Annotated in this window: 55 protein-coding genes (2 of these 55 running past the window's edge); 21 read left to right on the top strand and 34 right to left on the bottom strand. The window is 45.9% G+C overall.

The window, feature by feature from the left end:
• The 3 genes in view from ABHV44_RS02690 to ABHV44_RS02700 are tightly spaced (each overlapping or abutting the next) and all read right to left on the bottom strand, a layout consistent with a single transcriptional unit that may run on beyond the window.
• Positions 1-124, bottom strand: partial view of a cytochrome-c peroxidase gene (locus tag ABHV44_RS02690; RefSeq protein ID WP_459073104.1) — the beginning only. It extends 995 nt beyond the left edge of the window; the window shows 124 of its 1,119 coding nt (coding positions 1-124); its start codon is at positions 122-124; its stop codon lies beyond the left edge, outside the window.
• Positions 121-1,146 (bottom strand): cytochrome-c peroxidase, encoded by a 1,026-nt coding sequence (locus tag ABHV44_RS02695; protein ID WP_459073105.1) that lies wholly within the window; start codon positions 1,144-1,146, stop codon positions 121-123. Before ABHV44_RS02695 ends, ABHV44_RS02690 begins: the two co-directional genes overlap by 4 nt.
• The gene (locus ABHV44_RS02700) at positions 1,124-1,900 is read right to left on the bottom strand and encodes an MbnP family protein (RefSeq protein ID WP_459073106.1); all 777 of its coding nucleotides are present in this window, start codon (positions 1,898-1,900) and stop codon (positions 1,124-1,126) included. Before ABHV44_RS02700 ends, ABHV44_RS02695 begins: the two co-directional genes overlap by 23 nt.
• A 199-nt stretch (positions 1,901-2,099) precedes the next feature.
• Here ABHV44_RS02700 and ABHV44_RS02705 point away from each other — a divergent pair, with 199 nt between their 5' ends.
• Positions 2,100-2,402, top strand: coding sequence for a hypothetical protein (locus tag ABHV44_RS02705; RefSeq protein WP_459073107.1), 303 nt, complete (start codon positions 2,100-2,102; stop codon positions 2,400-2,402).
• A 50-nt stretch (positions 2,403-2,452) separates the two neighbouring features.
• Positions 2,453-5,602 carry a UvrD-helicase domain-containing protein gene (locus tag ABHV44_RS02710; RefSeq protein WP_459073108.1) on the top strand — a complete coding sequence of 1,050 codons (3,150 nt, stop codon included), beginning with the start codon at positions 2,453-2,455 and terminating at the stop codon, positions 5,600-5,602.
• 3 nt (positions 5,603-5,605) lie between these two features.
• Here ABHV44_RS02710 and gmd read toward each other — a convergent pair whose 3' ends face one another.
• The gene (gene gmd, locus ABHV44_RS02715; RefSeq protein WP_459073109.1) at positions 5,606-6,694 is read right to left on the bottom strand and encodes a GDP-mannose 4,6-dehydratase; all 1,089 of its coding nucleotides are present in this window, start codon (positions 6,692-6,694) and stop codon (positions 5,606-5,608) included.
• A gap of 52 nt (positions 6,695-6,746) precedes the next feature.
• Positions 6,747-8,549: an ABC transporter ATP-binding protein gene (locus ABHV44_RS02720; RefSeq protein ID WP_459073110.1), complete on the bottom strand. Its 1,803-nt coding sequence runs from the start codon at positions 8,547-8,549 to the stop codon at positions 6,747-6,749.
• 203 nt (positions 8,550-8,752) lie between these two features.
• On the opposite strand from ABHV44_RS02720, the gene rpmH reads away from it, so the two are divergent.
• On the top strand, positions 8,753-8,926 hold the full coding sequence (rpmH, locus tag ABHV44_RS02725) for a 50S ribosomal protein L34 (RefSeq protein ID WP_459073111.1): 174 nt from the start codon (positions 8,753-8,755) through the stop codon (positions 8,924-8,926).
• Between the two features lie 81 nt (positions 8,927-9,007).
• Here rpmH and ABHV44_RS02730 read toward each other — a convergent pair whose 3' ends face one another.
• Positions 9,008-9,634 (bottom strand): 4'-phosphopantetheinyl transferase family protein, encoded by a 627-nt coding sequence (locus ABHV44_RS02730; RefSeq protein ID WP_459073112.1) that lies wholly within the window; start codon positions 9,632-9,634, stop codon positions 9,008-9,010.
• A 129-nt stretch (positions 9,635-9,763) separates the two neighbouring features.
• Here ABHV44_RS02730 and ahcY point away from each other — a divergent pair, with 129 nt between their 5' ends.
• On the top strand, positions 9,764-11,083 hold the full coding sequence (gene ahcY / locus ABHV44_RS02735) for an adenosylhomocysteinase (RefSeq protein ID WP_459073113.1): 1,320 nt from the start codon (positions 9,764-9,766) through the stop codon (positions 11,081-11,083).
• Positions 11,084-11,162: 79 nt separating this feature from the next.
• Here the strand turns inward: ahcY and ABHV44_RS02740 are convergent, their stop codons facing one another.
• The 17 genes from ABHV44_RS02740 to fcl form a co-directional block, all read right to left on the bottom strand.
• Positions 11,163-11,582, bottom strand: coding sequence for a Rieske (2Fe-2S) protein (locus ABHV44_RS02740; protein ID WP_459073114.1), 420 nt, complete (start codon positions 11,580-11,582; stop codon positions 11,163-11,165).
• Between the two features lie 26 nt (positions 11,583-11,608).
• Positions 11,609-12,298 carry a tRNA (adenosine(37)-N6)-threonylcarbamoyltransferase complex dimerization subunit type 1 TsaB gene (tsaB, locus tag ABHV44_RS02745; protein ID WP_459073115.1) on the bottom strand — a complete coding sequence of 230 codons (690 nt, stop codon included), beginning with the start codon at positions 12,296-12,298 and terminating at the stop codon, positions 11,609-11,611.
• A gap of 1 nt (position 12,299) precedes the next feature.
• A complete protein-coding gene (locus ABHV44_RS02750; protein ID WP_459073116.1) occupies positions 12,300-13,628 on the bottom strand; it encodes an efflux RND transporter periplasmic adaptor subunit in 1,329 nt (442 codons plus the stop codon).
• Positions 13,628-15,067, bottom strand: coding sequence for a TolC family protein (locus ABHV44_RS02755; protein WP_459073117.1), 1,440 nt, complete (start codon positions 15,065-15,067; stop codon positions 13,628-13,630). The genes ABHV44_RS02750 and ABHV44_RS02755 overlap by 1 nt, the downstream gene beginning before the upstream one ends.
• A gap of 83 nt (positions 15,068-15,150) precedes the next feature.
• Positions 15,151-15,891 carry an OmpA family protein gene (locus tag ABHV44_RS02760; RefSeq protein ID WP_459073118.1) on the bottom strand — a complete coding sequence of 247 codons (741 nt, stop codon included), beginning with the start codon at positions 15,889-15,891 and terminating at the stop codon, positions 15,151-15,153.
• 37 nt (positions 15,892-15,928) lie between these two features.
• Positions 15,929-16,183 (bottom strand): hypothetical protein, encoded by a 255-nt coding sequence (locus ABHV44_RS02765; RefSeq protein ID WP_459073119.1) that lies wholly within the window; start codon positions 16,181-16,183, stop codon positions 15,929-15,931.
• Positions 16,184-16,193: 10 nt separating this feature from the next.
• Complete coding sequence (locus tag ABHV44_RS02770; RefSeq protein WP_459073120.1) at positions 16,194-16,757, bottom strand: DUF420 domain-containing protein; 564 nt, start codon at positions 16,755-16,757, stop codon at positions 16,194-16,196.
• A gap of 5 nt (positions 16,758-16,762) precedes the next feature.
• Positions 16,763-17,467 carry an SCO family protein gene (locus ABHV44_RS02775; RefSeq protein WP_459073121.1) on the bottom strand — a complete coding sequence of 235 codons (705 nt, stop codon included), beginning with the start codon at positions 17,465-17,467 and terminating at the stop codon, positions 16,763-16,765.
• Positions 17,439-18,113: an SCO family protein gene (locus ABHV44_RS02780; RefSeq protein ID WP_459073122.1), complete on the bottom strand. Its 675-nt coding sequence runs from the start codon at positions 18,111-18,113 to the stop codon at positions 17,439-17,441. Before ABHV44_RS02780 ends, ABHV44_RS02775 begins: the two co-directional genes overlap by 29 nt.
• 6 nt (positions 18,114-18,119) lie before the next feature.
• Entirely contained in the window at positions 18,120-18,497 is a 378-nt protein-coding gene (locus ABHV44_RS02785) for a cytochrome C oxidase subunit IV family protein (protein ID WP_459073123.1), read from the bottom strand.
• Between the two features lie 37 nt (positions 18,498-18,534).
• Positions 18,535-19,566 carry a cytochrome c oxidase subunit 3 gene (locus ABHV44_RS02790; RefSeq protein ID WP_459073124.1) on the bottom strand — a complete coding sequence of 344 codons (1,032 nt, stop codon included), beginning with the start codon at positions 19,564-19,566 and terminating at the stop codon, positions 18,535-18,537.
• Positions 19,567-19,590: 24 nt separating this feature from the next.
• Complete coding sequence (locus ABHV44_RS02795; protein WP_459073125.1) at positions 19,591-20,352, bottom strand: cytochrome c oxidase subunit 3; 762 nt, start codon at positions 20,350-20,352, stop codon at positions 19,591-19,593.
• A 3-nt stretch (positions 20,353-20,355) separates the two neighbouring features.
• Positions 20,356-21,261 (bottom strand): heme o synthase, encoded by a 906-nt coding sequence (gene cyoE, locus ABHV44_RS02800; protein WP_459073126.1) that lies wholly within the window; start codon positions 21,259-21,261, stop codon positions 20,356-20,358.
• A 95-nt stretch (positions 21,262-21,356) separates the two neighbouring features.
• Positions 21,357-22,853: a hypothetical protein gene (locus ABHV44_RS02805; protein WP_459073127.1), complete on the bottom strand. Its 1,497-nt coding sequence runs from the start codon at positions 22,851-22,853 to the stop codon at positions 21,357-21,359.
• Positions 22,850-23,893 (bottom strand): MraY family glycosyltransferase, encoded by a 1,044-nt coding sequence (locus ABHV44_RS02810; protein WP_459073128.1) that lies wholly within the window; start codon positions 23,891-23,893, stop codon positions 22,850-22,852. The genes ABHV44_RS02805 and ABHV44_RS02810 overlap by 4 nt, the downstream gene beginning before the upstream one ends.
• A gap of 99 nt (positions 23,894-23,992) precedes the next feature.
• Entirely contained in the window at positions 23,993-25,531 is a 1,539-nt protein-coding gene (locus tag ABHV44_RS02815) for a hypothetical protein (protein WP_459073129.1), read from the bottom strand.
• A 6-nt stretch (positions 25,532-25,537) separates the two neighbouring features.
• On the bottom strand, positions 25,538-26,473 hold the full coding sequence (gene fcl, locus ABHV44_RS02820) for a GDP-L-fucose synthase (RefSeq protein WP_459073130.1): 936 nt from the start codon (positions 26,471-26,473) through the stop codon (positions 25,538-25,540).
• A gap of 137 nt (positions 26,474-26,610) precedes the next feature.
• On the opposite strand from fcl, the gene ABHV44_RS02825 reads away from it, so the two are divergent.
• The 3 genes from ABHV44_RS02825 to ABHV44_RS02835 are packed head-to-tail and all read left to right on the top strand — an operon-like array spanning position 26,611 to position 28,245.
• Complete coding sequence (locus ABHV44_RS02825) at positions 26,611-27,324, top strand: pirin family protein (RefSeq protein ID WP_459073131.1); 714 nt, start codon at positions 26,611-26,613, stop codon at positions 27,322-27,324.
• 22 nt (positions 27,325-27,346) lie between these two features.
• Entirely contained in the window at positions 27,347-27,949 is a 603-nt protein-coding gene (locus tag ABHV44_RS02830) for a nitroreductase family protein (RefSeq protein WP_459073132.1), read from the top strand.
• Positions 27,946-28,245 (top strand): GNAT family N-acetyltransferase, encoded by a 300-nt coding sequence (locus tag ABHV44_RS02835; RefSeq protein WP_459073133.1) that lies wholly within the window; start codon positions 27,946-27,948, stop codon positions 28,243-28,245. Before ABHV44_RS02830 ends, ABHV44_RS02835 begins: the two co-directional genes overlap by 4 nt.
• Here the strand turns inward: ABHV44_RS02835 and ABHV44_RS02840 are convergent.
• The 3 genes from ABHV44_RS02840 to ABHV44_RS02850 are packed head-to-tail and all read right to left on the bottom strand — an operon-like array spanning position 28,234 to position 31,519.
• A complete protein-coding gene (locus ABHV44_RS02840) occupies positions 28,234-29,451 on the bottom strand; it encodes an ABC transporter permease (RefSeq protein WP_459073327.1) in 1,218 nt (405 codons plus the stop codon). The two genes, ABHV44_RS02835 and ABHV44_RS02840, sit on opposite strands and share 12 nt — an antisense overlap.
• A 26-nt stretch (positions 29,452-29,477) precedes the next feature.
• Positions 29,478-30,587, bottom strand: a complete 1,110-nt coding sequence (locus ABHV44_RS02845) for a glycosyltransferase (RefSeq protein ID WP_459073134.1) — start codon at positions 30,585-30,587, stop codon at positions 29,478-29,480.
• Positions 30,588-30,589: 2 nt separating this feature from the next.
• On the bottom strand, positions 30,590-31,519 hold the full coding sequence (locus tag ABHV44_RS02850) for a lysylphosphatidylglycerol synthase domain-containing protein (protein ID WP_459073135.1): 930 nt from the start codon (positions 31,517-31,519) through the stop codon (positions 30,590-30,592).
• Positions 31,520-31,575: 56 nt separating this feature from the next.
• On the opposite strand from ABHV44_RS02850, the gene ruvC reads away from it, so the two are divergent.
• A complete protein-coding gene (gene ruvC, locus ABHV44_RS02855; protein WP_459073328.1) occupies positions 31,576-32,133 on the top strand; it encodes a crossover junction endodeoxyribonuclease RuvC in 558 nt (185 codons plus the stop codon).
• A gap of 4 nt (positions 32,134-32,137) precedes the next feature.
• Here the strand turns inward: ruvC and ABHV44_RS02860 are convergent, their stop codons facing one another.
• From ABHV44_RS02860 to ABHV44_RS02875, 4 genes are all read right to left on the bottom strand, one after another.
• Positions 32,138-35,161, bottom strand: coding sequence for an SbcC/MukB-like Walker B domain-containing protein (locus ABHV44_RS02860; RefSeq protein ID WP_459073136.1), 3,024 nt, complete (start codon positions 35,159-35,161; stop codon positions 32,138-32,140).
• A 145-nt stretch (positions 35,162-35,306) separates the two neighbouring features.
• A complete protein-coding gene (locus tag ABHV44_RS02865; protein WP_459073137.1) occupies positions 35,307-35,627 on the bottom strand; it encodes a GIY-YIG nuclease family protein in 321 nt (106 codons plus the stop codon).
• 95 nt (positions 35,628-35,722) lie between these two features.
• Entirely contained in the window at positions 35,723-36,934 is a 1,212-nt protein-coding gene (locus ABHV44_RS02870; RefSeq protein ID WP_459073138.1) for an exonuclease SbcCD subunit D C-terminal domain-containing protein, read from the bottom strand.
• A 182-nt stretch (positions 36,935-37,116) separates the two neighbouring features.
• On the bottom strand, positions 37,117-38,082 hold the full coding sequence (locus ABHV44_RS02875; protein ID WP_459073139.1) for a D-alanine--D-alanine ligase: 966 nt from the start codon (positions 38,080-38,082) through the stop codon (positions 37,117-37,119).
• A gap of 261 nt (positions 38,083-38,343) precedes the next feature.
• Between ABHV44_RS02875 and ABHV44_RS02880 the strand changes: the two genes are divergently transcribed.
• Genes ABHV44_RS02880 through ABHV44_RS02895 form a run of 4 tightly spaced genes read left to right on the top strand, consistent with a single transcriptional unit; the run spans position 38,344 to position 41,564 of the window.
• The gene (locus tag ABHV44_RS02880; RefSeq protein WP_459073140.1) at positions 38,344-39,468 is read left to right on the top strand and encodes a C1 family peptidase; all 1,125 of its coding nucleotides are present in this window, start codon (positions 38,344-38,346) and stop codon (positions 39,466-39,468) included.
• Positions 39,469-39,513: 45 nt separating this feature from the next.
• Positions 39,514-40,206 carry a monofunctional biosynthetic peptidoglycan transglycosylase gene (mtgA, locus tag ABHV44_RS02885; RefSeq protein WP_459073141.1) on the top strand — a complete coding sequence of 231 codons (693 nt, stop codon included), beginning with the start codon at positions 39,514-39,516 and terminating at the stop codon, positions 40,204-40,206.
• A 45-nt stretch (positions 40,207-40,251) separates the two neighbouring features.
• Complete coding sequence (locus ABHV44_RS02890) at positions 40,252-40,812, top strand: WcaF family extracellular polysaccharide biosynthesis acetyltransferase (protein ID WP_459073142.1); 561 nt, start codon at positions 40,252-40,254, stop codon at positions 40,810-40,812.
• Positions 40,809-41,564, top strand: coding sequence for a glycosyltransferase family 2 protein (locus ABHV44_RS02895; protein ID WP_459073143.1), 756 nt, complete (start codon positions 40,809-40,811; stop codon positions 41,562-41,564). Before ABHV44_RS02890 ends, ABHV44_RS02895 begins: the two co-directional genes overlap by 4 nt.
• A 44-nt stretch (positions 41,565-41,608) precedes the next feature.
• On the opposite strand, the gene ABHV44_RS02900 is transcribed toward ABHV44_RS02895, so the two are convergent.
• The gene (locus ABHV44_RS02900; RefSeq protein ID WP_459073144.1) at positions 41,609-42,586 is read right to left on the bottom strand and encodes a DUF6089 family protein; all 978 of its coding nucleotides are present in this window, start codon (positions 42,584-42,586) and stop codon (positions 41,609-41,611) included.
• Positions 42,587-42,729: 143 nt separating this feature from the next.
• Here ABHV44_RS02900 and ABHV44_RS02905 point away from each other — a divergent pair, with 143 nt between their 5' ends.
• The 8 genes from ABHV44_RS02905 to ABHV44_RS02940 all read left to right on the top strand — a co-directional run bounded on the left by ABHV44_RS02905 (position 42,730) and on the right by ABHV44_RS02940 (position 53,337).
• Positions 42,730-43,704, top strand: a complete 975-nt coding sequence (locus ABHV44_RS02905) for an NAD(P)H-dependent flavin oxidoreductase (RefSeq protein ID WP_459073145.1) — start codon at positions 42,730-42,732, stop codon at positions 43,702-43,704.
• Between the two features lie 81 nt (positions 43,705-43,785).
• A complete protein-coding gene (locus tag ABHV44_RS02910) occupies positions 43,786-45,891 on the top strand; it encodes a T9SS type B sorting domain-containing protein (protein ID WP_459073146.1) in 2,106 nt (701 codons plus the stop codon).
• Between the two features lie 135 nt (positions 45,892-46,026).
• Entirely contained in the window at positions 46,027-47,496 is a 1,470-nt protein-coding gene (gene guaB / locus ABHV44_RS02915; protein ID WP_459073147.1) for an IMP dehydrogenase, read from the top strand.
• Between the two features lie 65 nt (positions 47,497-47,561).
• Positions 47,562-49,511, top strand: coding sequence for a peptidylprolyl isomerase (locus tag ABHV44_RS02920; RefSeq protein WP_459073148.1), 1,950 nt, complete (start codon positions 47,562-47,564; stop codon positions 49,509-49,511).
• Positions 49,508-50,398 carry a hypothetical protein gene (locus ABHV44_RS02925; RefSeq protein WP_459073149.1) on the top strand — a complete coding sequence of 297 codons (891 nt, stop codon included), beginning with the start codon at positions 49,508-49,510 and terminating at the stop codon, positions 50,396-50,398. The genes ABHV44_RS02920 and ABHV44_RS02925 overlap by 4 nt, the downstream gene beginning before the upstream one ends.
• On the top strand, positions 50,395-51,768 hold the full coding sequence (locus ABHV44_RS02930; RefSeq protein WP_459073150.1) for a peptidylprolyl isomerase: 1,374 nt from the start codon (positions 50,395-50,397) through the stop codon (positions 51,766-51,768). The genes ABHV44_RS02925 and ABHV44_RS02930 overlap by 4 nt, the downstream gene beginning before the upstream one ends.
• A 75-nt stretch (positions 51,769-51,843) precedes the next feature.
• Positions 51,844-52,821, top strand: coding sequence for an AAA family ATPase (locus ABHV44_RS02935; protein ID WP_459073151.1), 978 nt, complete (start codon positions 51,844-51,846; stop codon positions 52,819-52,821).
• Between the two features lie 18 nt (positions 52,822-52,839).
• On the top strand, positions 52,840-53,337 hold the full coding sequence (locus ABHV44_RS02940; RefSeq protein WP_459073152.1) for a YdeI/OmpD-associated family protein: 498 nt from the start codon (positions 52,840-52,842) through the stop codon (positions 53,335-53,337).
• Between the two features lie 281 nt (positions 53,338-53,618).
• Here the strand turns inward: ABHV44_RS02940 and ABHV44_RS02945 are convergent, their stop codons facing one another.
• On the bottom strand, positions 53,619-54,665 hold the full coding sequence (locus ABHV44_RS02945) for a glycosyltransferase family 4 protein (protein ID WP_459073153.1): 1,047 nt from the start codon (positions 54,663-54,665) through the stop codon (positions 53,619-53,621).
• Positions 54,666-55,088: 423 nt separating this feature from the next.
• Here ABHV44_RS02945 and ABHV44_RS02950 point away from each other — a divergent pair, with 423 nt between their 5' ends.
• Positions 55,089-55,472: an endonuclease domain-containing protein gene (locus ABHV44_RS02950; protein WP_459073154.1), complete on the top strand. Its 384-nt coding sequence runs from the start codon at positions 55,089-55,091 to the stop codon at positions 55,470-55,472.
• A 368-nt stretch (positions 55,473-55,840) separates the two neighbouring features.
• On the opposite strand, the gene ABHV44_RS02955 is transcribed toward ABHV44_RS02950, so the two are convergent.
• A complete protein-coding gene (locus ABHV44_RS02955; RefSeq protein WP_459073155.1) occupies positions 55,841-56,983 on the bottom strand; it encodes a glycosyltransferase in 1,143 nt (380 codons plus the stop codon).
• Positions 56,976-57,507: the 3' end of an asparagine synthase (glutamine-hydrolyzing) gene (gene asnB, locus ABHV44_RS02960; protein ID WP_459073156.1), read on the bottom strand. 1,349 nt of this gene lie beyond the right edge of the window; only the last 532 of its 1,881 coding nucleotides appear in the window; its start codon lies beyond the right edge, outside the window — the gene reads right to left on this strand; its stop codon occupies positions 56,976-56,978. The genes ABHV44_RS02955 and asnB overlap by 8 nt, the downstream gene beginning before the upstream one ends.

Below are 57,507 nucleotides of genomic sequence, written 5' to 3' on the forward strand. Positions count from 1 at the left end.
CAGTAGGTCCGTCATCAGCCGGGTCACCTGGTTCAATTTCAGGATCAGGTTGGCATCCGGGTAGCGCAAACATCCCGACAAGAGCGAAAACGAAAGCAAATGCTATGTAATTTTTGTATTTCAATTCAATCTAAAATCTCGGTTCGTAACGAACTCTTCATCGGTTAAAGTCTTGAGAAACGCGATGAGTTCACTCTGCTCCTCATCAGACAAATTTAAGGGTTTCACTCGCGAGTCCTGGTTTTTGTGATTTGAGCCACCGTTGTTAAAATGCTCTATCACTTCTTCCAGTGTACTTAGCGATCCATCGTGCATATATGGCGCAGTCAGCTCAATGTTTCTTAGTGTCGGTGTTTTAAATTTTCCATAATCTTCAGACTTATTGGAGATTCTTTCTCGACCGGGATCCTCGTATTTTTCGTACAGCCCAATGTTGTGAAAATTGCCGTCCGAAAAATTAAATCCCGCGTGGCAACTACCGCATTGAGTCTTTTCGCTGAAAAATAGTTTCATGCCGCGCTTTTCTTCTTTAGTCAAAACATAACTTCTTCCCTGATGCTCAAATTGATCGTAGCGCGAATTTCCGCTAATCAAAATTCTTTGGAAACTGGCCAATGCTCTGGTGATTACCCAGGCGTCTAAAGAGTCTCTTCCGTATGCTTCTTTCGACTTTTTTTTCAGTTCGCTGTCAGCATTCAACTTAATTACAACTTCGTTGATGTTAAACCCCATTTCTTCCTCATCGTGAATGGGCGCCAGGGATTGCAGGGCTAGAGTAGAAACGCCTCCGTCCATCATGAAAGTCTCTTGATAAGCCACGTTGGCTAGAGTGGGGGAGTTTCGAAATCCTTCTCTTCCGTTGTGACCCATACTCAGCGGTTTGCTATCCGCAAAAGCCAGTTGCTGCTTGTGGCAGGAGGCGCAGGAAATGGCGTTGTTTGCAGAAAGTCGCTTATCGTAAAAGAGATGTTTTCCCAGTTCAACTCTTTCACTGGTAAGTTGATTGTCTTCTGGAATTGTTGGCTCGGGAAAACCAGCTGGAATTTCTAATTCGTAAGACTCTTTACTCACCTCACCCTCGCAACCCCACAGTAGTGCTGCGCCAAAAATGAAAATTGAAAATCTACTCCAGGGTTGTAGCATCATAAAAATTGTCGACAATTTTTTCTGCCAGTGCGAGTCCGGCTTCACCTGATGAGTGAGTGACTGATTCTTCTCTGATGTCAACCGGGTTTTCGGGATTAGTCAGGATCTGATCGACTTGAATGCGCATGGTGATAACCGTATTTTCCCCTTCAGTAATTTCGAAGCTCGTGTCAGAATAGTCGCGCAATTCGTAGAGCGAGTCGTGACCACAATGAAATGCAAAAGGATGATTTAGAGGGGCTCCTTCCGTACCAGTTGTGTCTGCGCGACCATCAAAAGTGGTGAAAATGTAGCCAGTGTTCCAGGTCCAAAACATGCCGTTAGAACCCTGCACACTCAGAGGGTGAGAATTGGGAAACTGAGTTGGGTCGGAGTCGGTGTTCACCTCACTGGGAATTCCAAATGCGAATGAGAAGCCGCTGTAACTTCCTGCTTTTGCATCAAAGCTTACTTCCATGTTTTCGCTTTCGTCTTGCAAAAGGGCAACGTCAACACCTTCCTTTGGGCCGTCTTCACTGTGATTGATAGTTACGTTAGAAATATAAAAGTCCAGGTTTTCAACCCTCAAACGAAAACCGTCAGAGGTGTTGTAAACGTCTCCAATTGCCAACGGTTCATCTTCCCAGTAAGGCTCAAAACGAAGCGTGAATTCTCCCATGTCTGGCGATTGTGGTTCTGGCTTCGGATCTTCTGTGTCACAGGCAACGAAGCCGATTGCTATTAAAAGTAATGCGATGAGCTGATTGATTTTCATTTCCACTTTCTTGGTGATTTTCTCAAAAGTAAAGTAAGTTCTTGTGTTTGTGCATTTAGTACAACACAACACAGTTATTCCCCAAACTCTCAAATTTAAAGTCTTGTTGCTTTATCTAAGTAAAGATGGAACAAAAAGTCAGAAACAGACGTAACATCGATCACTTAAAACACTTTTTTAACGAGCGAAATCAATTCTCATGAAACAGGTCTTAACCACGACACTGGTGGCGGTTCTCGTGATTCTTTGTGCCGATTTGAGCGCGCAATCAGAAACTGCCGATCGCACCTTGCTGCCCGAACCTTCGGGACTAAAAAACGATATTTTTCATCAGTCAGACACTTCCAGATCCGAGGCAGAAATTGTTTCTACAATGTTTGTTCTGAACATGCTGCAGAACTTTGGGCATCCAAAAAATCTTCAATACGACATGAATGAGGATGGCAAAGTAGATGAGATAGACTTGAGATTGCTCATTTTCCAGAGTGAAGAGCAAGAGTGATTTGATTTTTTCATTTGGTGGGTCTCATTTTTTACGGCTAAATTCAAGCCGTGAAACAACCGCAAACAGCTTCAGGAAATTTTGTCGTTTACCGCTCTTCTGCCGGTTCGGGCAAGACGTTTACACTAGTCGTTGAGTTTTTGAAACTCGCACTTTCAACCAATCGCAGCGATCGATATCGTTCAATTCTCGCCATCACTTTCACCAACAAGGCCGCAGCTGAAATGCGTTCCCGAATCGTAGAAAACCTTCGTGGTTTTGCAGCCGGTCCCGGACATCCTGACTACGACAAAAACATGGCACAGATGCTGCTCGATCACCTTCAGATGGACGAGGAGACTTTGAAAGAACGTGCGGGAAACACGTTAAAGCACATCCTTCACAATTTCTCGGATCTGAACGTCAGCACCATCGACCGATTCGTTCACAGGCTCATTCGTTCTTTCTCCCGCGACCTCGACCTTCCGATGGATTTTGAAGTTTCCACGGATACCGAAGAAGTTGTGCAGACGGCAATTGATAACCTGCTTGAGAAAGCCGGTTCGGACAAAGAGTTGACATCTCTTTTGGTGGAGTTTGTGAAAAGCAAAGTGGATGACGAAAAGGAGTGGAATATCAACAACGACCTGAAGGAGGCTGGGATGCAGATCTTCAGAGAAGATTCGAGTCACCACATTGCCAAACTTCGAGAAATGAAGCCTGCCGATTTTTTGGCGGTAAAAGACCAGCTGATTGAGAGAAAAAAGAAGTACGAAAATGCAGTTGCCGGTTTGGCGAAAAGAGGACTCGATCTCATTGACGAAGCGGGAATCGATCACAATCACTTTTTCCAGAAAGGTGGCGCGGTGCCGAGTTTTTTCAAGAAAAGTTTAGGAGAAGTCACTGCTCCGAATTCATATGTGCGCAAAGCAATTGAAGAAGATAAGTGGTTTGCTGGGAACACGACAGCTGAAGCTAAATCGGCAATCGAAAGCATCATTCCCGAGCTTACCCCCTTACTCGAGGAGTTGATCGATTTGACCACTGGTGCAAAAATTCAGGTGTACCACCTCACCGCAGCCATTCTCAAAAATATTTACTCAAGCGCGGTGATCCACGAAATTGAGGCGGAAATCAATCGTGTTGAGGAGGAGCGCAATCTCGTGTTGGTCTCCGACTTTCATAGACTTGTGAGCGAAGTCGTTGTGAACAATCCTGCTCCGTTTATCTACGAGCGAATTGGCGAGAAATTCACGAATTACCTGATTGACGAGTTTCAGGACACCTCGGTTTTGCAATGGCAAAATTTCCTCCCGCTTTTTCAAAACGCACTCTCGAGAGATCAGTTTACCATGCTTGTGGGTGATGGTAAACAGGCGATCTATCGCTGGCGAAATGGCGATGTAGAGCAATTCATCGATTTGCCAAATCTAAAGTCAGTCGGGGAAAACACACTCATTTCTGAGTACCAGCAGAGTCTTGAGCGAAACTATCGCGGTGAGGAACTGGAGTTTAACTTCCGGTCGAAAGCCGAAGTGGTTCAGTTCAACAATGAATTTTATCGGGCACTGGCAGGTCAAAACCCGAGCGTTGCCCCGATTTACGAAACGCTCGCTCAGAAGGAAGTAAAAGGAGAAGGCGGCTACGTCCGCATCGAAAAACTTGAAGGGGCTGAAGACAAGGACGATCTAAAGGAAAAAAACATCGAGCGGGTGATGAGCACAATCGAAAATTGTCTTGCCGATGGATTTAGCCAACAAGACATTGCTGTGATTACCCGCAGCAACAAGGATGCAGTGAGGATTGCCAGCGACCTACTTTCGGCCGACAAGGGCTATCGTGTAATTTCTGCAGAAAGTCTTTTGCTTGAAAACGACCGCGAAGTACAGCTCATTATGAGCTACATCACCTGGCTTTTTAATCCAGAAGATCGCGTGGCACAGGTGAAGTTAGCTGAGAAGGTCGTGGTTTGGAAATTTGGTCATCGAGACCACAGTGAGCTGACCAGGTTGCTCAAAAAAGATGGACTCCATTTCGATCAGTTTAGGACTTTAGGAGTCGACTTGCTGGAAGATAAAAAGCAACGTTTGTCACTCACACCGTACGAGTTGATTGAATCAGTAGTGCGACTTTTTAGTCTCTCCAGTCGACCAAATGCATTTGTTGAGTTTTTGCTCGAATCCGCTTTCAGTTTTGGCCTGAAAAGAGATAACAGCGTTCACAGCTTTTTGGAGTGGTGGGAAGAAAAAGGGCGTTTTAAAAGCATCCAAACCACAGAAGGAACAGATGCGATAAACATCATGACCATCCATAAAAGCAAGGGACTTCAGTTCCCAGTTGTGATTTTTCCTTTTGCCAATTTTTATTCAAAAGCCGACAACGAATTCTGGGTGGATTTGGAAAACGAAGCGCTGCCATCGGCCAGGGTGAGTCTGTCAGAAAAGCGACCAACACCTTTTGATCTCCTTCGCCAACAAGAAGCAGATCGCACACTTTTAGACATTATTAATATGTTCTATGTAGCGACCACCAGGCCCCAGTCGCGGTTGTACATGCTTTACGGAGCTGGCAATAAACCCAATCAAACTTTTAAGTTAATCGAAGCTGGATTGAATGCTGCATTTGAAAATTCGGAACTCGTAGAAATCGGAACGCCACAACCGGCTCCAAAAACGGAAGGGGAGGGATCTTCAGAGTCGAATGAAATTGAACTGAATCAGTTTGGAGCGTTTGACTACCGAAAGAAGTTGAGGATTTCACTACAGGCTCCTTTTCACTGGGAAGTGGAAGCTCCACAAAAAGATCGTGAATACGGAAACCTGCTTCACCAGGTGATGTCGTTTGTCTACTCTTCTGCCGACTTGGAAACTGCACTTCAAAAAGTGGAGGAGGAGGGTTGGCTGCGGGCTGGCGATCGACAAACTGTACGGGCGGCTATAGAAGAGGTTTTAACCAACTCAGAAACGGCAAAGTGGTATTCCGAAGGCTGGGAGGTTTTTAACGAAGTGGAATTGCTCACTGCCAAGGGAGACGTTCTTCGTCCGGATAGAATCCAGTACAATGAATCGGGATGTGTTGTAATCGACTACAAAACAGGATCTCAGCTCGATAGTCATCTCAAGCAAATGCGCAACTACGTGCGAGAAGTTGAGTCTGTTCTGGGAAGAAAAAGTGAGGGCTACCTAATTTATTTCGAACCGTGGGCTGTGGTGAAAATCTGAGTTCTACTCGTTGTACTTCATCACCTTGTGGCCACCTTTGAGTAGGTACTGATCTCTTTCAAAAAGTTCGATGTCGGCTTTCACCATTTCGCTCACCAGCTCATCGAAAGAATGGCGGTGTTTCCAGCCGAGTTCTTTTTGAGCTTTTGATGGATCGCCTACTAAAAGCTCTACTTCTGCTGGGCGGAAGTAACGTGGATCGACTTCGATAAGAACTTTTTTCGTCTTTGCATCGATTCCTTTTTCATCTACTCCTTTGCCTTCCCACGCGAGTTCGATGCCGGCTTCTGCGAAAGCTCTGGTGGCAAAATCTCTAACGGTAAACATCTCGCCTGTAGCAAGCACGTAGTCGTCAGGCTCATCTTGCTGAAGCATCAGCCACATTCCTTCTACGTAGTCTTTGGCGTGACCCCAGTCGCGCTTCGCGTCCATGTTTCCAAGGTAGAGCTTTTCTTGCAGGCCGAGGCTGATTTTGGCAGCAGCTCTGGTGATTTTTCTCGTTACGAAAGTTTCTCCACGTAGCGGACTTTCATGATTAAAAAGTATTCCGCTGCAGGCGAAGTAACCGTATGCTTCACGGTAATTTTTAGTGATCCAGTGGGCGTACAGTTTTGCTACTCCGTAAGGGCTTCTCGGGTAAAAAGGAGTGTTCTCCGTCTGAGGGATTTCCTGCACTTTTCCAAACATCTCAGAAGTGGAAGCCTGGTAAAAGCGCGTCTTTTTCTCCAATCCCAAAACTCGAATGGCTTCCAGGATTCTCAGTGCTCCCATGGCGTCTGCGTTGGCAGTGTATTCGGGAGTTTCAAAAGAAACCTGCACGTGGCTCTGAGCAGCAAGATTGTAAATCTCGTCTGGGTTCACTTCCTGCACCAATCTGATCATGTTAGTAGAGTCGGTGAGATCACCGTAGTGAAGAAAGAAATTCACGTTTTCCTCGTGCTGATCCTTGTAAAGATGATCGATTCTGTCGGTGTTGAACAGCGAACTTCTGCGTTTTACACCGTGAACCTCATAGCCTTTTTTCAATAAAAAGTCGGCCAGGTATGCTCCGTCTTGTCCGGTTATTCCAGTGATCAGTGCTTTCTTTTTCATGTCTTTCAGATTGGATGGGCCAAAGGTAGCGATTCAACCGAAGTTCAAAAGCCTAAGTATTCTGGAATTGCAAATCGCTCAGGTGCTTGTACAGTCCGTCTTCGCGGGCGAGCAACTCTTCGTGCGTTCCCTCTTCTTCGAGTACGCCTTTGTTGAGCACCAAAATGCGATTGGCGTTTTTTACTGTCGAAAGGCGGTGAGCAATCACGACAGAAGTTCGATTTTCCATCAATCTGTCGAGCGCTTCCTGCACCAGTCTTTCCGATTCAGAGTCGAGTGAGCTCGTGGCCTCATCGAGAATCAAAATTGCAGGATCTTTTAGCACCGCTCTGGCGATGGCAATTCTCTGGCGCTGGCCTCCCGAAAGCTGGATTCCGCGATCGCCTACCATCGTTTCCATTCCTTCCGGGAAATCGTTGATGAAGTTGAGCGCGTTAGCTTGTTTCGCAGCTTTCTCGATTTCCTGGTCTGTGGCTTCGGGCTTACCGTAAGCGATGTTTTCTTTGATTGTTCCACCAAAGAGAATCACCTCCTGAGGTACGATAGCAATTTGTGAGCGGAGCTCTGCCAACTCGTAATCGCTCGCTGGTTTGTCATCAAAAAATATCGTTCCATCAACGGGTTCATAAAAACGCAAAAGGAGAGAAGCGAGAGTACTCTTGCCCGAGCCCGAAGGACCAACCAGTGCGATCTGCTCTCCTTCTTCAATTTTGAAAGAAACGCTCTTTAACACTTCCACGTCTTTTCGCGAAGCGTAGTGGAAGTTTACCTTGTCGAAACGAATTTTACCAGCAAGTTTCTTCGAAATCTCTGGAGCTTTTTCGAGAGCAACTTTTTCACCATCGCGATCGATAATATCCATCACGTTTTCTATCGAGCCGATACCTTTTTGGAGCGAACCAAGCTGGCTGGCCAATCCGCCAATAGAGCCGGCAACGAGTCCGGTGATGAGCAGGAAGGTGAAGAATAAATCAGAATCAAGCTCACCCTGTTGCATCAGTTTTGCCGCTTGCCAAATCACGGTGATAATGGCGCCAAACACGAATACGATGATAAACATGCTGAAGAAACCTCTCCAAATGGCGCCTTTCATTGCGAACTTACGGATCTGTGCAGCGCTGCTCGAAAAGCGTGTCAGTTCATAAAATTCATTGACAAAAGACTTCACGTTGCTGATTCCCGAAAGTGTCTCCTGAACGATGACGTTTGATTCAGCAACCTTGTTTTGAGTTTCTTTCCCCAGCTTTTTGATGAACCTTCCGAAAACTACTGCTACGATCATAATTACCGGAACAGAAGCCAACATTACCATGGTGAGTTTTGGAGAGAAGTACACCAGGGCTGCGATCCCAAAAACGATAATGATGGTTTGGCGGATCAGCTCAGCCAAAGTGGTGGTCAAAGTTTCCTGAATGGCAGTGATGTCGGAAGAGATTCTGCTGTTGAGGTCTCCCACACGACTTTCATTAAAAAACTGCATCGGCATGGCGATCAGATGCTGGTAGGTTTCCTTTCTCAGCGTGAGCATCATTTTCTCAGTAACGTGTGCAAAAATGTAGACTCTAAAGAAAGAGACGGTTCCCTGTAGAAGTAGAAGTGCGATCAGGACATAAAGAACACCTTCGATGCTACCCCATTCGATGTCGATGTTCAGAGACTGAAGTACACCTGACTGAGCAGCTTCCTGCTTTTGGTCAATGCCGTTTCCTGCAAGCTGACCGAGAAGTCGCATGATCACCAGGGTCATCAAGCTGGACAGGAAAAGAAGAACCAGTCCAATTGAAAAAACAAAGCGGTAAGGTCTGAGGTACTTAAAGATTCGCGTACTCTCTTTAAGAGCCGACAGCGAAATCATTTTCCTTTTCTTTTTTTCAGTTTCCAAATCAACAGGGATTTTTCCGATTTTTGGCAAAATTAAGGCGAATAACCGAGTACGTTTGTCACGGTTTTGTTTTAAAGACAAAAAATTAGCTCAATAGATTTTGCAGTAGGTGAAAATTATCTATTTTTGCCCTCCCTTTTAGAAAAAAGGCACGAACGGTTAAAGAGACAAGAGCCATGAAAAGAACATTTCAACCCTCGAAAAGAAAAAGAAGAAACAAGCACGGATTCCGCAAGCGCATGTCTAGCGCAAACGGAAGAAAAGTGTTGGCCTCAAGAAGAAAGAAAGGCCGCAAGAAATTGTCAGTTTCTTCAGAAAGAAGACACAAGAAAATGGGTGGACTAGTTTAAGTAGTCCTTCCATCTCAAGATATTTGAAGGAGTTCCATGTGGAGCTCCTTTTTTTGTGGTCTCCATTCAATTCTGAGGTATTCACTTTTCAGCGAGCACCAGAACATATTCATCAATTCTGAAGAGCGTCAGATCGAAAGTGAAGTCTCCCCGATCTTTTGATTTAAAGTCTAGCTTTAGACGAGGCTGTGCCAGTTCAAATGGCCGCACAGACATCTGCCTGGCAAAGTGGATATTTTCTCCGAACACTTTAAAGACAGCCTCTTTCGCGCTCCAAATGATGGTAAAGACTTCGATGGGATTCATGCTGTTGGATGCAAAGTCAAACTCTTTCTGATTGCAAAAACGACTCGAAATCTTGACTAGTTTCTCATCAGGTGCCTGGATGTCGATTCCGACCTCTTTTTCGCTGTGGATAAAAGCGCCTACAAGATCGTGGCTGTGAGAGATTGAGATCTTTCGGCCATCCTTTAAATAAGGTTTACCGTTCTCAAGGTACCTGAGTGATTCGTGAATCTGTAGTTCGTGAAATAAGTGCCTTGCCACGAGCCACTCTCTTTGTCTTTTGGGATGGGTGATTTCTCTCCATTCTTCTCTTGCTCTTTCAGTCATTTCAAGAGACTGAAGCAGGTTCTCAGTTCTTTCTGCTACCTTCCATAGGTAGAGCGTTCCGCCCGAGGGAGTATGAAATTGTTGGGTTAGTGGCATATCAAAAAGTAGTGCAAACAAAAGTAAGAGTTAATTGTAAATCAGTTGACTTTTGCCTATATAGTTGGCAAGTAGTATCTTTGCAATGCTTTTGGTTTTAGACCGAAGAACAAAAAAATTATACATTTCATGAAGACATCAACAGACAAAAAAGTGCTTCCGTACAAGGTGAAAGACATCAACCTTGCGGAATACGGAAGAAGAGAAATTGAACTTGCCGAGGCCGAAATGCCAGGGCTTATGGCGCTGAGGGAAGAATACGGTAAAGACAAACCCCTAAAAGGCGCTCGTATTGCAGGATGCCTTCACATGACTATCCAAACTGCAGTACTGATCGAAACACTGGTTGAACTCGGTGCTGACGTTACATGGTCTTCTTGCAACATCTTTTCTACGCAGGATCATGCAGCAGCTGCGATTGCCGCTACAGGTGTGCCAGTTTTCGCCTGGAAGGGAATGAATGCTGAAGAATTCGACTGGTGTATCGAGCAAACACTTTTTGCTTTTAAAGATGGCCAGCCACTGAATATGATTCTCGATGATGGGGGTGACCTTACCAACATGGTTTTGGACAACTACCCAGAATTGGTTGAAGGAATCAACGGACTTTCTGAGGAAACCACAACAGGAGTTCACAGACTTATCGAGCGCCAGCGTAAAGGAACTCTTCCGATGCCAGCGATTAACGTGAATGATTCGGTTACAAAATCTAAATTCGATAACAAATACGGCTGTAAAGAGTCACTAGTGGATGCTATTAGAAGAGCTACCGATGTGATGATGGCCGGTAAAGTTGCCGTTGTTGCCGGTTACGGTGATGTAGGTAAAGGTTCTGCTGCTTCATTGCGCGGAGCGGGTGCTCGTGTAATTGTTACTGAGATCGACCCGATTTGCGCGCTGCAAGCTGCAATGGACGGATTCGAAGTGAAGAAAATGGAAAATGCAGTTTCTCGTGCTGACATTGTTGTTACAGCAACTGGAAACAAAGATATTATCACCGGGAAGGCTTTCGAAGCGATGAAAGACAAGACTATCGTTTGTAACATCGGCCACTTCGACAATGAGATTGACGTAGCCTGGTTGGATAACAATCACGGTAATACCAAGGTGGAGATCAAGCCACAGGTCGACAAGTACACAATCAACGGAAAAGACATCATTCTACTTGCTGAAGGTAGATTGGTAAACCTCGGTTGTGCAACAGGTCACCCATCTTTTGTGATGTCGAATTCATTCACGAACCAGACTCTTGCTCAAATCGAGCTTTGGAACCACAAAGAGCGCTACGAGAATAAAGTCTACACATTGCCTAAACACCTCGATGAGAAAGTTGCAAAACTTCACCTCGAGAAGATTGGTGTAGAGCTTGAAGAATTGAGCAAAGATCAGGCAGAATATATCGGAGTTGATGTCGCAGGCCCGTACAAGTCTGACGATTATCGCTACTAAGATCTAGTTAATAGATCATCATAATTCATACGAAACCCGAACTTGCAAAGCAGGTTCGGGTTTTTTTATGAGGTTGACTCTAATTTCTGATTGTGAGATATGGATCGTTCCAGGTCGTATTGTAGCGGAGTAGCGGCTGACTCGCGGGGCCGTTAATCACCTGACCATCGATAAGCGACCATTGAGAATCGGAACACTCATCCTGAATGCTCGTCTCATCATCACCCACCGAAACCCGACAGTTGTCTTCAGGTTGATAAGGACTGTGACGTTCGTAAGCGAGAAATTCATTTTCACTTTTTCTGTAGACGATAATTCCTTTGGAACCACCGCTAACATAAATCCATCCCGTAATGATGTTGAGTTCCTGATAAGAAGGAAGGTTGAGATTGAGATTCAGGTTTACATTCCGGACCGGAATGTTACTGTCTCTGCCGCAGGCCAAGGCAAGCAGCAAAAAGGGTACTATGAAAATGACTTTTCTCATGCCAGCTATCATACGTTCAAAATTACCAATTAATTGTGCTACTGCGATTTTGCCTTTTTTGGAGGAGGCCCAGCGATAAAGTCTTTGAGGTAGAATGGCTCGAAATACGCCACATCTTCAAAGGCTTCAGCTTTGTACTTTTCGACTGCCAGCTTTGCCACATCCACTGCAGAAGGATGGAAATCTTTTTCGAAAGTGAACTCAGCTTTGGTAAGCACATCAGCACATTTTTGAGCGCCATCGCCAAAGAAAAGCGTTTTTTTACCAGTGAGGTGATCGAAACTATCTGGCTCCACAATCTGAGCGCGGAGGTCGTCAATCCCTTTCGCTTCAGTGTCGAATGCCTGAGTGAAAACTTCCATCCTGCGAGCATCAATCATCGGCACGAAAGCTTCGTATTCACTTTCTTTCTCCATCGCCCCGTGAGCCATTGCCGGAAGTGTTCCAATAGAAATGAGAGGAAGGTTGAGTGCGTAGCACAAACCCTTTGCTGTGGAAACGCCAATTCTCAACCCTGTGTAAGAGCCTGGACCTTTGCTCACGGCAATGGCCGTCAGGTCTGAGAAGCTTTTATTAGCAGCATCGAGAACATTTTTGATAAACTCGTTAAGCTTTTCTGCGTGGGAATATTTTTCACTGTGGTGTTCGCGGTGAACCATGTTGGATCCATCGGAGTTGACGAGCGCCACAGAGCAATTTCTTGTGGCCGTCTCAAGCGCTAAAATCATACTAGAAATTACTTTTTTCTCTTTTGGTTTCGATTTTTGAACCGTTCTCGAGCTTACGCGAAACTGCATCGTACGGACCGGTGATTACTTCGTCACCTTCGTCAATGCCGCTTTGGATTTGAATAAACTCGTTGTCTTGTATTCCTGTGGTAATTACTTCCAAATCTGCCAGCTCACCATTTTTCACAAAGACTACAGTAAGAGGTTCATTTTCCCCATTTGATTTATCATTTTCTGTATCTTCAGAAATCCTATCGCGAAAACTCATTGATGCTGTGTCGGTGCGAGTTGTGACAGCTTTTATTGGAATAGAAAGAACGTCTTTGGCTGTGGCTGTTTCAATCTCAACAGTTGCGGACATGCCAGGTCTTAACGGTGTGAAATTTTCGGAAGCATTAACTTTTCGCAATTCCTGGTAGGAAGACTCCAGTATACGTATTTTGACTGAGAAATTAGTTACCTGATCGAGAGTCATGGTGCCAGTGGCATTCATGGCAGTGTTTGCTATTTCGGTCACGATTCCCACGAATTCGTGATCGAGGTAGGCGTCAACTTCCACACGAGCGGTGTCATCCAGTCCCACTCGCACAATGTCGGTTTCGTTTACTTCAACATTCACCTCCATTGTAGTAAGGTCCGAAACGCGCATTATTTCGGTTCCCTGCATCATGCCTGTTCCGAGGATAATGTCTCCTTCTTCGATGGCGAGGGCTGTTACTGTTCCTTTTCGCGGAGCGTAGATGGTCGTTCTGCGCAGGTTTTCGGCTTGTTCATTTCGCGTAGCTTGTGCGCTGGCGATAGAGAACTCGGCAGATCGAACGCTTTCTTGAGCAGCTTCCACCTCCGATTGAGCAACCTTGTAGTTCGAAGTCGCATTGTCGAACTCGGCTTTGGAAATGGCCCCTTGCTCGAAAAGCTGTTGATTCCTCTCATAGTTGAGCTCTGCTACCTCGAGTTGAGCTTGTGCCTGGGATAGACGTGCTTTGGCGCTCGAAAGACTTGAGCGCGCAGTGTTCAGAGAGGCCTCAGCCCTGTTGAGAGCGGCTACATAAAGTTCGGGATCTACCTTCGCCAGAAGATCACCCTTATCAACCTCTGAACCTTCTTTTACCGGCAACTCAATAACCTGTCCCGAAACCTGGGAGATTATTTTTACTTCTACTTCAGGTTGGACCTTTCCGCTGGCAGAAACAGTTTCGGTGATGTCGCGGTTTTGGGCTTTCTCAACAGTCACTGAAATCGAATCTTCACCTCTGCCAAAGATTAATGCGAGAATAAGCAGAACCACAACTACAGCGGCCAGAATTATGATGAGCTTTTTCTTATTCATTAGTTAAGTACAATGGGCTTGCCAGTGTAAAAATCGATGACTTTAGCTTTAAAGATAAAATCAAATTTGTTTCTGATAAGGTCAGCCTTTGCGTTATCCAGTAAAATTCTCGCGTTGGTGTACTCTACTGTGTTGATTACTCCGGCTTCGTACCTCACCTGTGCGTAATCAAAGGCCCGCTGTTGAGCTTCCACTGACTTTTGAGCAGCCCTGTAGTTTTCCATTGCTGCAAGCATGTCGAAGTAATCGCTCTGCACATTTTGCTTCAGCTGGTTTTTGGTTAGGTCAAGTTGAAGCTTGGCATTTTTTACGTTGATTTTACTACGCTGAATATTTGAGTGAGTAGAGAGACCATTAAAGATTGGAATGTTCAGGCTGAAAAACAGAGATTGGTTGAAGTTGTCACTGATTTGATCGTTGAATGGCTTGGTGTCGAATTCCTCATAAGTTGTCTGTTCCTGCAGACTGAGCACTGTTGATCCCGACCCCTGAACTACTCCGATAGGAACTTGACCAAGGTTCACAGGGTCACCTATAGGAATGTTGTTGGCTCCTGAATAACCCGAACCAATGGAGTAACTCATGCTGAAATTCGGAGACATTTGACCTCTCGAAATGCTCAATCCAGTTTCTGCACTCATCAAATTAGCCTGTGCGCTTTTCACCTCTGGAAGCGTATTCACTGCCTTGCTCAATACAGTCTCAAGATCGGCAGTTACTTCAGTTTCCTGAGCCAGGTTTTCATCAGGTCTTTCTATTTCAAAATTCCGGCTTTCCTCTGGCTCAAGCTGGAGTAGCTGGGTCAGGTTTAGGTAAGAAAGCTTGAGATTGTTTTGTGCCGAAATGACGCTGGCTGAATCTGTAGCCTGCTGTGCCTCGAGCTGGAGTAAGTCTCCCTCGGGGGCGCTTCCAGCATCCACAAGCTTTCTTGTGCGTTCCAGCTGAGAAGATGAGTTTTCCAAATTGTATTCGGCAATGGCCAAAAACTCCATGTTGAATAGGATGTTCAGATAAGCGTTTGCCACGTTCAGTGAAATGTCATTCTTCATCTTTTGAAGATCTGCATTTCTGGCTTCCATGTCGATGTTGGCTTGCTTGATGGAGTTCAGGCGCTGAAAACCGTTAAAAATCGTCAGGCTGGTTCGTGCATTGAAGTTGTTGCTTCGAATACGGTCCGTGGCAAATTCATTGGTAAAAGGGTCAATTGTTTGTCCCCAGTTGTAGCCGTGAGAAGCACTTGCGTTTACACTTGGAAATGCCCCGGCAACTGATTGCGTCTTGTCAATGCCTGCCAGGTCGTAGTTAAGCGCACTTTGCTGAATTTGAATGTTGTTTTCGAGAGCGTAGTCAATACACTGCTTCAGTGACCATTTCTCACTTTGAGCTTGACTAGTGAAAAAAGCAACGGCCAAAAGGAGAGTCCAGAAGTACTTCAACATAGTAAATTGGGATTGGGTTGAAGCACAAACATAAAGCTTCTCGCTAAAAAAGCTCTGAGCTCAAACGAATAAAGATTGTTAAATCAGAGGGAGAGAATTTCGATTTCCACTCTTCGGTTTTCCTCGTTTTCCCAGTCCGTTTTGGGGTCTGGATACTTCATTTCGGTAGCTCCTTTTCCGACTGCAGTCATGCGGCTTTCATCAATTCCTTTATTTACCAAAAAATCGATGACAGCCTGTGCACGTTCGCGTGAAGCTTTTTCAAGAAACTTTTCACTGTAGAGGTTGTCCGGATCGTTAACGTGTCCATTTACTGCGATGGTCACTTCGGGATTCTTCACAAGGAAATCATATAGATTTTGAAGAGCCACTGCCGATTTGTGATAGATTTCTGTTTCACTGCCCAGGAATATTATACCTGGAACATCAGATTTGAGACCTGGGGCAAGCTTCTTTAGAGTGATGTCCTGAACGTGAATCTTTTTTTCTTCCGGCCAGAATCGCTCCGAGTAGAACATGAAGTCCTCTTTGACAGCAGTAACTGTGTATCTTCTGTAAGCTGGAATTTGGATGGTCGTGTCCACTACATCTTCAAAAACAACCGGGTCACGCGGATCAAGTCCCTGGATTTCAATGTCGACAGCTGTTTCACTAGTCTCCTCCATTTCTTCGTTGATCACATGCAGACGCATCATCTGATTTTCATAAGCCATGTCATCATCGGAGATTTTCTTCTCCTCGGTGAATTGGGCATTGGCGACAATCCCCGAAAGTAGGCAGATAGCCAAAAGGATTAGCCTGGATATGTTGAAATTGTTTTGCATAAATTACTTCATTCAAGTTAGCTAAATCAGTAAGGTTCTAGTGTTGACCGATCAAGTCTCGATAAAAGTATGCAATTTTCTTGCGAAAAAAAACAAAGCCAACAATGGCGAACAAGAGGTAAGGCACAAACATGAGGTAAATAATTCCCTTGTTTAATCCTTCTGCTACGTTCTTGTTGTCTTCTGATGCACTTTCCGCAACTGCCTCGCACATAGCGCACTGAGCTTCTACAGATTGACTGATCAACAACAGTCCAACAACTGCTACGCAAATACTGATTGTTCGATTCATATTCACAAATTTAAGCATTAAACGCATAGTATGGACTGATCATTATGTACACCAAAACGCCTGTAATTGTTACGTAGAGCCAAAGAGGAAAAGTAATTCGCGCAATTTTTTTGTGCTTGTCGAATCGTTGGGACAGAGCCCGAACATAGGTGATCAACACCAGCGGAACTATGGCGATGGAGAGTAAAATGTGGGTTATCAAGATGAAAAAGTAAAGTCCCTTCATCAGGCCCTCTCCACCGTAGCGCGTGGTTTCAGATGTGAGGTGAAACGAAACATAGCTCACCAGAAAAAGCACTGAAAGCAGAATGGCAGTGGACATAAAACGCTTGTGGGCCACCATATTTTTGTTTTTGATTGCAACCACTCCTGCAATTAGCATCACGGTTGCGGTGCCGTTGATGATGGCGTTGGTTAGTGGGAGATGATTAAGAAAAGATCGCAAACCGGGTGAAATATTTTCTGCCTGGGGCAAAAAGAAAAGCACTGCCACTACCAGTGGAATAAGAATAGAAACAACTACAATCAATGGAGTGTAGTTTTTCTCTTTACTCGCTGCATTTTCGTTCGGCATCTTCTTTAATTATTGTTAGTTACTAATTTTTTGAGGTCTTCGAAAAGCTTGTCTACATCTCTGGTAGACGTGCCATCGTAGTAGCCACGGATGTGGCCTTCTTCATCGATAAGTATAAAATTGTCTGTATGGATAAATCCACCTGGAGCTGTTTCAGCGGGCAATGCATTTACAAAGTATCCTTCTTCTGCCAAATAGTAGATGTCATCCTTATTTCCAGTGACAAAGTTCCAGTTTGAGAGATCAACACCCAGTTCTTCTGCATATGCTTTCAGTGTGTCGGGCCGATCGTTTTCGGGGTCCACAGTATGCGACAAAAACATCACCTCGCCCGACAGGCCAGCCTTCTTAATCTTGTCCTGAAGTCGAGCCATTTGCGAGCTCATGACGGGACAAATGCTCGGGCATGTAGAAAAGAAAAAGTCGGTGACGTAGATTTTTCCTTCGTAGTCTTTCTGAGAAACTCTTTGACTGTCCTGATTAATTAAACTCCACTTTGGAACGGTGTAAATCAAACTGTCTTCAATTTCCCCCGGTAGTGGATTTTGGGCATTCGGATCACCATGTGTACCGAAGTAGGGGAGTCTTTTGTTGTCAGAAGATTGTTCAGTGGAAGATTGATCGCTGTTTTGGGAAGTGCAGGAAGCCAATCCCAGTAACAACAGGAGTGAAAAGATCAGACTAATTTTCTCTGGCTTTTCTTTCTTCATAAGCTTTGACGTCTATTTCTTTTTTGAGTAGTGCAATCGCTTCAGTAGCATCTTTCACTTCTTCCTCGGAATTGCCATTGAATTTGCCACGAAGGTGACCGTTATTATCTACAAGCCACAAGGTCGAAGTGTTCTTGTAATCGTCAATCAGAAATCCGTTTTGAATGACATCTGCCACCTTTTCTTCTTCTCCGGTGAGAAACTTCCATTTTTCAGGAGCAGATTTTATCTCATCGAGGTAGCTCCTGAGCACTTTTGGCTTGTCGAAACTCGGCTCAGTAGAAAATACCACAAGCTTAATGTCAGACTGATCGTTGTAAGTAAAGTTCAATCCAAGCAGTCGCTTCGTTATTTTCGAAATGTAGGGAGACGAAGTTGTGTAAAAAGCCGCGATCCAGACATCACCTTTCAGCGAGTCGGAGTGGAAAGAGTTGCCGTTTTCATCGGTTAGCTCAAACTCGGGAATGGTGTAAAACGCTGTTGAGTCCATTTCCACAGCTTTTTCTGCTGGAATCTTACCGTCTTTTCCGTAATAAGGAAGGGTGGTGAAGTTGTGATCCATTTTGCTAAAAACAAGCAAAAAGGTCAGCGGAATCAGCAAAAGCATGCAGATTAGAATCACATACTTTCTCGCGTTTTTATTCATATTCGACTATCGGAAAAGATCTCTGATAGTTTCTGTGAAAATACCTTCGGTGAGACCAATGAAAATTAGATAGATCGCAAAAATAGCGTAAGGTACTAGGATGATGTTACGCAAGTTTTTACGCTCATCACCCAGGTGCATAAATGTCATCACAATGTAAGCTGCTTTCACCAACGTGAGAATGATGAAAGTAATTTTTATTGTTTCCCAGGTGAAAGTATCAGCACGTTTGAAGTAGATACCAAGTGCCACTTCAAATGCTGTGATCACAGTCAGGATCAAGGTCACCACCCAGATCTTTTTTCTGATTTTTTTACCCGCCTCTTCAGAGTGGTGGGCATCCATCGAATATTGGTCGTTTACTATGAGGTCGTCTCTTTCCATCTTTAAAAAGCCTTAAAGGGTTTGTTTTGTTGTTCGATCAGATAAGGTAGAAGAAAGTGAAAACAAATACCCAAACCAAATCGACAAAGTGCCAATAAAGTCCAACTTTTTCTACCATTTCGTAGTGGCCTCTTCTTTTGAAAACACCTTTGAGCACCATTAAGAAAACAATGATATTAATGACTACACCACTGAAAACGTGGAAACCATGGAATCCGGTGATGAAGAAAAAGAAGTTGGCATAGCTCTGTGGGCCGTACTCATTTTCGTGCATGTTAGCACCAAATACAAATGAGTTTTCAACGCGATTGTTCCAAAGCTCGAGAGCTTCTGGTCCGTCCACGTGCATTTCGTTTTCAACGTATTTGTTGATGATCAATTTGTCCGGAGCACCCAGTTCTTCCATTGTCATTGGGCCGTGCTCTTCTTCGGCAGCACCGTGACCATGTCCGTGACCACTATCATGACTGCCGTGAATGCTTGCCTCAGTAGCGGTTTGGTTGCTGTGATGAACTACTTCGTAGAGTTCGTTTCCGTAATGGTGATCAAAATGTACGCGATCTCCAGCCGATAGGGTGAGAGTCATCGCCTCTCCATCACGATCGGTTCCGGTAACTGTCATTTCCTGATTCACCTGAAATGCACCGCCACCACCGTGAATGAAGTGACTCCACTCCCAGGCCTGAGAGCCGAGGAAGAAAAAACCTCCGATGATAGTCAGACCGAGCCATTTCAATACGCCTTTGTGGTCGTTTCTGTGGCCAGCTTCTACCGAAAGTACCATTGTTACTGAAGAAACGATAAGGATGAAAGTCATCATCGCAACGTATGCGAGCGGTAAGCTTGCATCGATTCCCGGGAAAGCGTTAAACGCTTGCTCCCCAATGGGCCAGGGTTCAGATTCTGCGTGGCGTGTTAGGCCGTAGGCTACCAGCAATCCGCTGAAAGTGAGGGCATCGGAAACCAGGAAAAACCACATCATCATTTTTCCATAACTCACACTAAAAGGTGAGCGGCCACCTCCCCAAAGGATAGACTTGTCAATTGGTTTAGTCGCTTCTCCAGACATAAGCTTTAAAAATTTGCTGCAATATTAATGAATAAAGAATATAAACACGAACAAATAAAGCCACAAAATCCCCAGGAAATGCCAGTACATTCCGTTCGTGTAGAGGCTTATCGTATTCTTGCTGTTAAATTGTCCTTTGACCGATCGCACCGTGTTCACCACCAGGTAAATAAGTCCCAGAAGAAGGTGAAAGACGTGAGCTAGAGTCAAGATATAAATGTAGTTACCAGCTGTGTTTGCTTGTTCGTTTACCTTGTTGGTTATGGGCTCTGCCAATACTTTATCGGATGGCATGTAGTATTCGCCATCGTCATAAAGTAGCTTTTCGCCACCATAAGTGATGTAGTAGCTTTCATTGTAAGTCCCTTCCATGTATTCAATTCGTGCTCCGGCAATGTGAATTCCCTGATCCATTAAAGTGCCAAACCCAGAAAATTGACTGATGGTGAAAGCCACACCCAAAATAAATGTGGCAATCAGGTAAATGGTCGTGTTTTTTTGATCGTCTCTTTTTGCGGCCCTCAGCGCCAGATAAATCGTGAGGCTTGAGAAAACTATGATCACATTGCTAACCCAAAATGCTGTAGGGATATTGATGTGGACCCAAAACTGTCCCCAATAATTGAAGATGTAGGCACTGGTGAATGCCGCAAAGATCATTACAATTGAAAAGATGATGAAGTACATCAACATCTTTTTGGTTCGAACTTTTACTGCCGGATCGTAATCTTCGTAAACGTCTTTTTTAGGCGCTTTTTCTTCGGCTGTTGCTTGTGCTTTGTTCATGGATTAAAGTTTGTCGATCACATAAATGATTTGAACAATGGGAAGGTAGAAGAAAGATGCAAACATCAATTTCTTTGCATCCTGAACAGCACAGGTTCGGTAAAGTTTGAAGGCTTGATAAATAAAAAGTAAGGTACATACCACAACGGTAACCATGGCGATGTTTCCTACCATTGGATCACCTTGAGGGAATGCCCATGGTAAAAGGCCAACGGGCAATAAGAATAGTGAGTAAAGAAGGATTTGAAAAGCGCTTCTTTTCGATCGTCCTTCTTTAAATGGAAGAAGCTTGTAGTTCACCTTGGCGTAGTCTTTTTCTGCCACCCAGGCAATGGCCCAAAAGTGAGGGAACTGCCACATAAACTGCACGGCAAAAAGGATTCCCGGCTCAAGGCCAAAAGTTCCAGATCCCGCAACGTAACCCAACATCGGAGGGACGGCTCCAGGGAAAGCTCCCGCAAAAACAGCCAAAGATGTGTGCTGCTTCATAGGTGTGTAGACGAATACGTAAACAAAAAGTGAAAGTGCTCCGAGCACGCCACTCAATGGGTTTAAGAAGTACCAGAGAATGGCGATTCCAGCTATCCCGGCAATTGTCCCGTAGACTAATGCTTCCACTACGCTCATTCTTCCGGCAGGAAGCGGGCGATTGGAAGTTCTGTCCATCAAACGGTCGTTGTCTTTTTCCCAAACCTGATTGAAACTGTTGGAGGCGCCAGTTAGCAAAACTCCACCAAGACACAACAAGATGAGAGAAGTCCAGTGTACTTGAGGAACAGCCATCAGATATCCCAAAGCGGCAGAAATGACCACTAAAACCGTAAGGCGCAGTTTGAAAAGCATGGCAATGTCTTTCACCTTGCTACTGCTTGCAGAACGGTCTTGTACAATTGTTTCAGTTGTCTTCAATCCGAAAAATTTCTTGATAAAAACCGGTGCAAAAATAAGTGATTTATCCCGTCTTTCGGGATTGCATTAGCTTAAAATCCTTCTAAATTGAGGAGCTAAAAATCCGAAATCGGAGGTGTCACATTGATCTTAACACCAATGAGTGCAAAATGATTAACATCTCGCAGATCGTCTGTCACTTGCACCCGCCACATGTGACTGAGAAATACTCTGGCTTTGGAATTCCCCACTTTTCTCTCAATGGTGAGCTTATTGAGTAAAACTTCGTTAAGCTGACCCTGGCCAATCTCATTACCATACTGCATAGCGGGATTGGTATAGGAGCGAAAAATGTCTCCACCGAAATTTTGTCCATCCACGTCCCGGCCAAAAATGGCCCAGTTGAATTGCTCTTCGAAGTGCCAGTCTGAGCTTTCGTATTCCAGAATGTTTATCCATTCAAAGAAGTTGGTTCCCAGAGGATGAGCCAATGACTGACCGAGGTGCGTGTAGCTCTGAATAGGACTTCCGTGAGTGTAGGTAAATGGCCTTGCTACGTTCACCTCAGAGCGAAAACTGTAGCCATTTGGGTTGGAAGGTGTTAAGAAAACACCAAGCTGACCCGCAAATTTATTTCCCCACCAGCCGTTGCGATCCATCACTTCGCGGAGCAAAAATTCATCGACAACGAGTTGGCCGTAAAGCGAAACAGTTTGAATTGCCTGCCACTCAAATCCAAGTCCGAGCAGCACGTTATCTGCTGAACCCTGGTAGTATTCTACCGGGCGGTAAAAAATCACTGGGTTGATGTAGTTGAACTCAAAATTTCTCGTGGACATGGAGTCCGTGGCTTGCCACACTACACTTTCAAAGAGGGTGAAATTGAGTTTTGGAGTTGCCTGAAAGCTTAAGGCGTGAGATGCGGTGTACTTGGCTCTGGTGTCGCCCAGCAGCTTGTCTTCAGTGAAGTTCTGCAATCGAGAGTAGAGGTTGGTTAGCTGAAGTTTCCACACGCGCGTATTGATCTTGAAATAAGGGTAAGGCGAGGTGAGGTCACTCAGGATGAGAGACCGATGTCCGCTTCCCCAAAAGTTTTTTCCGTTTCCGAGCTCGAAGCTGAAGTGCTCAGTTGGTGAGTACTTCACACTCCCCATAAACTGGTTGCCAAAGGTCATTTCTGACTTGCTTCTGTTAGGTCCGATTCCCGGAAAGATGTTTCGGCTTTCAGCGTAATTCTCAAAGTAATTTGGGAAAAGAGCAAACCCGGCAATGTAAGAAGCGCGAACTGACCACTGTGGGTTGAACTGATTGTAGTATTCCACTCCAGCCAGGTTTATTGCTGGAATTCTCTGTTCCGGATCAATCTGATAACCTCCGCTTAAGTAGGCCAATGGGCGTAACTTGCTGTTTTTCCCATTCTCCAACCGAGTATTGTAATGCTGGCTTTCAACTGGTTTGTAAGAGTGTTGAACATAAGGCTGAATGGCATCGTGCGAATCAAATGTTTGAAGCTCTTCCGTGGTTCTGGAGTAGGGCCAATCGAGTTGTTGTCCCCAGCTTTTTGATACTGAGAAAAAGGAGAGAATTGCTACGATGAGCGAAATACGATTCATTTTTGCTCAGAGGCTTTTTTCCTGATTCTGCGCTTGGCTCGCCTTGTGAAGATAAAAATTAACTGAGCAATAATCACTGCAACACCGCCAACAACCAGAAACGAAATATTTGGCGAATTGGGTGGCATAAAGAACGGAAGGGCAATCAAAACGATCGAAAAGAGGTAAAGGATGTAGACGACCTTCCGATGGTTCAGGCCAGCAGAGTGCAGCTGGTGGTGAATGTGATTTCTATCGGCCGAAAATGGCGAGCGGCCGCGCAAGGTACGAACGATGAAAACCCGCAACGTATCCAAAAGTGGGTAGCCCAAAATAGCCATTGCCAGAACTGGCCTCGAGATCCCTTTGAAAGTGGCAGGCAGGTGGCTGATGTCGAGTTCTATGCTTTTTACCGCCAGCACGTAGAGCACAATTCCGATGGTGAGTGAGCCCGAATCGCCCATGAAAATTTTGGCCGGACTGAAGTTGAAAAACAAAAATGCCAGCAGCGATCCTCCGAGAGCTACGGCCAAAAGTGAAAGCGGCAAGTCACCGGCTTGCTGAAACCAGTAGGCGAAAGCCATGCAGCTGATGAAGCCTAGCCCAGATGCCAGTCCGTCAATTCCATCAATGAGGTTAATCGCATTCACAATCACGATGTAGACGAAAATCGAAAACATGATACTCGCCCACATAGGGATTTCGTAGACATTGAAAATGCCGTGAAGTCCTGTGATACGGATGTCGGCCATCAACACCAAAATAAACCCAACGAGCAGGTGAGTCATCAGTTTTTTAGATGGGCTAACACCAATGATGTCATCTTTGAGCCCGAGGAAAAAGAGCACAAACATGGAGGCTACTAAAAACTTAAACTCCTGAAGTGCAGAAAGAACGTTGTAATTGACACCGAGCTGCTCATCGCCTTGTGAGGGAAACCACATGGAGTAGGCAAAGATGGTTCCGGCAAAAATCATGATTCCGCCAATGGTCGGGATGCTTCTGTGGTGCAGCTTTCTGTCGTCCGATGGTTCGTCAACGAGGTGCTTGAGCTTAGCCACTTTTATGAGTGATGGCGTGGCGAACAAAACCAGAAAAAAAGCCGAGAAAAAACCTAATGCTAACACCTCCACAGTCAGAAATTTTGGTGGTCAAAAGTATTAAAAATCATAGTACAAGTTTTGCAGACTTGTACCGATTCTCAAGTAAAACCAATGAGTTTTGCTTTCACTTACGGAAAAATTCTGCATTCGGTCTAAATAGCCAGCCGACACGGTGAGGTTGGTAGATGGATTCACGATGTATCCCAGTTGGTAGTCCTGAACCAGCGTACCTCTTTCGGTGGAAGGAAAGAGAAAAGAGTCGCCTTCAATGTTAGGTCTGATTAGGTTCACTTTTGCTTTCGCAAAAAGTCGATTCCACCGATAATTGGCGATCATCACAGCTTCTCTTCTCGAAAATTCGGGCGTGAAGTCCAGCCATTGACCTTGCTGGGTGAACCTTTCCTGGTTTGGGGGCGATCCAATTTGGTAGCCTCTACCTGTTTCGTTGTATTCGATTTGAAAATAAAAGTTTGGAGTGAAAATGTCGTAGAACTTCATTCCGGTTTGCACGGCATAGCGCTGTTCGCCAAACTCATCGACAGCTAACTGGCCGTAAACGTGAAATTGGCGAGTAACTTTCAAATTGACATTCAGGCCGAGCTTGCTGTTGTTCAGATCGTCCATTCCCAAAATTGCCGAGTTGACCCCGATCACCGGAATCACCGATTGCCAGTGGAAGGGTTGAGTACCTTCATCGAAATCATATCTGTTCCAGATCACACTTTCAAAAAGTCCGATTTCAAGATTTGAAGTTGCCAAAAAACTCAGGTAATAAATGCTGGCGTCTTTGCCCACAAAGAGCGCTTCGGGCAGTTCTGTGGACGGCTGGCGTAGCAAGCTTTCGAGTTGAGCGTACATGAAGCTGTACTGGATTTTATCTTTCCACAGCCAGGTTGTTGCTTTTAAGAAGGGATAGCCAAAAGCATTGTCAGAAAGTAAAACAGAGCGATAACCGTGTCCGATGAAGTGCTTGCCGTGACCGAGTTGAAAATTCAATTTGTCGTTTGGCGAAAAGCTCACATTTGCATAGGCGTAGCCAAAATCGTAGCCAACTTCATCAAAGATCTTAAACCGTCCTTCACCCGGCACCACCTGGTTTTGGTCAGCGAAGTTTTTGATGTACAGTGGGAAGAACTTTTGATTCTCATAGAATAGCGATTCGAATGAGACTTTCTTGTTTTTGCCAATGTCGCCTCTCACCCAAAATCCACGGGTGTTTTCATACAATGTTACTGTGTCCTGATAGTCGGAGTTGTCGGCAAAGTCGTAACCGTACTGAAAGTTGAAAAGTGGGTCTACAGTGAGATGAAAATTTTCTTCATCTACCACGAGCAGGTGTTCGCTAAAGATTTTGGCTGCCACTCTAGATTTGTACTCCACACTGTCTTCTTCGTAAGGTATCACGTTGGTGAGGTCGAAGCGACTTTCCAGAAGTGGCTTCATGCCAAGGTGCACAGCGCTGTCTGGCGAAGAAACGCTGCGTTCAACCTCGAGACTCATGGAGCGATTTAGAGGTAGCGATTTTTGCTGCCCGAAAAGCAGTGCCGGAAAGACGAGTAGAAAAAATAGGGTGATATGAAAAATCGCTGATCGCATTGGCAGCTACTGAGCGAACTCCATCTTTTTAAAATCTTCGTAAACGTTGCGAATCCCGTCTTCGAGCTCGATTTCGTGTTTCCATCCAAGGTTGTGAATTTTGCTCACGTCCATCAGCTTTCGGGGAGTACCGTCAGGTTTGTCTGTGTTCCAGTTAATTTCGCCTTCGAAGCCAACAATCTTTTGGATCGTTTCTGCGAGCTCTTTGATCGACAGGTCTTCACCGGTTCCGATGTTCACAAACTGTTTCTCGTTGTAGTTTTCCATCAGGAAGAAACACGCTTCGGCCAGGTCGTCAACATGGAGAAATTCGCGTTTCGGACTCCCTGTTCCCCAGCATTCTACACTTGCACTTCCTTCCTCTTTTGCTGCATGGAATTTTCTGAGCAAGGCGGGAAGCACATGCGAGTTTTGAAGGTCGTAGTTGTCGTTTGGCCCGTAGAGGTTGGTGGGCATGGCCGAAATAAAATTGCAGCCGTACTGCTCGCGGTACGTTTCGCAGAGCTTAATTCCCGCGATTTTGGCAATGGCGTATGGTTCGTTAGTGGGCTCCAGGGTTCCAGTGAGTAAGCTGTCTTCGTTCATCGGCTGCGGGGCCATTTTCGGATAAATGCAGGAACTGCCGAGAAAAAGCAGTTTTTCCACCTTGTGCTCGTATGCCGATTGAATTATGTTAGTGGCTATCATCAGGTTGTCGTAGAGAAATTCAGCCCGGTAAGTGTTGTTGGCCTGAATTCCACCAACTTTTGCGGCAGCCAGAAAAACGTACTTCGGTTTTTCCTGAGCGAAAAAGTGGCTCACTGCTCCCTGGTTTCTCAGGTCGAGCTCGCCACTGGTTCTGGTAACGATGTTGGTGAATCCTTTCTCTTCGAGGTTTCTGACAATGGCCGAGCCCACCATCCCGCGGTGACCGGCAACGTAAATTTTATCCGACTTTTCCATGGCTACAAAATTAAGATTCGACAGCACTTAATGAGTGGTTTCGAGCACTCTACTTTCCACAGGCTTTCAAGGACAAACAAAAATCGTTTTCGTTGGTTTTGTTGTATAAACATTGATTTCAAAAACCCAGCATAAAAATGAAAGTAATTTCTCATCCGGCAGAATCGAGAGGGCACGCCAACCATGGCTGGCTCAATTCTCACCATTCGTTCAGTTTTGCCAATTTTTACGATCCCGAAAAAATACACTTCGGAGCACTGCGCGTACTCAATGACGACACGGTGGCTCCGGGAAAAGGCTTTGGCCGACATCCGCATGACAACATGGAAATCATTTCCATTCCGCTTTCTGGTGACCTGGAGCATCAGGACAGCATGGGAAATAAAGGGGTGATTCGCGAAGGAGATGTGCAGGTGATGAGTGCGGGAACCGGAGTCCAACACAGCGAGTTCAACGCCAATCAGGACAAAGAAGTTAAATTTTTGCAGATTTGGGTTTTCCCTGACAAGAAGAACGTAGAGCCGCGCTACGATCAGATGTCCCTCGATAAAGATGATCGTCTCAATCAATGGCAACAGATCATTTCACCTTTTGAGGACGATCCCGGATTGTGGGTTCACCAGCAAACCTGGTTTTATTTGGCTAAGTTGGAAGCCGGTAAATCGCTCGACTACAAGTTGCACAAGCCTACAGATGGAGTCTACTTGTTCTTGATTGAAGGTGAGTTGAAAGTGGGTGAAAAGGTCCTTGGGAAGCGCGATGCCATTGGCATGTGGGAGCTAGACAACTTTTACGTGGAAGCTACTTCAGATGCAGAGATTTTGCTAATGGAAGTTCCTATGCAGTTTTAATTAGAAAAAGAAAAAGAATAGAATGACGATAGAAAGTAAAAACATAAAAGAAGCAGACACAAAGTACGATTTACACGATTTGATTACTAGCCGCTGGAGTCCAAGGGCTTTTAGCGACAAAGAAATTGACGATGAGTTGATGCAGGAGTTTTTTGAAGCGGCATCCTGGGCGCCCAGCAGTATGAACGAGCAGCCCTGGGCCTACCTCTACGCTCACCGTGGGGATATGAAAAACTTTGAGAGATTTGTAAATTGCCTCGCTGAAGCAAATCAAATCTGGGCTAAAGACGCAGCCGTCCTGATGGTTTGCCTTGCAAAAAAGAATTACGATTACAAAGGAAGGCCGAATGACAAAGCGCATCACGACCTCGGTATGGCGAATTTGCAATTGACCCTTCAAGCGCAGCATCGCGATGTCTACACGCACATGATGGGTGGGTTTGACAAGTCAAGGGCCATCGGTACTTTTGGAATCGACACTGAAGTTTACGATCCGGTTTGCTTCATGGCGTTGGGCTACCTCGGGAGTCCCGATCAGCTAAACGAAAAGCAGCGCAAAAGTGAAACAGCGGAACGCAAGCGAAGAGAATTAAAGGAATTTGTATTCAAAAACGAATTGCCATGAAACGAAAGTTTGAGCACGAAGAACAAGGCGGCAAGGGCCGCTTTTTCTACGTTAAGAAAGAAGAAGAGCAAGGGGAAATTAATTATGAAGTAACAGACAATACCAAACTGACCATTCTCAGTACCGAAGTAGACGATGACGCTCGCGGACTGGGGTTGGGTTCGGATTTGGTAGAGCGACTTATCGACTACGCTGCCGAGAACGATTATGAAATAGAGTCTCAGTGTTCTTTTGCAACCAAAGTGATTGAGAGCAGCAAGCGAATGAAAAAGGAAGTCGAAAAATCAGGCTCTTGAGTCGAGCGCGTCACGCAAACCATTCCCTACAAGCATAAAGGCTAACACGAGGCTCATGATCAGCACACCGGGCAAAATCGCAAGGTAGGCCAGGTCGGTGGTGATAAATGAGTAGTGCTCTTTGATCATGTTACCCCACGAAGGGGTTGGGATCTGTGCACCAATTCCCAAAAAGCTCAGTCCGGCTTCTACCAAAATTGCCGCGGCAAAGTTGGCTGCAGAAATCACGATAATCGCGCTCATCACGTTTGGCAAAATGTGACCGAGGATAATTCTTCTGTCTGAGAATCCCAGAGCCTTCCCGGCTTCAACATATTCTTTTTCTCTGATGCTCATCACCTGACCGCGAACCACACGTGCCACTTCTACCCACATGGTTAGTCCAACTGCCAGAAAAACTTTCCAGAAACCTTTTCCAAAAGCGATGGTGATGGCCATTACCAAAAGCAAAGTCGGGATTGACCAAACTACATTGATAAACCACATGATCAGTTCGTCAATCCAGCCGCGGAAGTAACCAGCAATGGCGCCAAGAGTGAGTCCGATCAGCAGTGAAATGAGCACGGCAATTACACCGACAGAAAGTGAAATGACAGCTCCTGCCATCAGTCTGCTTAGCAGATCGCGGCCATATTTGTCCGTACCGAGGAGAAAGCGATGCGTTTCAATGTGGTTTTCTTTTATTTCAGAAACCAGATCAGTACGAGATTTATCAATTGTATTTCCTTCCTGAAAAATGGTGAAGTTATCGCCACTGGATTTTACGCTGTCCATTTTGAAAGCTACGTCAGCGAGGTGTAAGGATTGTTGGACTACCTGCGACCTGGGTAGCTTGTAACTCGAAAACTGTTGCACCCAAACGCTGTCCTGGCTAAACCAAATTGAATCTGTTGGCACCAGTCGATAGTCGCTCGGCCAGCCACCGTGAGTTATTTTTTCCCAAAAGGAATATTCTAGTGGAGGCTGATTGAGTTTTACCTCGAGCATTTCTACTGAAAAACCAGGCTGTTGTTTTGAAATCACCAGGTGCTGATCGTTGGCATCTGGTGTGTGGTCGGGCCGAATAAATGGTCCCAGAATGGCCACGAGCGCCACCAGTCCGATGTAGATCAGTCCTGACATGGCGAGCTTGTCCTTCTTGAATTTCCGCCAGGCAATTTGCCCGGGAGAGTCGGGATTGAAGTTTTTATTTTTCAGGAGTCGGATCAAGCGCTCAGTTCACTTTTCATTTTTCAAACCTTTCGGCCTTTCCATTTTGGTCGCACAAAAATACCCGCCACTCCGATCACGGCAATGTAAATCGGGTAGAGGATAGCTTCGAGCGGAAAGAGCCAGAGAAACTTTCTCTTGCGGTAAAAGCCAGCCACCAAAAATAGAAACAAAAGATCCGCTACAGACTTTGCTAAAAAACAAACAATGAACACCCACGGGTGCAGTTCTCCGGAAAGCACGAGTAGAAAGAAGGCGACCAACGCCACATGCGTGACCAATACCAAAAGCGCACACGAAAATCCAAAAACATCGGTAAACGATCGCGCTTTACCTCCCCAACGCAATCGCTGCGAGGTGAAGGATGAAAAGTCCGGCTGGGGGGGCGTGCTCACAGTAGCATCGGGGTGTTGCAAAAATTCGATCTGTGCCGGAAAAAGTTCTTTGACTTTGTAGAGCAGAAAAACATCGTCTCCAGAAGCGATAACCTCGTTGCCCTCGTAGCCATGCACTTCCTCAAAAACCGACTTTCGGACCACAAGGCCCGCACCGTTTGCCATGATTGGCTTTCCTGCAGAAGCCGTTGCTGCCGTGGCGCCCATCAGCGACATGAATTCGATTGACTGCAATTTCTGGAAAAGAGATCTTTCACCTTCGAAAGCTACGGGTAGCAAGACCATCATTGGATTGGTGGCTGCGCAAAACCTTCCGATCGTTTCTATCCAATTCGGCCCAACAGACACATCGGCATCCATAGTGATGAGGAATTTGAATTGCGCTTTTTTGGCCGCGATCGTCAAAGCGCTTTTCTTGCCTTTTTCACCGGTGAGTGAGAGCAGCTGAACTTTTTCGTTCTCGCCAAACTCTTGGCGAATGATTTCAGCTCCACCATCTTCACTGTGGTCGTCAACTACTAAAATTTCACCGATCAACTCTCCACTTTGTTGATTCAGCAAACTCCTGACGAGGCCAGGCAAATTTTCTTTTTCGTTTCTGAAAGGGATGATCACTGAGAACCTCACATCACCCGTACCTTTTGGTAGAGCTGGTCGCTGTAGTCGCACCCAATTGACGATGAGGTAGGTTACGAAAAGCACGTAGAGCCCGGTGATCGCCAATATGGTTTCGGCCATTATCACGACCTAACACGAATGAGCCTGTGGGGCGATGAGTTGAAGAAGTAACCACCGACAACGGCCGGCACAACCAAGTTGATTATCCAAAGAGCGAAGGTAGCGGCAAAAATTCCTGCTGGCTCGTTGGTCCAAAAACCAAAGACAAAAATGGCCACCGACTCACGGATTCCGAGTTCACCCAGGAGCGCGGTGGGCACAACTGCCGAAACGAGGTAGATCACAGCGATGCCGCTGTAGAACTGTAAAAGGCTGAGCTCTATGCCAAAAGCCTTAAGCAAGATTACAAACTGAGTAGCAAAAACCGCATAGCGCAAAAAGCTCAGTAAAAGTGTTTTGGCTGCCACGGATTGCTCAAAGCTTGTGTGAAAATGTTTTTCCATGTTCCACCGTGCCGGCAGAATGGAGAAGAGTCTTTTGGAGATTTTTTCGAGATTGAAGTAGGCAATAGTTGCGGTGATGATTGTAGCTATGAGCAAAACGGCAGTAAATGGTTCAACTCCCTCTATCTCAGCATAAATCCAAAACGAAGCGATTGATCCGAGCAGCACGGTGATTGTCAGCTGTGCAACACTCCCGTAAAAAGAAGCAGTAGCAGCTTTTTTACGCGCAGGTGGTGGAGTGAGAAAAACTCTGCCGGCCATGTCGCCAATACGGTTGGGAGTAAAGAGAGAGAGGTAAGTTCCTGCGAGCACGGCTTTCAGCGAATCGGTTCTGCGGAGGGATAGAAAGTTGAAGTTGAGCAATCTCCATTTGCGCGATTCGAGTAACCAGTTGATAGGCATCATCACAATGGCTGTTGCAATCAGGGTGGGATGATTGGCCAGGGAAGAACCCATTTTTTGCCACTGACTGAAATCCACGGACGCGAGGTGATACCACAAAAAGGTCACTGCCAATAAAAAGAAGACTGTTTGTAACAGTCGGACCACGTGCCGCTGGGAGACTTTCAAAATCTTTACTTTTGATTTCAAACAAAGGTACGCGATTGGAGACAGAGAAGATAATTTTAGGAATTGACCCCGGAACCAGCATCATGGGATATGGGATAATTTCTGTGCGAGGGAAGAAAATGGACCTGATCAGCATGGGCGTGATTCGCATGACTTCGATGAGCGATCACGCGGTAAAACTCCAGCATATTTTTAAGCGATGTGTGGGGCTAATTGAAGAGTACCATCCTGATGAACTGGCTATCGAGGCGCCCTTTTTTGGAAAAAATGTGCAGTCGATGCTCAAGCTTGGGCGCGCTCAGGGAGTGGCCATAGCCGCAGCCTTAAGCCGCGATATTCCAATGACCGAGTACGCTCCGAAAAAAATCAAGCAATCGATTACTGGAAATGGAAATGCCGCCAAGGAACAGGTCGCGAGCATGCTGCAGTCGGTTTTGAAAATTCCCGCAGGAGACATGCCCAAAGATCTCGATGCTACAGATGGATTGGCAGCTGCGGTTTGCCATTTTTATCAAAGCAATTCACCGCTAGGAGCTGCCGGATATTCGAGTTGGAAGGCTTTTATGAATAAGAATCCGGGGCGGGTAAAATGAAAAATTAAACCACCTTCAAACTACTGTAACCCTGGCCGTTTCTCTCGAGTTGTATTTGTGTGCTGATGCGTTCTTTCAGGGCTTCTACGTGGCTGATTATTCCGATGATTTTTGAAGATTCCGTTTGGAGTTTCTCAAGTGTGTCGAGGGTTTGATCAAGCGTTTCCGGGTCGAGGGTGCCGAAGCCTTCATCGATAAACAGGCTGTTGATTTCTACATTTTTCGAAGCCAGGTCTGAAAGGGCCAGTGCCAGCGAAAGACTGAGTACGAAAGTCTCACCTCCGGAAAGTGTCTTTACCGAGCGCCTTTGTCCACCCATGTGATCATCGATGGCGATGAGGCTGTCGTCTTCGTCTCCCTGCGGTGAGGCAACGCGGTAACGATCGGTGAGTTGAGAAAGACGATTGTTGGCCAGTGCAAGTAGCTGTTGAAGAGTAAGGTCCTGGGCAAAGTCGTTGAACTTCTTGCCAGTCGCGTCTCCAATCAATTGATTCAGCAACTCCCACTTGCGGCCGGTTTTTTCCTCTTCGGCAATTCGTTTTTGCACGTTTTCCACACGCTGCAAGTTCTCGGTGTGGTTTTTCAGTTTTCGTTTTACTTCCTCCCAGTTTTCCAGGATCTCAGTAAGTTCGGATTTTAATTCACGATGAAATTTTTCCAGCTGTTCGTCTTCTTCCTCTGTCAGCTTTGCCTTCAGTTCATCCAGCTGTCCAGCGGTGGACTTAAATCCGGTCTCGGAAGTTTTAAAAGCCTCCTTCAGATCGCTGAACTGACGGTTGAGTTGGTGGTACTTTTCCTCTGGTAGTCTTTTAGAGATTGCGTCTTCAATTCCATCAAAGCCTTTTTCTCGCAGGGCGGGAGAGAGCTCATTCTGCAGTTGTTTCTTTTCCTTTTCCAGCTTCGCCTGCTCTTGCTTTAGTTTTTGGGATTGCTCTTCCAGACTTTTCAATCGGTGATTGATGTCGGTCCACGAGTCACGCAGTTCGCCACAGGTTTTGCTGATGTCGTCTCCCGTAAAAAGTTTGTTCTTCTCGGCTGCGAGCTTTTTTCCTTCTCTGGAAATCGCGATCATCGATTCCACAATCGGAAGGCAGCTTTCAATTCCTTTCGCCTGCTTTTGAATATCTCCAAACTCTCTGAGCGACTTCCGCTGTGTTTCGGTCTGTTCGATTAGCTTTTCCCAGTCGACAGGTTCGTCTTTCAGCCATTCTCCGCATTCACTTTTAAGTCGCTGGTTGAGGTTTTCAATTTCCTTTTGGAGATTCTCAATGCGAGATTGCAACTCTTCGAGCTCTTTGAGAAGGTGCTTCAGGTTTGCCTCTGAATTGCTCAGTTCCTTACCTACAGACTCAAGATCTTTCTCAGCTTGCTGTAGTTTTTTCATCAACTCGTCATCGGCTTCGGGCGCATGATCAGACCATGGATGCTCTGTGGAGCCGCAGAGAGGACAGGGTTTTCCGTCTTGAAGTTCTGCTCGCTTCTCTTTCAGGCTGGCGCGGAGCTTTTGATTTTCCAACTCAAGACGAAGCGACTTTACTTTTAGCTCTGACTTCTCCTTCTGGCTCTCCAGTTTCTCGATTTTACCGGGAAGCATTTTTTGGTCTTCTGCCTTTTTCTCGAGCTTTTGCTTCTCTTCTTTGAGGTTTTTCTCAAGCTTGGTAAGCTCAATACTCCAGTCGGCTCCTTTTCTCAGGGTAAACAGTTTTTTCTCAAGACGAGCGTCTTCACTCTGTGGATTTTCGAGGTTGATTCCTCCAAGCTTTGCCGATAGTTCCTCTTTTCGCCTGGCTGTTTCCAACTGCCATGATTGTAGCTTTTCCAGATCTTCTTCCGGGTCTTTTACGTTTGGCACAAAGTCCCAATTTTCCCCTTTGGCAATGAGTTCATTTTTCTTGCTACGATACTCCTGTTGCTTTTCGGAAATCTGTTTTTCAAACTTTTCTACGCGATTTTTGAATTTCTCGAGCTCCGTTTTCACTGCATCTTCACTGACTTCTGATAGCACCAGATCCTCTACCTTTTTCAACAGAGATTCACGGTTTACAGCCAGTTCTATCTTTGATTTGCTGAGTGCTACAGCTTCCTTACTGGCTTCGGTGATTTTTTCTCCGATTCTTTTCCATTGTTCCAGCTTTTCAGCAAAAGGTGAAGTCGCCTCGTGTTTCTTTAGACGCTTGCCGTGCTCTTCTTCGAAATCACCAAGTTTCTTTTTTTGAAGCTCGACCTCTTCTTGCTTCTGTTTTTTTAAGAGTTGGATTTTCGCGAAGTCTTCTCTCAGTTTAAGTTGCTCTTCGAGAGCTTTGAGATTTTTTTCCTTTTCACTCGATTGTTTTTCGAGCTCGGTGTTTTGCTTACGAGTTTCTTTGAGTTCGTCTGCGCTCAGTAATGCATTCCTGTGAATGACTTCTTCCTTCCTGAGATCTTCGAGCGATTTGGCAAACTGCTGTTTTTTCTCAAAGGCCTTTTGTCCGAGTTTGCGGTAAACTCCGGTGCCGGTGATTTTCTCGAGAAGCTCTCCACGCTCACTTTTGTTGACTTTTAGAAATTGAGCAAACTCACCCTGCGCAAGCATGATAGACTTCACAAACTGGTCGTAGTTGAGGCCGATGAGTTCTTCGTTTTTGCCGGGGACATCACTTTTCTTGAGGTCGAGGTTTTTGCCTGAAACGACATCTGCCAGTTCCATTTCATAATCGCGGAGCGTGTTGTTTCTGGTAGTAGAAATACTCCAGGACGATCGGAAGACACCTTTTCCACACTGATACTCCACGCTGGCAAAAGCTTCGTCAGTGTTGCGAGTGAGGAGGGCTCCGCTTTGGGCTACAAAATTTTTGCTGACTTTACCTAGCCGAGGAACGCGATTGAAAAGAGCAAGTGCAATTACATCCAGAATCGTACTCTTCCCACTTCCTGTTGGGCCAGTGATGGCAAAGAGCCGACTCTCTGCCAGCGGGTTTTTTGTGAAGTCCACCTCGTGCTCTCCTCGCAGCGAGTTTATGTTTTTGAATTTTATTTTTCTGATTTTCATTTTGACTAGAGTAGCTCTTGTAAGTTAGAGTTTACCTCGGTTAATTGTTCTTTGTGCACTGTTTTTTCTCGAGAAACGACCACTGTGCGTGAGCCGCTTGTCGAGCGGAGTCGAGACATAAGGGAAGGTTGAGTTAAATATTCTCTCATTTATTACAATATTCTCTATTTTCAAAATGAGATTTATTCTGACATTTCGCCAGTAAAGGAAGTTCCGAGTGTCTACCTTCAATCAATGCTTCTTTTTTATCTCTCCCCCATTTCTTTACTTGATGTTCTCTTTCAAAAGCCTCATCAATCCTGCTAAACTCTTCGTAATAAATAAGCTCAACAGGCAGTCTGCGACTAGTGTAACTTGAAGCATGTCCCTTTTGATGGAGCTCAATCCTTTTGAGTAGATTCCTGGTGGAGCCTACATAGAATTTATTATCAATACATTTAAGTATGTACATGTAGCAAGTAGCCATCAAGCTTAGATCAAAAGTGTTTTACAATCTTGTTTTGTCCCCTTGCGCACTCTCTCGACTCCGCTCGAGAACCTTCATTCGCACCGAATCTGTTTTTATTCACCTTTTCCCTCCAACTCTTCCAAAATTTCATCAAAGGCCTCACTTACCAGTTTTCTGGTTTCTTCGTCAAAATCTTCTCGATCCAGACGCTTTTCAAAAACCTCTCGGGGCTTCAAGTCTTCCAGTTGCTTTGAGCTGTCATATAGTTCTGATGCTCCGTGGATCTGGTTTTTGAAAGATGCGCGGTGCTTGACAATTTCTGCTCCCTCGGTCTCGAATTCTTGCACCAGCCTGTCGAGGTCGAAAATCTTTCCAGGATCGTACTGATCCTCTTTAAGTTCCAGCTCCAGCAATGTGTCGAGCTTTCCCGTGGGTTGAATTACACCTAGTTTTTCTTTGAGTTCTTCCAGAGTGCCGCTGATTCGTTTCAGTTGACGAAAAACTGGGATTTTCACGCTTTCCGTTTCAAAATTTTCGGTGTCTAAAATCAGTAGTCGCTTTTTGTCTTCACTTTCGCTAAACGAAAGGGGGAGTGGGGAACCACTGTAAAAAGTCGGTACCAGCGCATTCACTTTTTGTGGGCGATGGATGTGGCCTAAGCCGATGTACTTAAAGTAGTCGCCAAACTTATCTGCCTCAAAGCTTGCTTCATTGCCCACCTGGATATCTCTCTCACTTTCGGAAGTGCTCACTCCGGCAGCAAAAAGGTGGCCCATGGCAATAGCCGGAACGTTGGGGAAATGCTCTTTGCAGCATTCGGCCGTATTTTCAAAAACCTTGGCGATGCCCACGCGGATGGCTTCTACTCGACTTTCATAACTCACTTCTTCGGTGGCATTTCGCAAGTCCGGGTCACGCAGATAGGGAAGAGCCGCTATTACCACTTGGGTTTTACCTTCGGCATTTTTAAGAGGAATCAGACAATCTTCGAGTCTCTCTGGCAGACTGCCAATCACGTGGATGTCCATCGCCTGAAGCAATTCCCGTGGGGCGTTCAACACAGCTGGAGAATCATGGTTTCCACCAGTTAGGATGAGTTTGCATTTGAGCGCATTGAGTTTTAGCAAAGCCTGAAAGTATGCCCTGCGCGATTCGCTCGAAGGGTTGGCGAGATCGAAAATATCTCCCGAAACCAAAATTGCTTCTATCTGCTCTTTCTTCACCAGTTCTACGAGCCAGTCGACAAAAAGCTCGAAGTCCTCACTCAGGTCGTGCTTGTGAAGTTTCTTGCCAATGTGCCAATCTGCAGTGTGTAGGATTTTCATTTCTGAGCTCAGTTCGTTCTTTGTCAAAAATAGGGTTTCGGAGGGATTTTTCTTTGGCAACGAATCGATCCCAGCACAAACAGTACTTTCAAATACGGTCGTCCTGAACTTGGTTCGGGACCTCACAAAACTCAACTGAATGGAACTCGGAAGTAGAATCCCTTACTCAATCCTCGGCCAATCTAAAAGCACCCTTCAATCACCATCGTGATCAGCTCCTTTTTGGAGATGTTGGCGTGGGCGGCTTGCTGAGGGATGAGGCTGGCTTCGGAAAACCCGGGGACGGTATTGACCTCCATCACGTAGATGTCTTCACCCTTTACGAAGTAATCTACGCGGATCATGCCTTTGCAATCGAGCAGGTCGTAGATGCGTTCCGACATGCGCTGTACATCGTTGTAGTGGTGTTCTTTGATGCGGGCAGGAGTAATTTCTTCAGACTGGCCTTCGTACTTAGCGGCAAAATCGAAGAACTTCCCTTTCGCTACGATTTCGGTAATCGGCAGGGCAGTGGTTCTTCCGTAGGGACGGATCACTCCGCAGGTCACCTCAGTTCCGCTGAGCAGTTCTTCGATCAGCACTTCACCGTCTACGTCCAGCGCTTTTTCGATGGCTGCCGGCAACTCTTCAGCTTTTTCCACTCTCGAATCACCCAGAGAAGATCCACCGCGGTTGGGTTTTACAAAGCAGGGCAGCCCCACGTTGTTGATGATGTGGCGCACGGAATAGACATCAGATTTTTTGAGCATCACCGAGCGGGCACAGAGAAAGCCCTCGTGGCGCAGGTAAGTGTTGGTCATGCTTTTGTTGAAAGTGAGCGACAGGTTGAGCACGCTTCCTGTAGTGGTAGGCAAGCCGATCAGGTCGAAATAGCCCTGCAAAATCCCGTCTTCACCGGGCGTACCATGAATGGCCACGAACACCCCGTCAAAGGTGTGTTTGCCTTTTTTGTGAGTAAAAGTAAAGTCGTTTTTGTCGATGGGGAAAGTGCTGCCTTCCCAATGTGCGAACCAGCCGGACTTGTCCATTACGACTTTCACCGGTTCGTATTTTGTCCGATCGATATTGTTCATCACCATCTCGGCACTCTTCATTGAGATCACTGCCTCTCCGGACAATCCCCCGGCAATCACTGCGACTTTTTTCATGTTTGTTTGGGTTTAATTCAATTCCTAGAATAATCGTTGTCGTCACTTTCGAATCCCTAAACTTGTTTCAGGGTCTGTTGATTCAAACTCGATTGTCTTGAAGATTTTCTGAGGACCTGCACTTTTTTTCAAGTACTAATTTCCTCATTTCGTTTTCTCTTCACCCACACTTTTCACCTTTGTTTTAACACATACCAGTTGACAAGCCCGATGGATATCGCTAAACTTGTCGATGCAATTTTCAATCTTAATCCAATTCCAATGAAAAATCTGAAGTGGGCTGCGCTGGCTCTTGCGCTTTGTGTTTCAACTTTTGTCTCTGCCCAGGACGAGCAAGTTTATGAGTTTACCGTGGTGAAGGAGATCGATGCCACAGAAACCAAAGACCAGTGCAGAACCGGGACCTGCTGGAGCTTTGCCACGATTTCCTTTTTGGAATCCGAAGCGCTGCGACTCGGCAACGGAAAACACGATTTTTCGGAGATGTTCAATGTCCGTGTCACTTATCCGCTGAAAGCTGAAAAGTACGTTCGCTATCAGGGTAAGTATCAATTTGGCCCGGGAAGCCTTAGCCACGATGTGATCAATGCTGTGGCCGAGCACGGAATTGTTCCCGAAAGTGTTTACAAAGGTTTGAACTACGGCCTCGAAGAACATAACCACGCTGAAATGGATGCGATGCTCGAAGCGATGGTGAAGGCTGTTGTAGAGAACAAAGGACGCAGACTCACCAACAAGTGGGAAGATGCGGTGAACTCAGTTTTGGACGTTTACCTCGGGGAAATTCCAACTACTTTTGAATACAGTGGAAAGATATACACGCCAGAGGAATTTAGAAATGCCATGGGAATCGTTCCCGAAGATTACCTGAGTTTTACTTCGTTTACACACCACCCGTTTTACGAACCGTTTGTTCTAGAAGTACCCGACAACTTCAGCCAGGAGCCTTTTAACAACGTGCCACTAGAAGACCTTGTGAGCATTGTCGATAATGCAATCGAAAAAGGATTTACAGTTGCCTGGGATGCCGATGTGAGCGAGCGTGGATTTAGCTTTAGAAACGGAATGGCCATCGCTCCGGAAGAGTCGGTTTCTAAAGATCAGCTTTTCAAAGAAGTAGTGGAAGAAGTGGAAGTGACTCAAATGCTTCGTCAGGTGCAATTTAACAACTTTCAAACCACTGACGATCACCTGATGCATATTGTCGGAATGGCACTTGATCAGGACGGCAAAGAATACTACATCGTGAAAAACTCCTGGGGTGCAGACAATCCTTATGGTGGAATCCAGTACGTATCAAAAGCTTACTTCATGCTCAAGACTGTGGGAATTCTGGTTCATCAAGATGCTGTGCCAAGTGATGTCAGCAAGGAATTTAAACGATAGAGATTGCGATTACCACTCATTCTAATTTGAATCCTTCAGCCTGAGATGATTAAAATCCTGAAGAAGATCCTTCGCTGGATTTTGAAACTAGCGATTTGGTTTTTAGTGCTGTCGGTGCTTTGGGTATTGGTTTACAAATGGGTGAACCCTCCGATCACTTTCCTTCAGGCGCGCGAATATTTTCGTGCTCCCGATGGCGATGATTTTCACAAAGAGTGGGTCGACATCGAAGAAATTGCCCTACCGATGAGGTTGGCGGTAGTGGCTTCTGAAGATCAGAATTTCAAACGCCACAGCGGCTTTGACTTCGGTGCAATCCAAAAAGCAATAGAGTACAACGAGAAACACAAGAAAACTCGCGGTGCCAGCACCATCAGTCAGCAAACGGCCAAAAACGTCTTTCTCTGGCCTGGCAGAAACTGGGTGCGAAAAGGCCTGGAAGTTTACTTCACTTTTCTGATCGAATTGCTGTGGTCAAAAGAGCGCATTCTAGAGGTTTACCTAAACGTGATTGAAACGGGTAAGTACAAATTTGGTGTGGAAGCTGCAGCGCAGGACTACTTCCGCACTAGTGCAGCCAAACTGAGTAAGAGTCAGGCAGCACTGATTGCCGCTGCCGTTCCCAGTCCTCGGAAAAGCAATCCCGGAGCACCATCTGCCTACCTTAGCCGAAGGAAAGATCACATTCTCCGTCAGATGCGGTTGATCGGAAGTAACTACTTTGAGCGAGAGGAGTAGAACTTTATCTTCTCCAAACCGGCTGACTTTCCTAATTTTGACGCCATGTCGAATCCTCAGGCCACAGACCTTTCTTCGTTCAACAACGACTGGTACAATCCAGGTAATCCGCTGAAGCGGTTGCTGTGGTACTACACCAACCTCGTTTTTTTTAACAGTGGTTGGCTGCCGATTGGTGGTTTGAAAGTGATTTTGTTAAAGATCTTTGGGGCCAAAATCGGTAGAGGAGTAGTGATCAAACCGTACGTAAATATTAAGTATCCCTGGAAGCTCGAGGTCGGCAACCACGTGTGGATCGGTGAGAAAGTATGGATCGACAACTTAGATGAAGTGAAGATAGGTTCAAACGCCTGTCTTTCGCAGGGAGCGATGCTGCTTTGTGGAAATCACAACTACAAGAAGCCCACTTTCGATCTGATCGTAAAACCGATTACAATCGAAGAAGGAGTTTGGATTGGTGCTCACTCAGTGGTGACGCCCGGCTGTGTTTGCGAAAGTCACAGCATGTTGGCCGTGAAGTCTGTAGGTATCGGAAAGCTCGAGGCGTTTTCCATCTACCAGGGGAACCCAGCAAAGTTTCTTCGAAAAAGAGAGTTCAAGGCATGAAAATTTCCATCATCACCATCAGTTTCAACAGCGAAGATACGATCGAAGACACCATTCGATCTGTCGTTTCTCAGAGCTATTCCAATGTGGAGTACATCATCGTGGATGGCGCTTCCAAAGACGGTACGATGGAAATCGTGAAAAAGTACGAAGACGGAATTTCGAAAATCATTAGCGAGCCCGACAAAGGGATTTACGATGCCATGAACAAAGGCGTGAAGGCCGCCACGGGTGATATTGTTGGAATTCTCAATTCTGATGATGTTTACGACAACAGCGATGTGATTGATAAGGTCGTGAAGAAATTTGAGTCAGAAAACTGCGATGCCGTTTACGCAGACCTTGTGTACGTAGATCGGAAGAACACAGAAGATGTTAAGCGCTTCTGGAAGTCTGGAAATTACAGTGAAGGGATTTTCAAAAAGGGCTGGATGCCTCCTCACCCGACTTTCTTCGTGAAGAATAAGTGCTACGAAAAGTTTGGCGTCTACAACACGGATCTCAAATCTGCAGCCGACTACGAGTTGATGCTTCGTTTTTTGCACAAGCACAAAATTTCGGTGTCTTACCTGCCGGAGGTTATTACAAAAATGAGAGTGGGAGGGGAAAGTAACGTCTCGTTGAAAAATCGCATTCGCGCCAATAAGGAAGATCGCCTCGCCTGGAAGCTCAACGGTCTTAAACCCGGTCCGCTGACGCTGACGAGAAAGCCACTTTCCAAAATCAGCCAGTTTTTCAAGAAAAAAGGCTAAATCGATTTCATAATTTAGCCTTTTCAAAAGTCTTCTATGATTTTCTAGAATTTCGCTCTGGATCTTCTGATACCTCTACGTTGACGGATCCAGTTGTACTTGCGCTTGTAGAAAGAACTTCTTCCACGGAACACGTAACCGACACTGAAGGTCATCGTGAGGTAGTTGTCGTTGTTTGAGGCTTCACCACGTGGAGCTGTTTGATTGCTTCGGGTGTCGTACTGGTGCGACCAAACTGTTCCGGAAGCTTCAGGGTCGTTGATGGCATCGATAATTTCCTGGCTAGTCTGACTGGCAAACTCTGCCGCTTCAGGACTAAGGTCCTGCGGATTGGCGTAGTCAGTGCTGATGTCATCGAGATAATCGGTAAAGGTCATTCTCCAGCTCATCTCCCAACCGAGTCTCCAGCGGTTGTTGAAAGTGAAGTGAAGTCCGATTCCCAATGGCACTGCCATGGCAAAAGTTTCGTACTCAGAGTCCTGACCTTCTGTTCTCAGCGGACGCAAATCCACCCACTCGCCAGTCGGTTCACCGGCATCTGGGTTGTAAAGCTGCGCTTGTGGATTGTGGCGAAAAACGCTCAATCCGGCATGACCATATAATTTGAATTTCGGGTTGTAAAAACCACGTCCGCCCACATCGTTGTGGTAAAAGATGGTGACCTCACCGCGTCCGCCAAACTCAACCATTCTGTTTCTGAAGTGAAGGTTTCTGGCTCTACGGGCAGGATTGGTAGATTCTGAATCGTAGTCGTTGATCTGAAGGTAAGTGATGTTGGCAGCAACAGAAATCAATCTGGAAAATCTGTATCGGCCATAAGCTCCGATAGCGACATTCGTCTGATTGAGGTGCATGTCCCAAATGAAGTCTCTTCTCGGAAGGGATTTTCCACCGATGTCTCCGAGATAGTTGGCACCACCGAGTTTGATTCCGGCCTCAAAGTCGTACTGTGCCGCAGACTCCTTTGGAGCCGCAAACAACAGAACACCTACGAAAAGACAAATAATGGAAATGTATTTCATGCCGGGCAATTTTACCTTGCTTTAAAACAGGCTAAAATAAGTTGATCTCAGCGCTTATGCAAAATAAAGTATTCAAACATTAGCTTTTACCTGATTTTCGGTAAAAAGTTTCTTACTTCGCTGCTGTTCAAAAAACATTTTTCATGAACGAGAATCGCATTACTTCGCTTTTTGGAATTGACTTTCCGCTGATTCAGGCGGGAATGGTTTGGTGTGCCGGTTGGGAGTTGGCTTCAGCTGTCAGCAATGCCGGTGGGTTGGGCATCATCGGCTCTGGGTCGATGTATCCCGAGATCCTCAGAACCCACATTCAAAAGTGCAAAAAAGCAACAGGCAAACCGTTCGCAGTAAATATTCCACTGATGTATCCACAGATTGAGGAGCACATGAAGATAGTTGTGGAAGAAGGTGTAGAAGTGGTTTTTACTTCGGCTGGAAATCCCGCAGCCTGGACCAGTCAACTGAAAGAGCACGGAATAAAAGTAGTTCATGTCGTTTCCAGTGTGAAGTTTGCGCTAAAAGCTCAAAAAGCCGGAGTAGACGCGGTTGTTGCCGAGGGTTTTGAGGCAGGTGGTCACAATGGCCGCGAGGAAACCACAACTTTTTGCCTGGTGCCGATGGTTAAAGATGCTGTTGAAATTCCGGTGATTGCCGCAGGTGGAATAGGTGATGGACGTGGAATGCTGGCAGCCATGACACTTGGAGCAGATGCAGTGCAGATTGGAAGTCGATTCGTAGCGTCCGTAGAATCTTCGGCTCATCAAAATTTTAAAAACCTGGTAGTGGAGGCGAACGAAGGAGACACGCGATTGACCCTGAAGGAGCTCGCACCGGTGAGGCTTTTGAAGAACAAGTTCTACGACAATGTTTTGGAGGCTTACTCGTCTGGAGCAAAAGTAGAGCAGCTTCGTGAATTATTGGGGAAAGGCAGAGCAAAGAGAGGAATGTTTGAAGGTGACCTCGATGAAGGAGAGCTTGAAATCGGACAGATCAGCGGGATGATTCGTGAGGTGAAACCCGCAGCGGATATTGTGAAAGAAATTCTGAATGATTTTGTTGAAGCACAGAAAAACATCTGTAAGGTGAACCTGTTCGAAGCAACGAAGAGCCCAAAATAACTGTACTTATAAATACGTTACCCTGCCGATTTCCGTTATCCACCGGCAAGAATTAACTTTGTAAAAAACTAGAAGTAACGGATGCTAAAGATATTTCCGAAAGTTTTTATTGTTTTTCTACTCAGTCTGGTCGCTGGTAGTGCTCTTACTCAAAGCCCGACCTTGAATTGTGTTTCTGTTTTGCCTGGAGGTGGAGCAGTTCTCAATTTTCAGGGAAATGCTTCTGAGCCAGAGTTCCTCAATTACGAAGTCTATTACGCTGCCACTTCCGGAGATCCTTTTTCGCTTTTGACCACAATTAATAATGCTGGTTCTGTTTCTCAGTCTATTGCTCCTGGCAGTATGGATAACCCACTTGATGCAGGAACAGGATGTTTCTACATGGTCACCAACTACGATGACGGCACAAACTCAGTTGTTTCGGACACTCTTTGCAGCATGTTTTTGGAAGTGGGGCAATCCAATCCCGTTGGTGATGCCGAGCTCGACTGGAATTCGCCTTTTGTTGGAGATGCACCAGCTGATGCGGTGGAGTACGAAATCTTGATGGAATATCCTGCTGGCACCTGGAATCAGATTGCTACCGTTCCCGTGAACGGACCGACATCTTACTCTCACGAAGTTTCTGTTTGTGGAGATGATCTCAACTTCCAAATCCGATTGGTGAGAAATAGCTGCACGATGGTTTCCAACATCGATGGCGACTTTTTTACCGATACGTCTCACCCTGGTGTTCCTGAAGTGACTTCAGTAGATGTGGATTCTCTTACCGGAAATGCTGTCGTGAACTGGGAAGGGACGGGAGCTGGAGACACCGATGGCTACATCGTTTACTACTGCGACAATGGGAGCAACATTTTTCTCGACACCGTTTGGGGAATCAACAACGTGCAATACGAATACCTCGACTCACAAGCGAGCCTCACGGGATCGGAATCGTTTCTGGTTGCTTCATTCGATACCTGCCTGAGTGGAAATCCTCCTCAGCCAAATATTAGCCCAACTTCGGGCGATTGCTTCACTAGTATTTTCCTTGAATCGCAGTGGCAAGCTTGCCAGGATTACGTTTTCCTCGAGTGGAACGCAGTGAATGGATGGGAAAACGGAGTCGACATGTACGAGATTTACGCGTCCCAGGATGGCGGAATTTGGGAGCTCGTTGGTGCAGTGGAAGGCACGCAAACCAATTATGAGCACGAGCTCGATTTCGATAGCTTCACCGATGATGTTTCCATGAGGTACCACATCAAAGCGTACGCGAACGGACAGCCCTATGATCAGATTTCGAATATCAGAACGCAGGACTTGCCCTACGATGCGGCTCCAGAAGACTTTTATCTCTCTACAGCAACTGTGATTGGTCCGGATCAGGCTCAGGTGGATGTTTACCTTTCGGCAGTGAACTACCCATTGGTTCTCATCCTCCAGCGAGAAATCGATCCGGAAGATGGTTTTGAATCGATTTCAACGCAGATTGTACAAAACCAAAACAACGCTACGTTCAACGATTTCGACACCAGGACCTCAGAGCAAAGTGTGTCTTACCGCGTGATTTCACAAAATTCATGTGAGGATTACCTCGACACTACGAATGTGGGGACAACAATTTTCCTTAGTGGAATTGCAAATTCTGAGGAAATGAGGAATACAATCATCTGGAACGAATACACTGTTTGGGATGGTGCAAAAACAGAGCACGTGATTTTTAGAAGTCAGGATGCGCTCGAAATGCCTCAGCAGTACGACCAGGTTGGGCCGGCCAAGTACAATTATGAGGATGACGTGTCGCAACTCATCGAGTCCGAGGGCGAATTTTGCTACTACGTGGAAGCGGTCGAAACAGTTAACCAATACGGTATTTCAGCACGGAGTCGCTCCAACACTGTCTGCGTTACTCAAGAACCAAAAATCTGGATTCCAAACGCATTCATTGTAAACGGCTTCAACAACATTTTTAAACCCACTATTTCATTTGCCGACTTCAACAATTACCAGTTGATCATCTACAACCGATGGGGTCAGCAAATTTTTGTGAGCACTGACATCGACAATGGCTGGGACGGGAGAAAAAATGGCCAGATTCTCAAGGAAGGCCAGTACATGTACTACATGAGTATTTCGGACGGATTCGGTAACTTTTACGAACGAAGAGGTCCGGTGATGTTGTTAGTAGGTGATCGCAGGTAGGTTCAACGCTCCGAATTCAGTAAAATTCTAATTACATTTTTTAACCAACACTACACCTTATTAAGAGTTGATTCTGTATGCTATTTTGTATTTTTGCACGAATTTATTTGAATCGATAAATTCAACCCACACTCTATGTCATTGGAAACCAAAAAGATCGTAGGAGAAGGACTCACCTACGATGACGTGCTTCTAATTCCGGCACAGTCAGATGTCCTCCCGAGAGAAGTCAACATCGGCTCGAGATTTTCTCGAAACATCAAAATCAACACGCCCATAATTTCGGCTGCGATGGATACAGTCACCGAAAGTGAAATGGCCATTGCAATTGCCCGTCACGGTGGAATTGGTGTGATTCACAAGAATATGACCATCGACCAGCAGGCGGTTCAGGTGCGCAGAGTGAAGCGTTCGGAAAGTGGAATGATTCAGGATCCGATTACGCTCAATAAAGACGCCACCGTTGGGGAAGCGCTTCAAATCATGGCTGAGAATAAAATTGGAGGAATTCCGATTGTCGATGATGAAAATAATCTCAAGGGGATTCTGACCAATCGCGATTTGCGCTTTCAGAAAAATATGAAGGAGTCGATCAGTGGAATTATGACCAGCGAGAATCTGGTGACTACCAAAAAAGGCTCCGACCTCGAAAAAGCTGAAGCCATTCTTCGCACTCACAAAATTGAGAAGCTGCCGGTTGTTGACGATGACAACAAGCTGGTTGGATTGATTACCTACCGCGACATCATCAAGCTTCAGCAATATCCGATGTCTTGCAAAGATGAGTTCGGCCGCTTGCGTGTGGCTGCTGCCATTGGCGTTACTGGTGATTCTGTGGAAAGAGCAGAAGCGTTAGTGAAAGCAGGTGTGGATGCGCTCGTTATCGATACTGCACACGGGCATCACACCGGAGTGCTCAAGGTTTTCAAAGAAATCAGAGCCAAATTCGACACAGTGGATTTGATTGTAGGGAACATCGCTACCAAAAAAGCAGCTCGCGATTTGGTAGAAGCCGGAGTGGATGCCGTGAAAGTTGGGATTGGCCCGGGCTCGATCTGTACCACACGAGTGATTGCAGGAGTGGGAGTGCCTCAACTCACGGCCATTCTCGACATTGCTGAGGAGCTCGAAGGATCGGACGTGCCTTTTATCGCTGATGGAGGAATTCGCTACACAGGTGACATCGTGAAAGCTTTGGCTGCCGGTGCTGACACAGTGATGATCGGTTCGATGCTTGCCGGAGTGGAAGAGTCTCCCGGTGAAACGATCATTTACGAAGGAAGAAAATTTAAGGCTTATCGCGGAATGGGATCAGTTGAAGCCATGCAAAAGGGCTCAAAAGATCGCTACTTCCAGGATGCCGAAGACGATATCAAAAAGTTGGTTCCCGAAGGGATTTCCGGGCGTGTGCCTTACAAAGGAACTGTAAAAGAAGTGATTTACCAGGTGATGGGTGGACTACGAGCCGGAATGGGGTACTGTGGTGCAGGCTCTATCGAAGCGCTCAAAAAAGCGCAGTTTATCCGCATCACAAATGCCGGAGTGAGGGAAAGTCATCCGCACGATGTAACAATCACTCGCGAGGCTCCAAACTACAGCCTGTAAATGGCCTTTAATGGTTTGATGATTTAATTACATTTGCCTTTGCCTAATTCAAAATTATCCTGAAAATGAAATTGAAATTTTCTGCTTTTATTCTTGCCCTGCCATTGCTTTTCTCAAGCTTTGGAGCTGAGGCTCAAGACAAGCAAGTTCTGATGACCGTTGGTGGTGAAGATGTGACGCTACAAGATTTTGAGAGTATCTACCGCAAAAACAACAACGACTCAGCAATTACCAAAGAAGCGCTCGATGAATACCTCGAGCTTTTTGTCAATTTCAAACTCAAGGTGCATGAAGCTCGCCAAATGGGGCTCGACACGATGAAGAGTTTCAAGAGGGAGCTTTCTGGCTACAGACAGCAGCTTGCCCGTCCTTATCTTACAGATGAAGATAAACTCGATGAACTGGTTCGCCAGGCTTACGAGAGAATGAAGCAAGAGGTGAAAGCCAGCCACATTTTGGTAAAGCTCGATAAAACTGCAACACCGCAGGATACGCTTGAGGCTTACAGCAAAATCATGGAAATCCGCAAGCGAGTGACTGAGGGTGGTGAAGACTTTGGAAAAGTTGCAAGCAAAGTTTCCGAAGATCCTTCAGCCGCAAGAAATCAGGGAGACCTCGGCTACTTTTCGACTTTCCAGATGGTTTATCCTTTTGAGGACGCAGCCTATAGCACCGAGGTTGGTGAGGTTTCAAAACCGGTTCGCACGCAGTTTGGCTACCACATTCTAAAAGTTCACGATAAGCGCGAAGCTCGTGGAGAAGTGAAAGTGGCTCACATCATGATTAAGGATGACGAGAAGACCAAGCAGGAGGAAGGCGAAAGAGCAGAAGCCAAAATCAAAGAAATTTACGATTTACTCGAAGCTGGTGCTGACTTCTCTGAGTTGGCGTTGAAGCACTCCGAGGATCGTTCAAGTGCCAGAAAAGGCGGAGAGCTTCCGTGGTTTGGAACCGGGAAAATGGTTGAAGAATTTGAAGATGTTTCGTTTTCTCTGGAGCGACCAGGCCAAATCTCAGAGCCTTTCAAAACCTCTTACGGATGGCACATCGTGAAGAAAATTGACGAGAAGTCGGTACCGAAATTTGAGGATGTTAAGAGCAACATCAAAACGCAAGTATCACGCGATGCCCGTGCAGAGATCACCAAGAACTCATTCCTCAGAAACCTGAAGGACGAATACAACTTCGAAATTGATAAAAAGCGTCTCGATCCTATCTACGATGCGGTTGACTCCACCATTTTTGTGGGCAAGCTGAACGTGAAGAAGGAGAAGAAGCTCAATAAAGATCTTATCACTTTTGCCGACATGACTTACACGGCAAAAGATTTTTACGAGTGGGTACAAAACAATCCACCACGAGACAAAAGTCTCTCGCCAAAAGACGCCATTGACGAGCGTTTGGAGAAGTATGCAGATTCTCGCCTGATGATGTACGAAGAGGCTCACCTGGATGAGAAGTACGACAAGTTCCGTCTTTTGATGAACGAATACCGCGATGGGATTTTGCTCTTTGAGCTGATGGAGCTGAAAGTTTGGAATCGCGCGGTAAAGGACACTGCAGGCCTCGAAGCATACTTTGCCGATAATCGTGAAAACTACCAGTGGCCAAAACGCATCGATGGCAAAATCTACAAGGTTGCCAACGAAAAGCTGGCTGGTCAGTTGAGAAAGATGATCAAGCAAGGTGCTGATGAGGAAGCCATTTACAATGCACTGAACAAAGAAAGTGAACTCAACGTGAGCATTGACAAAGGAGTTTGGTCAGCAGATGATAAACCCGTTCTTGGTGAAATCGATTGGGAAAAAGGCCTAAGCGAGAATGTGAACCACGATGGACAAATTATGGTGGTGCAGGTTGATGAAGTGCTTGAGCCAGCTCCAATGGAACTCAACGAAGCCCGAGGCCGTGTTATGGCAGATTATCAACAGTACCTCGAGAAACAATGGCTCGAAGAGCTTCGCGACAAATACGAGGTGACTATTAACAAGGACGTTCTCTACTCAATTTTGTGATCACAAGGCTTAGCAATCTCAAATACTCGTCTTTCGGTGTTGCATTGCTCATTGCAGTGTGGGCTGCCGGTGTTTTGTCTGGCTGTAAGCCAAAAACAGAAGAGCAGGTAGATTACGCTGCCAAGGCTCACGATAAGGTTTTAACCTGGCAGGAGGTTTACGATGTGATTCCCGACAACGCCACCGATCAGGACAGTATTTATGCGGCTGAAAATTTCATAAACAATTGGGTGCGACAGCAAGCCATTGTGCATCACGCACAGTTGAACTTGTCTGAAGAGCAAAAGGATTTCACCAAGCAGCTTGAGGATTACAGAAACTCCCTGTTGACTTTTGCTTTTGAAGAGCAATATGTCCGCCAACGCCTCGACACAGCTGTTTCCGAAGAGGTGATCGAGCAGTACTACGAAGAAAACCAGGATAATTTTTTGCTCAAAGACTACATCGTCAGAGTGAAGTTTTGCATTCTCGACAAGGAAACTCCGCGATTGCGAAAATTCGAAAAGCTCTTTTACTCCGATGATGCGGAAGATCTCACGAGGCTCGAGCAGTTTTGTGTGGAGTACAAGGCCCGCTATTTTCTAAAGGAAGACATGTGGATCTATTTTGACGACCTCCTAAAGCAAGTTCCACTTGATGTGGTAGACACCGAGAGTTTTCTTAAAAAAAACAAACAGGTCGAGTTTGAGCGGGGAAATAACCTATTTTACCTGAACATTTTAGAATATAAGATCAAAGACAGCGTTTCGCCTCTGAGTTTCCAAAGAGACCGCATTGAAAACATTATCATCAACCAGCGCAAAGTTGCCTTGTTGAATGATCTCCGCGATGGCATTTATCGCGAAGCGCTTGACAACAAACAGATCGAAATTAATCTCGAGAAATGAAGAAATTAACTGTTCTACTACTCATCTGCACATTCGCTTTTTCGGCATTTTCTCAAACTGAGGAGGAGAAAGGAAAAGTGATCGACAAGATCGTGGCTGTGGTAGGCGATGAAATACTTTTGAAGAGTGAAGTAGAAGCACAAAAACTTCAGCTCAAAGGCCAAAAAGGTTACCCAACAGGCCAGGAGCTACACTGCATGGTGGTGGAGGAAATGCTGCGCGAAAAGCTGCTTCTCCACCAGGCCAGAGTAGACAGTCTTGAAGTTGGAGAGGCCGAGGTAGACGGGGAAATCGAGAGAAGGCTTCAGTACTACATCGGCATGTTGGGCGATCAGAAAAAATTTGAAGAATACTACGGAAAGAGTGTTGCTCAATTTCGCGAAGACTTTAAAGAACCAATTCGTGAGCAGTTACTTGCAGAGCGAATGAAGAGGCAGATTTACAACGATGTCAATGTTACGCCAGAAGATGTAACCAAGTATTTCAATAGCCTTTCGAAAGACAGTCTTCCGTTGATTAATGCGAAGGTGGCTTACTCCCAAATAGCTATCGAACCAGAGGTAAGAGAAGTGCAAAAGGAAAAAACACGCAGGCTACTCGACTCGATCCGAACAGAAATCATGAAAGGCAACACTTCGATGATGATCCAGGCTGCTCTTCACAGTGAAGACCCGGGATCCAAATACAAAGGCGGTTGCTACGATTTGATGCAGCGAGGAAGCTTCGTCCCGGAATACGAGGCCGCGGTTTTCAATACCGATGAGGGAAGTTACTCTCCGGTGTTTGAGTCGGAATACGGCTTTCACTTTGTTTATGTGGAAGAAAAGCGTGGGGAGTACTACAAGGCCTGTCACATTTTGAAAAGACCAAAAGTGACTGATCTCGACATTAAACAGGCGAAAATGAAGCTGGACACAGCGAAGCAAATGATGAAAGATTCACTCACTTTTCAATCAGCTGCCTCGCGTTTTTCATCAGACCTTAGAAGTGCAAAAGCTGGCGGTAAAGTGATGAACCCACGAACCGGTTCGATTATGCACGAAGTAGATCAGCTCGACAGACAGATTTTCTTTGTTCTCGATAAACTAAAGGTTGGCGAAGTTTCAGAACCTGTAAAAATCGAAACCGAGAATGGAGACGTTTATTACGCGATTTACAAACTGGACAAGCGAGTAGAAGCGCACCGCGCCAATTTGCGGGACGATTATCAGATGATCCAAAAAGCAGCCGAAGGTGAAAAAAGGGAAGAGGTTTTCGATGAGTGGATCGAAAATGCGTTGATGAAAACATACGATTCGGTAGATCAGGAAATACTCGATAAGTGCGAGTTTTCCCACAGCTGGGGAGTTGATGACGTCAGTAAATTCTGAAAAAGGACAAAGGGCAAAGAAAAGACCTCTTTAATTCCTATTTTCGTCAACCTCGCTTAAACCATTTACTCAAAAATGAACATGTCCGAAACAAAATTTCACTCCGATAAAGAAGCTCTCGACAACTTAAACGTTCGATATAAAAAACTCACCGATGAAATCGCCAAAGTGATTGTCGGCCAGGATGAGGTGATCAAAGAAGTTTTGATCAGCGTTTTTAGTGGAGGTCACAGCCTTTTGGTTGGGGTTCCGGGTTTGGCAAAAACGCTTTTGGTAAACACGATTGCAAAATCTCTTGGTCTCACTTTCAACCGGATTCAATTTACGCCCGACCTGATGCCTTCGGATATCATCGGTTCTGAAATTTTGGGTGAAGACCGGAAGTTTAAGTTTGTAAAAGGACCGCTTTTCTCCAATATCGTTTTGGCAGATGAGATCAACCGTACACCTCCAAAAACTCAGGCAGCTTTGCTTGAGGCGATGCAGGAGCGCGGAGTTACAGCTGCAGGACAAAATTATCCACTTCCGAGCCCATTCTTTGTGCTTGCTACGCAAAACCCCATTGAGCAGGAGGGAACCTACCCACTGCCCGAGGCACAGCTCGACCGTTTTATGTTCAATATCTGGGTAGACTACCCAACTTTTGAAGAAGAAATTAGCGTGGTTAAAGCCACCACAGGAGATAGCGTTCCTCAGGTCGAGAATGTGATCTCTTCAGAAGAAATTCTCTTTTTCCAGCAGCTCATCAGGAAGATTCCCGTTGCCGACAACGTAGTGGAATACGCGGTGAGACTTGCCGGAAAGACCCGTCCTGGTGGCGACCTCGCTCCTGAGATGGTCAACAATTTCCTCTCTTGGGGTGCCGGTCCACGTGCATCTCAATACCTGGTAGTAGGAGCCAAGTGCCACGCAGCACTCAACGGAAAGTACAGTCCAGACATTGAAGACGTGCAAGCGGTTTCACTACCGATCTTACGCCACAGAATTGTCCGCAATTACCGCGCTGAAGCCGAGGGCTACACGATCGAAAAGATCATCGGGGAGTTGCTCTAACAATCAATCCCTGGGAATTTGGTCAGCTTTCGTACGGTCATAGGGCGTCTCGATCACTTGCCTACAACAAGGTATCTACTCGTGCCCGAAAAGTATGTCCAGAAACTTGGTGGACTAAAAACCCGTGTCATTTGCACCGTTGAGAATTCCGTAACCTATCGATCTGGACTTGTTGCTCTTGGCGATGGCGATGCGTATTTACCTATCAACAAGAATCAACTTGAGATTATTGATGCTGAAGAAGGTGACGAGGTAGGAATAAAACTAGAGAAGGACCCGGATAAACTCGGAGTGGATATTCCTGTAGAATTCGAAGAAGCACTAAGCCAGGATGATCAGGGTAGAGTTCGATTTGAACAGTTGTCATTGAGCAAGCAGCGATTTTTGATCGGCTTTATTTCTAAGGCCAAAACAGTTCATACAAGGGTCAATCGATCGGTGAGTATCCTCAACAAGCTACAACGCTATCCAAAAGGAAAAGAAGACTTGAGGGATGTAATCAAATCCCGAAAGTAGTTTTTAGGAGTGGTCTGGTAGTCTGGTGGCTTCTAACATCTCTTTCATCTAGAACGCGAAAATTACGACCCTTCTGGTTCGATTTTACTACCGGAAATCTGATGTAACCATAAATTTAGATTTCTGAGAGACGTGAATTGTCGGCCATGTCTACGACCTTTTCTTTCGTTGGGTGGTCATTGATCCAACCGTTGAAACCGTTGGCTATTCGCAATCCCGAAGGGATGACACTATTGTAGGTAAAAATGCGAAAAGACACCAGAACCCCGAAAGGGGTGACATTAAAACCGCAAAACAGTTTCGCTCCATTTCTTTGGGGTGATTTTTTGGGAAAGCTGGTTGGAATGTTTTCCCATTGCCAAAAGCTCTTCATCGCTGAGGTTGCCCAGCCTGTCAAATGCTTTCAGGATACTTTCTGAAGATCCCGATTGAAAAGAAAATCCGTTTTTGGCTTCTTCCAAAAAAGCAGTGGCTGCACCGATTTTACCGGAACAGAGAAGTGGTAATCCGGCAGCAGCCATTTCGTGGACGGCCACGCCCCAGGGCTCTCTGTGACTTGGAAGAACGAACGCTCCAACTTTAGGTAGAATCTTAAGAAGTTCCGCAGGTTGCAAAAATCCGAAGTGTTTGATGCCTTCCTGCTCGGGTCGTTTTTCCCAGTCATCACCTGTGCCCACGCACCAGAGCTCCCAGTCGTTCTCAGTTTCTATTTTCCACCTGCTGAAAGCTTCCCACATCTCGTAGATTCCCTTGAAAGGGAGGTAACGTCCAAGGTAGAGAATGCGGTGAGGGTAGTCCGCTGACTTTTGATCAGCAGATAGTTCGAAGGCCTTTTGGAAAGCGGTGGTGTCGGCACAGTAGAAGCCCTCGGAAATGTGAGCGTCATCGAAGCCTAGTTTTTGAGCGAAAGATTTTTGTGGCTGGCCGGGAATCCAGGCATCGGAAAAAACTGACTTGAATTTCCATTTTGCAAAACGCACCAACAATCTTTGTTTGAGGGAGTTTTGCCACCAGTTGTCGAGTGTCAAAACTGTAGGGCATTTGCCGTAAAACATCTCGCAAACGGCCAGGTAGTCTTTATCGACCCAGCCAGAACAGACAATCACATCAGGGGTGATTTCTTCTGAGAGCTTCAGAAGTGCATTTCGATCAAAGTCGGGCTTATCGTAAATCTTGACACCATCGATCTGGCGGAATTGAAAAGGCGCTTCTTCGTTCACCGGCCACCGCACGATGTGGATTTCCTCTACGTGATTACTCAACTCTTCCACACAGGCCATGAAATATTCTGCCAGTTCGGTGTATAGGAAAAGGACGCGCTTTTTCATGAGGGCAAAAATAGAATTATCAGTTGTCAATTATGAATGGAACAATTATCAATTATGAATCGCACTTGCCTACCGCTGCCCCCCTGCCTACCGCTGCCCCCGACCCCTGAAGGGGCGAGCTGTAGCGCGCAGATTAAATTCACATTCTATTTATTTTAACGGGATACTGTGTGTCCGCATTCTCTGCGGGGGCTCGCTCAAGCCAAAATGTCGATGCACCCTACATCGAAAGAGCTCAGCATTCTCCGCCAGCGGGGGATATGGCGCTGGCCAAATTCAATTGGTTTCGAAATAAGGTAACTTCATCCAATGACAAGATTTACCGATGAGTTTCAGGTCGCTCGACCGTTGTCCCCCTTTGGAGGGGGTGCCAGAAAGGCGGGGGAGGACTTTCACAAAAAGAAAAACTTTTAATTTAGAATTATGCCATCTAATGAGAACTACAATAAACATCTGAGAGATTTCGCAAGGGAAAACCGCGATCAGATGACCAAAGCGGAAGCATGTTTGTGGAAATGTGCCTTATCGAGAAGAAAAATGCTCGGTTACCGTTTTAAAAGACAAAGACCTGTGGATTGGTATATCGTAGATTTCATGTGTCCGAAATTGGGTCTAATTATCGAGGTAGATGGATACAGTCACTCTTTGGAGGAAATTCAGAAAAAAGATAAAGTTCGCCAGGGTAGCTTAGAAGCCTTGGGGTTCACAGTCATCAGGTTTAACGATGAAGACGTTTTAAGAGATATTTCTCATGTTAGATATGTTATTCAGAAATGGATTGAGGAATTGGAAAAAGGCAAAAACTGAATTGTCCTCCCCCGCCTCGTACCTCGGCACCCCCTCCAGCGGGGGAGATAGCGTTGACCAACTTCGTTCGGGGAAAATCAAAATATTTCTGTGCAATTACAGGATTTACAAATAAGATATAGGGCGCTCGACAGCTGTCCCCCTCTGGAGGGGGTGCCTAAAAGGCGGGGGAGGACTTGATATGCAAAAAAGGTAATCTGATTTCGAAACCGGCTCGCTCTCAAGACTCACAATCCGACTCAAACTGTTCTGGCTCACAGACCATCGCTGCCCCCCTGCCTACCAGCAGGCAGGCGACCCCTGAAGGGGCGAGCTGGATCGCGCAGATTAATTATGAGTGACTAGTGTAGTTGAACGACCGCGAAACTTCAACTCCGAAACAAATCGATGTTTTGCTGGATGTGCTCTGGGTCGGAGGTGATTTCTCGGGCAAATTCCCAGGCTCCTGCTGTTAGCTGCTGGTATTCTTCGTCATCCATTTCGATGCATCTGGAGATCGTTCGCTGCCACTGCCCGGTTTCGTTGAGGTCGATGTCCCATCCGGCTTGCTTTTGTTCCAGGCCGCGCCAAGGTGTGTGAACCGAAAGCATCACCGGCAGTCCAGCTCCGAGAGCTTCTACAATCGAGTGGCCGTAGTTTTCATGGAGAGTTGGCAAAATGTAAAAGTCGTGTTGCGCCAGTCGGTCTTTTATTTCCAGCGGGTTCACCGGTCCGCGGTAATCGATCGAAACATGGTTTTTCTCCGCCAGAGATTTGCACTTGCTCCAGTACTCTTCATCTTCAATCGGGCCATAGACGATGAGTTTAGCCATTTCCCTCTTGTCGACTTGTCCAGCTTGCTCAATGAAAAAATCGAGATTTTTCTTCTTCGAAATTCGCGAGAGAAATGCGAATTCAGCTATTCCGCTTTTTTTCTCCGACTTCGGAATTTCCGAAACAGGCGAAGCCAAATTCATGGCGACTCTTACATCGGCCTTTTGTCCAAAGTGCTCTTTGATTTCAGATTCTTCCTGAGGAGTAGAAGCATGCCAGGTGATGCCCTTGAAGAGATTGAAAATCCGGGAAGCACCGAGAAAAATCTTCTTTTTCAGTGGTTTTATTGAAAGCGCTTTTTCACCGAGCATTCCCCTCGGAGCCAGGATGGCACGGGCGGGAGACTTTCTCTTTTTGTTCACCCTGAGAGGTGTGATCGAGAAATTCATCGAAAACAGGCTGTTCAGGTAGAGCACATCCGGTTTTTTCTCGTCCAAAATATCTTCGAAAGTCGATTTAGATTGATTTTCCGGGTTGAGGTAGATGATCGAGTAGTGGCCCCGATTGATCCACTTGTCAGTTTCGATCTCTGCGTACGGCTTGTCATCGTTCAAATCGCGATCCGAGGTGACCACCAAAAAGTCGAACTCACCGTGAAGCTGATCGATGATGTTAGCTACTGATTTAATTGGCCCTCCGGCTTTGAACCCTGGCAAGAACCAGTCGATAGAAATGAGGATTTTAGGTTTTTTAGACATCAATTTTGTTTTTATCCAGCCAGTGAGAAAGCACCACGAGCGGCCATATGCGCGACCACGTGATTTTAGGGTCGTTGCTCAGAAAGCGTTTCCAAAGATCATCAATAGCTCTGGCGTTGAACTCTTTTCTCTGGCCCAGCGCTTCAAGGTAAGAACTACAAAATTCCCTGAGCTCGTCTTTCATCCAATTTTCCCACGGAAGCACAAATCCCATTTTGGGACGGTCAACGATTTCGCGAGGCAGCAGATCGCCCATGGCGTCAACGAGCAGTTCTTTTTGCGTGTGCGGATATTTTTGTTGATCACCAATGCCCATCACGTATTCCACCAGGTTGTGGTCGAGAAAAGGAACACGAACCTCCAGGGCGTGAGCCATACTCATCTGGTCACTGTCTCGAAGAAGCACATTTTGCATGTATGTGTTCATTTCTGCCCAGGAGATTTTGCTCAGATATGGCATGTCGAAACCGGGATTTCCAAATGCGATATTTTCGTGGAGCAGCCTGTGCGCCTCGTTTGGTGGG

Origin of the sequence: Halocola ammonii, assembly GCF_049334165.1 — a bacterium.
In the GTDB taxonomy this organism is placed as follows: domain Bacteria; phylum Bacteroidota; class Bacteroidia; order Flavobacteriales_D; family Sanyastnellaceae; genus JBEGHD01.

Bases quoted from the DNA above. Each gene is read 5' to 3' on its own strand.
- ABHV44_RS02695 (WP_459073105.1), bottom strand. From the start codon at position 1,146: ATGATGCTACAACCCTGGAGTAGATTTTCAATTTTCATTTTTGGCGCA.
- ABHV44_RS02700 (WP_459073106.1), bottom strand. From the start codon at position 1,900: ATGAAAATCAATCAGCTCATCGCATTACTTTTAATAGCAATCGGCTTC.
- ABHV44_RS02705 (WP_459073107.1), top strand. From the start codon at position 2,100: ATGAAACAGGTCTTAACCACGACACTGGTGGCGGTTCTCGTGATTCTT.
- gmd (WP_459073109.1), bottom strand. From the start codon at position 6,694: ATGAAAAAGAAAGCACTGATCACTGGAATAACCGGACAAGACGGAGCA.
- ABHV44_RS02720 (WP_459073110.1), bottom strand. From the start codon at position 8,549: ATGATTTCGCTGTCGGCTCTTAAAGAGAGTACGCGAATCTTTAAGTAC.
- rpmH (WP_459073111.1), top strand. From the start codon at position 8,753: ATGAAAAGAACATTTCAACCCTCGAAAAGAAAAAGAAGAAACAAGCAC.
- ABHV44_RS02730 (WP_459073112.1), bottom strand. From the start codon at position 9,634: ATGCCACTAACCCAACAATTTCATACTCCCTCGGGCGGAACGCTCTAC.
- ahcY (WP_459073113.1), top strand. From the start codon at position 9,764: ATGAAGACATCAACAGACAAAAAAGTGCTTCCGTACAAGGTGAAAGAC.
- ABHV44_RS02740 (WP_459073114.1), bottom strand. From the start codon at position 11,582: ATGATAGCTGGCATGAGAAAAGTCATTTTCATAGTACCCTTTTTGCTG.
- tsaB (WP_459073115.1), bottom strand. From the start codon at position 12,298: ATGATTTTAGCGCTTGAGACGGCCACAAGAAATTGCTCTGTGGCGCTC.
- ABHV44_RS02750 (WP_459073116.1), bottom strand. From the start codon at position 13,628: ATGAATAAGAAAAAGCTCATCATAATTCTGGCCGCTGTAGTTGTGGTT.
- ABHV44_RS02755 (WP_459073117.1), bottom strand. From the start codon at position 15,067: ATGTTGAAGTACTTCTGGACTCTCCTTTTGGCCGTTGCTTTTTTCACT.
- ABHV44_RS02760 (WP_459073118.1), bottom strand. From the start codon at position 15,891: ATGCAAAACAATTTCAACATATCCAGGCTAATCCTTTTGGCTATCTGC.
- ABHV44_RS02765 (WP_459073119.1), bottom strand. From the start codon at position 16,183: ATGAATCGAACAATCAGTATTTGCGTAGCAGTTGTTGGACTGTTGTTG.
- ABHV44_RS02770 (WP_459073120.1), bottom strand. From the start codon at position 16,757: ATGCCGAACGAAAATGCAGCGAGTAAAGAGAAAAACTACACTCCATTG.
- ABHV44_RS02775 (WP_459073121.1), bottom strand. From the start codon at position 17,467: ATGAAGAAAGAAAAGCCAGAGAAAATTAGTCTGATCTTTTCACTCCTG.
- ABHV44_RS02780 (WP_459073122.1), bottom strand. From the start codon at position 18,113: ATGAATAAAAACGCGAGAAAGTATGTGATTCTAATCTGCATGCTTTTG.
- ABHV44_RS02785 (WP_459073123.1), bottom strand. From the start codon at position 18,497: ATGGAAAGAGACGACCTCATAGTAAACGACCAATATTCGATGGATGCC.
- ABHV44_RS02790 (WP_459073124.1), bottom strand. From the start codon at position 19,566: ATGTCTGGAGAAGCGACTAAACCAATTGACAAGTCTATCCTTTGGGGA.
- ABHV44_RS02795 (WP_459073125.1), bottom strand. From the start codon at position 20,352: ATGAACAAAGCACAAGCAACAGCCGAAGAAAAAGCGCCTAAAAAAGAC.
- ABHV44_RS02805 (WP_459073127.1), bottom strand. From the start codon at position 22,853: ATGAATCGTATTTCGCTCATCGTAGCAATTCTCTCCTTTTTCTCAGTA.
- ABHV44_RS02815 (WP_459073129.1), bottom strand. From the start codon at position 25,531: ATGCGATCAGCGATTTTTCATATCACCCTATTTTTTCTACTCGTCTTT.
- fcl (WP_459073130.1), bottom strand. From the start codon at position 26,473: ATGGAAAAGTCGGATAAAATTTACGTTGCCGGTCACCGCGGGATGGTG.
- ABHV44_RS02825 (WP_459073131.1), top strand. From the start codon at position 26,611: ATGAAAGTAATTTCTCATCCGGCAGAATCGAGAGGGCACGCCAACCAT.
- ABHV44_RS02830 (WP_459073132.1), top strand. From the start codon at position 27,347: ATGACGATAGAAAGTAAAAACATAAAAGAAGCAGACACAAAGTACGAT.
- ABHV44_RS02835 (WP_459073133.1), top strand. From the start codon at position 27,946: ATGAAACGAAAGTTTGAGCACGAAGAACAAGGCGGCAAGGGCCGCTTT.
- ABHV44_RS02845 (WP_459073134.1), bottom strand. From the start codon at position 30,587: ATGGCCGAAACCATATTGGCGATCACCGGGCTCTACGTGCTTTTCGTA.
- ABHV44_RS02860 (WP_459073136.1), bottom strand. From the start codon at position 35,161: ATGAAAATCAGAAAAATAAAATTCAAAAACATAAACTCGCTGCGAGGA.
- ABHV44_RS02865 (WP_459073137.1), bottom strand. From the start codon at position 35,627: ATGGCTACTTGCTACATGTACATACTTAAATGTATTGATAATAAATTC.
- ABHV44_RS02870 (WP_459073138.1), bottom strand. From the start codon at position 36,934: ATGAAAATCCTACACACTGCAGATTGGCACATTGGCAAGAAACTTCAC.
- ABHV44_RS02875 (WP_459073139.1), bottom strand. From the start codon at position 38,082: ATGAAAAAAGTCGCAGTGATTGCCGGGGGATTGTCCGGAGAGGCAGTG.
- ABHV44_RS02880 (WP_459073140.1), top strand. From the start codon at position 38,344: ATGAAAAATCTGAAGTGGGCTGCGCTGGCTCTTGCGCTTTGTGTTTCA.
- mtgA (WP_459073141.1), top strand. From the start codon at position 39,514: ATGATTAAAATCCTGAAGAAGATCCTTCGCTGGATTTTGAAACTAGCG.
- ABHV44_RS02890 (WP_459073142.1), top strand. From the start codon at position 40,252: ATGTCGAATCCTCAGGCCACAGACCTTTCTTCGTTCAACAACGACTGG.
- ABHV44_RS02895 (WP_459073143.1), top strand. From the start codon at position 40,809: ATGAAAATTTCCATCATCACCATCAGTTTCAACAGCGAAGATACGATC.
- ABHV44_RS02900 (WP_459073144.1), bottom strand. From the start codon at position 42,586: ATGAAATACATTTCCATTATTTGTCTTTTCGTAGGTGTTCTGTTGTTT.
- ABHV44_RS02905 (WP_459073145.1), top strand. From the start codon at position 42,730: ATGAACGAGAATCGCATTACTTCGCTTTTTGGAATTGACTTTCCGCTG.
- ABHV44_RS02910 (WP_459073146.1), top strand. From the start codon at position 43,786: ATGCTAAAGATATTTCCGAAAGTTTTTATTGTTTTTCTACTCAGTCTG.
- guaB (WP_459073147.1), top strand. From the start codon at position 46,027: ATGTCATTGGAAACCAAAAAGATCGTAGGAGAAGGACTCACCTACGAT.
- ABHV44_RS02920 (WP_459073148.1), top strand. From the start codon at position 47,562: ATGAAATTGAAATTTTCTGCTTTTATTCTTGCCCTGCCATTGCTTTTC.
- ABHV44_RS02930 (WP_459073150.1), top strand. From the start codon at position 50,395: ATGAAGAAATTAACTGTTCTACTACTCATCTGCACATTCGCTTTTTCG.
- ABHV44_RS02935 (WP_459073151.1), top strand. From the start codon at position 51,844: ATGAACATGTCCGAAACAAAATTTCACTCCGATAAAGAAGCTCTCGAC.
- ABHV44_RS02945 (WP_459073153.1), bottom strand. From the start codon at position 54,665: ATGAAAAAGCGCGTCCTTTTCCTATACACCGAACTGGCAGAATATTTC.
- ABHV44_RS02950 (WP_459073154.1), top strand. From the start codon at position 55,089: ATGCCATCTAATGAGAACTACAATAAACATCTGAGAGATTTCGCAAGG.
- ABHV44_RS02955 (WP_459073155.1), bottom strand. From the start codon at position 56,983: ATGTCTAAAAAACCTAAAATCCTCATTTCTATCGACTGGTTCTTGCCA.